Genomic DNA, 57671 nt, shown 5'->3' with positions numbered 1-57671 from the left:
TTAAGAATTGAGGATTTGGATGCTATAGTGCTTTCACACCTTCACAGCGATCACAGCTCAGATATGTATGTTCTAAGATACGAAATGCAAATTAAGCTTATGTTAAGGAGTATGGCTAAACCTCTTGAAGTTTATTTGCCTGAAACTCCGGAAAATTATTATAAGGAACTGGATTTTCATGGAGCTTTTAATCTTAATACTATATCAGAAGGAATACAATTAGATATTAAAGGACTTAAGTTTACTTTTTATAAAACCGTACATCCTGTGGAATGTTATGGTATGAGAATAGAGAAAGACGGAAAGATTTTTGCCTATAGTGCAGATACAACTTATACCGAAAATATAATTAAGCTAGCTGAGAATTCAGATTTATTTTTATGTGAAGCTAATGCTACTGAAAATATAAGATCTAAAAGCAAGCCGCCTCATTTATCTGTTAAAGAGGCCTGCGATATAGCAAGAAAAGCTAATGCTAAAAAGCTATTACTAACTCATTTCTACTATGATGAGCCAAAAGAAAATTATAAAAAAGATGCTGAAGGTGAATTTAATAATATTGAGCTTTCAGAAGAATTTAAGCAATATGAAATTTAACCAGCCAAATTTTGGCTGGTTTATTTTTTTGTATCTTGCAGAAACTACTATATAAAGCTTTTGTGAGAGAGGTGAACGTTGATGCCAGGCACTCAAGCTGCACATAATAATCAAGGTGAAAATAAGAATTCAGCTAGTAACGAAGAAATAATAAGCGACTTAAGACCTAATGAAGAGACTTTAACTTTTGATTTAAAGGAGAATGTCTCATTTTTAAAAAAGGTATTTTGTTATCCAATAAATCATGATTTTGTAATTCGACAAATCTATATAAAATCAATTAAAAGGCAAGCAGTTCTGATTTTTCTTCAGGGTATGGTGGATGTAAACACTATAGAGAATCAAATCATAAAGCCTTTACTAGAGGATAATATAGGGGTAAGTGAAGTTAGTGATATAGCTTCATCGCTTATATCAAAAATTATTACAGGAAAAAATGCTTATAAAACTGATAGCTTTAAACAAGTAACAAAAGAAATAGTCAATGGGAATTCTATATTGATTATTCAAGGATTGAAAGAAGCGATTATATTGGCTACGGTAGGTTATGAGCACAGGCCTATCCAAAAAACAACCTCCGAGAATACATTAAAAGGACCAAAGGAAGCTTTTATAGAATCAGAACTAACTAATCGTGCACTTATTCGAAAATATGTAAGGGATGAAAAACTCGTAACTGAAACCATTGATTTGGGTGGGAAAGGTAGCAATATAGTCATTTTTATGTATATAGCTGATTTGGCTAACGATGATTTGGTTAAAACTGTGAAAAGCCGAATGCAAAATATACAAGCTGATAAAATTCAGTCTCTATCTATTCTTGAACAATATATTGAAGATAGACCCTACTCACTTGTACCTACTGTATTATCTACAGAAAGGCCTGACAGAGTTGCGGCATTTTTATCAGAAGGGCATGTTGCAGTACTGATGGATGGCTCACCTGAAGCATTAATAGCTCCTGTGACCTTCTGGTCTCTTTTCCAAAATCCAGAGGATCAGTATCAGAGGTGGACATATGGAAATTTTATAAGAATTATAAGAATCTTATGTTGTTTCATAGCCCTTCTTGCACCGGGATTATTTATCGCAGTAACCAGTTATCATGTAGATATGATTCCCACAGACTTGGTTTTAGCTATTGCCGCAAGCAGAGAGAAGCTTCCTTTCCCAGCTTTTATAGAGGTTTTAATTATGGAAATATCCTTTGAACTTCTAAGAGAGGCTGGGGTAAGAATTCCAACACCTATTGGACCAACCATAGGTATAGTTGGAGCTCTAATACTTGGTCAGGCAGCTGTTGAGGCAAATATTGTAAGCCCTATTCTTGTTATAATAGTTGCAATAACTGGATTAGCCTCTTTTGCCATCCCGGAGATGAGCCTTAGCTTTATGATTAGGATCGGAAGATTTTTGTTCTTAATAGCTGGCGTATCCATGGGGTTTTATGCCATAGCAGCCTTATTTACAATTTGTATAGCATACCTTTCCTCTGTTCAATCCTTTGGGGTTTATTTTATGTCACCATTTGCGCCTAATTATAATTCATCAAAAGATTTAGTTGTAAGACCTCCGGTTTGGAAACAATGGCTCAGGCCGCTCAATATTAAGCCTAAACAGGAGGTTAGAGACAAAAAATCGTAAAGGAGATGAAATTTATGGATATAAGAGATGGTGATAAGCTTGGTATAAAAGAATATACAGCCGTGCTGATAATATGTATTGGAATAAAAGCTACGGATAGCACTCCAACACTTTTATATAAACAAGGCGATAATGCTGGATGGATGATTCCTATTATTTCATCGGTTATAGTGTTTTTATCTCTTTCTTGTCTATTAGCTGTTCTGGAAAGGTATAAAAATAAAAATTTAATTGAGATCATATATCACCTGACAGGTAAATATATCGGAGCAGTTTTAGGGATGTTATTTTTTATTTCAGTTACATTGGTTTCAGCTACTAACATAAGAAATTATGTTGATATTTTATCTACAATCTACTTTAGACGAACACCGATATTTGTGCTTGCAGCTACTATGACAGCAAGCTGTTATATTATCGCAAGACTAGGGGTTAGAGCAATAGGCAGGACTGCGTGGATGGCTTTACCGTGGATAATTGTAATTACAATAGCATTTGTTATTTTAGTATATAACCTTATAAAAGTTGATTATATTTATCCAATCGGAGGAGCGGGAGTAAAACAAATCTTAAAGGGCGGAGTACTATATAGTGGCATATTTTCAGAGGTGATAGTATTTTCAGTTATTTTTCCACAGGTGAAAAACTATAAGTGTTTTAAGAATTCAAGCTATATTGCATTGCTATATGCAGTAATTTCAATAAGCCTTTTAAGTGCTATATATATAATGGTTATGGATTATCCACCTGTTGTAATTAACTCAACTCCATTTCATACAGTTGCAAGGCTCATATATGGAGGAAGGTTTGTAAGTAATCTTGAGGCTTTTTTTCTTCTGTTTTGGATAATAGCTTCTGTTATAAGGTTCGGTATGTATCTTTATACTGATGCCGCCCTAATAAGCTATACACTTAAGCTAAGTGAAAAAAAACAAATGATAAGTGCAGTTTCGGCTATTATTTTAATGTTATCTATGATTCCAGAAAACTACATTGAAAATATTAACATAGCAAGAAAAACAATAATAAACTTAGACTGGATTCTTTTTTACATAGTTCCGTGTGCTTTATTATTCTTATCTCAGCGGAAAGGGGATTACAAGCTATGAAATTTAAAAGGTTGTGCTTAAACTTAGTAGTAATATTTATGTGTTCAATACTTACCGGATGCTGGGATAAGGTGGAACTAGAAGATGAAGGATATGTAGCTGCTATAGGTATAGATAAAGGAGCAGAAAGAAATGTAAGAGTAACCTTTCAAATAACTAACCCTAAAACAATTGGTTCAGGAAGATCTGGAGGAGGAGCAGGAGAAATAAAATCAGAGGTAATGACGCTTGAAGCGCCAAGTGTATTGAGTGCAAGAGATCTTATTACAATATCAGTAACCAGAAGAATTTCATTAGCACATGCAAAAGTTGTTATAGTAGGAGAAGAATTCGCTAGAGATGAATCATTTTTTAGATATATTGAAGCCTCTCTTAGAGATAAAGAAATGCGAAGAATCATGACTATAATTGTCTCTAGAGAACCAGCAGAAGAATTCATCAAAAAAAATAATCCTCTTTTAGAGGATAGGATGCAGAAGTTTTACGAATTTACATCAAGAAGATGGAAGGAGACTGGCTTTGTTCCTCCATTTGCAAATTTAAATAGATTTATGCAGAGAACTGAAACACATGGAAGTTTATTTTTGGCTATATATGCAACAACAAGAGAATTCCCAACCAAAAAAGGTGCTGATGAAGGAGCTTATATGCCCGGACAAATTGAGAAAAGCGGTGGAAGTCCGGCTGAGATGATAGGAGCTGCAGTTTTTAAAGAAGGTAAGATGATTGGCAAGTTGGACGGAAATGAGATGAGACTGGTGTCTATGTTGAGAGAAGAGCCAGAGACAAAAGCAATGCTGGTAACATTTCTCGATCCTATGGATAATAAATATAGAATTGATGCCCGTATAATAAGAGAAAATAGAACAAAGATAAAGATGAATTTAGAAGGCGAAGAACCTGTAATTGATGCTTATATTCCTCTTACTGTGGATATTTTGGGGATACCTAGTTTTGTTGACTATGCAGAAGATATGGAAAAACAGAAATATCTTAAGGATTATCTAGAAAAATACTTATCTAAAGTTTCTCTAAAACTTATTGATAAAACACAAAAGGAATTCATTGGTGATCCGTTTCAGTGGGATTTGGTAGCCAGAAAAAAATTTTTTACATATGGTGAATTTCGAAAGTATAATTGGATGAAACATTACCCGGAAGCAAAAGTAAATATAAAGTATGAAATAAATATAAGAAGCTTTGGAAAGCAGCTCTCACCTCCGTCTAATCCTATGCAAAAGGGCAGTGACGAGGGAATAAGTCCTTTGGAAAGGAAAGAATAGAAATGAAGTGGATAACACTGCTTATATATATCTATATTGCAATAGTTACATTTAAATATTCAAAAGAGGTTTGGAAGGAGAAAAATATATTTGCTAGTGTAGTTATAATAGTTATGTCTATAAGTTTAATAGTACTTCCTATTGTGATAATGTTTAAATAACAAAATTAAATATATAAATATTTATATATTTACATATTTTTTTATTAAGTATGAGACAATAAATTGACATTTTAGTATTATTGTAATAAAATAATAAAAAATAGTATTATAACAGCTTTGACAAGGAAAAGTACTTAAATATGGAACTTACAGAGAGCGGGTCTAGAAAATCAACTTCTTCATAATAAAAATTAATTCAGTAGAAGTTGAATTTCTATAGGTGGAAGCCTGCAGGGAAGTTTTAAGGAAAATCACCTTTGAGCTGAGAGCTGAAAAATAGTAAGCAAATCCGTAATCCTGCGTTAAAGGATAGAACGTGTCAGCGTTTGAACATTAGGTGGTATAGCGAATTTAACTTCGTCCTTTTGGGATGAAGTTTTTTTATTTTTATGGAAATAATTAAGATAATTGTATGAAAGGAGTCGAGTGTATGTACAAAAAAGTGGATTCTTCCAAGGGTTTTGTTAATATGGAAAAAGATATATTAAAGCTTTGGGAAGAAAAAGATGTTATTCAAAAGAATTTTGATATGAACCAAGATGGAGAGTACTTTACTTTTTATGATGGACCTCCAACAGCTAATGGAAAGCCTCATATAGGACACGTTATAACAAGAGTTATGAAGGATCTTATACCAAGGTATCGAGTTATGAAGGGCTATAAAGTTTTAAGAAAAGCAGGCTGGGATACTCATGGATTACCAGTTGAGCTTGAGGTCGAAAAATCTCTTGGAATCTCAGGAAAGCCTCAAATAGAAGATTATGGTGTTGAAGCGTTTGTTGAGAAGTGCAAGGGAAGCGTATTTACTTATGTAGAGCAGTGGAGAGAAATGACAGAAAGAGTTGGCTACTGGGTGGATATGAAGGAACCTTATGTAACTTACCAAGATAACTATATAGAGTCAGAGTGGTGGGCTTTAAAGCAAATGTGGGATAAAGGACTTATATACAAAGGCCACAAAATAGTTCCATACTGCCCACGCTGCGGAACTGCTTTATCATCCCATGAAGTTGCACAAGGCTATAAGGATGTAAAAGACAGCTCTATATATGTTAAGTTTAAAGTTAAGGGTGAAGATAAGTATATACTTGTTTGGACAACAACACCTTGGACTCTTCCTAGCAACGTAGCTTTAGCTGTAAATAAATCTTACGACTATGTAGAAGTAATTCATCATGAAGAACACTTAATACTTGCTGAAGCTTTACTTGGAAAGCTTGACTGCGAATATGAGGTAGTTAGAAAGTTTAAGGGTGAAGAACTTTTAGGATTAGAATATGAGCAGTTATTGCCATTTACAAAGGTTGATAAGAAAGCTTTTTATATAATACATGGAGACTTTGTAACATTAACTGATGGTACCGGAATAGTTCATATAGCACCAGCTTATGGTGAAGATGATAACTTAATGGGCAAGAAATATGATCTTCCATTAGTTAACTTGGTAGATGTAGAAGGTAAGTTTGTAGCAGAGGTTGAACCTTGGGCGGGGTTGTTTGTTAAAAAAGCTGATCCTAAAATAATAGAATATTTAAAGGAAAAGAATATACTTTATAAAACAGAAAGCTTTACACACTCCTATCCATTCTGCTGGAGATGTGATACTCACTTATTGTACTATCCAAGAGAGTCTTGGTTTGTAAAGATGTCTTCCTTAAGAGATAAACTTTTAGAAAACAACAATAAGATAAACTGGCTTCCAGACAATGTTAGAACTGGAAGAATGGGTAATTTCTTAGAAAATGTTATAGACTGGGGTATCTCAAGAGAAAGATACTGGGGAACTCCGCTTCCAATATGGGAATGTGAATGCGGCCATAGAGAAATGATAGGCAGCAAGGAAGAATTAAGAGCTAAAGGCAAAAATGTGCCAGAAAATATAGAGCTTCATAAGCCTTATATAGATAACGTACATTTAGAATGTCCACACTGTCATAAGGAAATGACAAGGGTATCAGATGTTATTGACTGCTGGTTTGATTCAGGATCAATGCCTTTTGCTCAGCATCACTATCCATTTGAAAACAAGGAGTTATTTGAAGCTAACTTCCCAGCACAGTTTATATCAGAAGCTGTTGACCAGACAAGAGGATGGTTCTATACACTTCTTGCTATATCAACTGCAATCTTTGATACAAATCCGTTTGAAAACTGCGTAGTTCTAGGACACGTGCTTGATAAAAATGGACTTAAGATGTCTAAGCACAAGGGCAATGTATTAAGCCCATGGGTAGCCCTGGACAACGAAGGTGCTGATGCTACAAGATGGTACTTCTATACTGCAAGTGCTCCATGGCTTCCATCAAGATTCTATGAAGAAGCAGTAATAGAAGCACAAAGAAAATTCCTAAGTACATTTTGGAATGTTTATTCCTTCTATGTGCTTTATGCAGAGATAGATCAGTTTAACCCAACAAAGTATGAAGACTTTGTAAGCGGCAATGTAATGGATAAATGGATAATGTCTAAGTTAAACAGCTTGGTTAAGAGTGTAGATGAAAACTTGACAAACTACAGAATAACTCAAGCAGCTTTATCAATAGAGTCTTTTGTTGATGAATTATCCAACTGGTATGTTAGAAGAAACAGGGCTAGATATTGGAACGAGGAGTTAACAGATGACAAGGTTGGAGCTTATGTAACACTTTATAGAGTTCTTAAGACACTAAGCTTAATAGCAGCTCCGTTTGTTCCATTTATAACTGAAGAAATATATCAAAACCTGGTAGTGGGATTAGATAAGAATACACCAGAAAGCGTTCATTTATGCCACTGGCCAAAGGTTTCTGAAGAGCTTATAGACAAAGACCTAGAAGAAGAAATGGATTTGGCTTATAAAGTAGTTAATCTTGGAAGAAGTGCAAGAAATGCTGCTAATATAAAGAACAGACAGCCTCTTTCCAAGATGCTTTTAAACACAAAGGTTCTTCCTGAATATTACAGCGACATAATTAAGGATGAGCTTAATATAAAGGATTTAGAGCTTGGTGCAGACCTTTCAAAATATGTTAATTTTGAAATAAAGCCTAATCTTCCAGTACTAGGAAAGGCTTATGGAAAGCTGATACCTGGTATAAGAAAAGAGCTTGCTTCAAGAGACCAGATGGAACTAGCTCAAACTATCCAAAATGGTGGAGTAGTTGTAATATATGTTCAAGGTATAGAAATAGAATTAAATAGTGAGAACTTGCTTGTAACCATGCAGGGACTTGAAGGATATGCATTCGCCGGAGAGGGGCAAATAGGTGTTGTACTGGATACTCATATAACTGAAGAGTTAAAGGAAGAAGGCCACGTTAGAGAAATCATAAGCAAAATCCAAAACATGAGAAAAGAAAGCGGTTTTGAAGTAGCTGACAAGATAATTCTTTATGTAGCTGGAAACAAAATGCTCGAAGATGTAGTTGAGAAGTTTGAAAATCATATAATGAAGGAAACACTTGCTATAGAAGTTGTATATAATGCTTCAAGAGAATATAGCGAGGCTAACATCAATGGTGAAAAGTTAAATTTATCTGTAGAAGTTGTAAGATAATAAAGAAGTACCGTCTAGTAAGGTAAGAGAGTTTTGCCTGCTGGACGGTATTTTTTTATATAAAGATTCAAATGATAATTGAGATGAGATAATATAAACATTTAATTAATATTTAATGAACTAAGTTGTTCTAAGAAAAATATTATAGTAACATAAAATTGAATTTATGAAAGGAAGTGAATATATGAAAGAAAAATCAAAGAGATCATATCATACAGTGAGCAGAGTTATTTTTATGTTTTTAGGTATTATTTTATACTCTGTTGGTCTTGAAATATTTTTAGTTCCTAATAAAATAATAGATGGTGGAGTTGTTGGAGTAGCAATAATGGTAAGTCATTTAACCAAGCTTCCACTTGGATTATTTACCCTCATTTTAAACATTCCCTTTTTTATTTTAGGATACAAACAAATCGGTAAAACCTTTACCCTTTCTACAATATTCTCTGTAATAGGCATATCTATAGGAGTTTCTTTGCTGCATCCAATACCAGGTTTAACACAGGATGTTCTTTTAGCAGCAGTTTTCGGAGGTATAATACTAGGCGCAGGGGTAGGGCTAATTATACGTAATGGCGGTTCTTTGGACGGCAGCGAAATTGTCGCAATAATACTTGATAAAAAGATAAGTTTTTCAATAGGCGAAATTGTAATGTTTTTTAACTTGTTTATTTTAAGCAGTGCGGGATTTATATTTGGGTGGGACAGAGCGATGTACTCACTTATAGCATATTTTATTGCCTTTAAGGTTATTGACATTGTAGTAGAAGGTGTAGATGAATCAAAAGCAATTATGATAGTATCAGAAAAATATAATGAAATATCAGAAGCATTAATAGCAAGACTTGGCCGAGGCGTGACTCTTCTTGATGGAAAGGGCGGCTATAAAGGACGTGAGACAAATGTTATTTATGTTGTTGTCTCACGACTTGAGGTGGCAAAGCTAAAGGATATTGTTCATAACTTTGATGATGATGCACTGGTAACAATAGGTACTGTGGAGGTTTCGGGAAAGAGATATAAGAAAAAGGCGATACATTAGAGAATCTGAAATTTGAAATTTTTTTAAAAATAAAAAACTGAAAATTATAGAAATAGCTATTTGTTTTTATTATTATGGTATAATACCATTGTTAAAAAACTGACCAAGGGGGATCGGCTAATGTTTAGTTCTGATATTGAAAATGTAGTACATTATGCAGAAAAAAAAGCAAAGGTATTAAAGGAAAGCAAGGCAAGTTATCTAATGGCTTCAGCTCTTGCAGGTATGTTTATTGGTATCGCATTTATTTTTATTTTTACAGTAGGAGGATATCTTCATGCGGGAAATTCTCCAGTTTATAAAATAGCTATGGGTGCCTCATTTGGTATCGGACTTAGTTTGGTTATGGTAGCAGGAGCAGAGCTCTTCACCGGAACTAATATGGTTATGGCTATAGGAGCTCTTGAAAAAAAGACAAGTTGGCTGGATGCAGTTAAGATTTGGGCAGCAAGCTGGATAGGAAATTTTGCAGGTTCTCTTGTAGTAGTTGGACTATACCTGGCAACTGGACTTGGAGCGGGAAGCATAAATAAATTTATTATTGAAGGTGCACAAGGAAAGATAGCTCCAACAGGACTTCAAATTTTTGCAAGAGGAATACTTTGTAATATATTAGTTTGTCTTGCAGTTTGGTGTTTTTATAAATTAAAAGATGATACAGCAAAATTAATAATGATTTTCTGGTGCTTATTTGCATTTATAACAACAAGCTTTGAGCACAGCGTTGCAAATATGACTCTTCTTCCTTTAGCAGCTATACTTTCTCATGGAGTAGAGGTTACTGCAGCTGGAGTAGCACATAACTTGATTTTTGCAACCTTAGGAAATATAGTTGGTGGAGCATTATTTGTAGCATTTCCATACTGGTTTTCATCAAGAAATAAAATAACAGTTGTAAAGCATGAAAATAATTCAAAGAGTTTATAATAGAAAGCTAAGCTGTACAATAATAAAAATTCAGCTTAGCTTATTATTTTTATTCCAATAGTTAACACTATTCTATATAATAGAAAATAGGAATTCTTCAAAACAGCTTAAACCTGCTGCTTTCTTAAATGTTTCTGCACATTTTAAGACAGTCTCAGGTAACACGGGGCTTTTCTAATGTAAATTCTATATTATCTGGAGGGCTATAATGATTTGCACTGGGTTGTTAACAGGAGAAAAAGTTAGACTTACAGCAATTGATGAAGAGGACATAGCTATTATAAGCAGCTGGTATTCTGACACAGATTTTTTAAGATATTTTGATAAGGTACCGGCTATTCCTAAATCAGTAAAGCAAATAGATGAATGGATTAAAAGTATACAGAGTTCAAATAACACTTGTCCTTTTGCCATAAGAGATATAAATAATGGTGAAATGGTTGGTTACATAGAACTTGGTAGTATTCAATGGTGGAATGGAACTGCAACCTTGGGAATAGGTATTGGTACAAATGCAGAAAGAGGCAAGGGTTATGGAAAAGAAGCTTTAAAACTTTTGCTGGATTTTGCATTTAAAGAGCTGAATCTGCATAGAGTTCAGTTAAACGTATTTAGCTACAACCAAAAAGCTATTAATTTATACGAAAAATTTGGATTTAAGCATGAGGGTACCTACAGAGAATTTATTCATAGGGATGGTAAAAGGTGGGATATGCACCTTTATGGAATATTAGAAAGTGAATGGATTGAGATTTCGAATAATTTAGAAAAAATTAGTAAACATTAAACTTGTAAAGAGTGGAATTATTAAGTTATAATAATAAAAATAGAATAAAAATTAGGAGTTGATATTATGGCGGCTTCAATAAAGGACGTTGCTAGAGAGGCAGGAGTATCAATAGCTACTGTTTCTAGAGTTTTAAATGATGTAGATGTTGTTAATGAAGAGACTAAAAAGAAGGTACAAGATGCTATAAAGAAGTTAGGTTACAGACCTAATATAGTGGCTAGAAGCTTAAAAACACAAAGAAGCAGAACTATAGGAATAATTATTCCAGATATATCAAATCAGTTTTATCCAGAAATAGTTAGAGGTGCAGAAGATGTTGCTAATATTTATAATTACAACATTATGCTTTGCAATACTGATTTGGATCCAGAAAAAGAAATGGAATACCTTAGAGTTCTAAAAGAAAAGATGGTTGATGGAGTTATTTATATGAGTAATTCCTTAGAGCCAGAAATTATTGAATTAGTAAAAAGTTTAGAGCTTCCTGTTACACTTGTAGAAACAACTGACAGAGAAAATACTTTCCCAAGCGTAACTATCGATAATGAAAAGGCAGCTTTTGATGCTACAGAATACTTAATTAAAAAAGGTAATAAAAAAATTGCATACATAGGAACTTATGAAGATGCTGTAAATGCAGCAGCATATAGATTTTCAGGCTATAAAGAAGCATTATCAAAAAACAATATGGGATTTGATAAAAGTTTATGTTTCTTTGGCGGACTTAAGGCTCATGATGGTCATGAAGGTATGAATGCCATATTAAAAAATGGAGATATTGATGCTGTTTTCTGTGCCAGTGATGAAATAGCTATGGGAGCTATAAACGCTTTAAGAGAGAGCGGAAAGAAGATCCCTGAAGAAGTGGATGTTATAGGCTTTGACGATATATACAGTGCTTCAATTTTCTATCCAAAACTTACTACAGTAGTTCAGCCGATGTATGACATGGGCTCTGTAGGTATGAGAATGCTTATAAAGGTAATTAATGGAGCAGAACTAGTACAGCACCATTTTGTACTTCCACATCAGATTGTAGAAAGAGACTCTTGTAAGAAATAAAAACACGGAATTTAACAGAAAACGCAGAAGACGCAGAAGACGCAGAAGAGTTTTGTATTATTAACCTTTCTGTGTATTCTGTGTTTTCTAGCGTTTCTTCCGTGTTGAATAAATTTTATTCATGGAGGTATTATATTATGAACAAAACATGGTGGAAAGAGGGAGTAGTATATCAAATCTACCCTAGAAGCTTTAAAGACTCCAATGGAGATGGTATTGGCGATATAAGAGGCGTAATTGAGAAGCTTGATTATCTTAAAGAGCTTGGAATAAATATTGTTTGGCTGAATCCAGTCTATAAATCACCAAATGATGATAATGGCTATGATATAAGCGACTATAGAGATATTATGAATGAGTTTGGCAATATGACTGACTTTGAAGAGCTTTTAAATGAAATGCACAAGAGAGATATTAAGCTTGTTATGGACTTGGTAGTTAACCATTCTTCAGATGAACATAAATGGTTTATAGAAAGCAGACAATCAAAGGACAATCCTTATAGAGATTACTACATATGGAGAAAAGGGAAGGATGGAAATGCTCCAAACAACTGGGGTTCTTTTTTCAGCGGTTCAGTTTGGCAATATGATGAAAAAACTGATGAATATTTTCTTCACCTTTTCTCAAAAAAGCAGCCTGATTTAAATTGGGAAAACGAAAAGGTTAGAGAAGAAGTTTACAACCTTATGAAATTCTGGTTTGACAAAGGAATAGATGGCTTTAGAATGGATGTTATAAATTTAATATCTAAAGTACCGGGGCTTCCTGATGGTGAAAAAGGAGAAGGGCAACTATACGGAAACGGCTTCCCGTTAACTGCGAATGGTCCAAGAGTGCATGAGTATTTGCAGGAGATGAACAAGGAAGTTTTAAGCAAATATGATATTATGACTGTTGGTGAAACTCCGGGGGTTACTCCTGAAACTGCAGCACTTTATGTTGGAGAAGACAGAAATGAATTAAACATGGTATTCCAGTTTGAGCACATGGATGTTGGAACAGGTACAACAAAGTGGGATATAAGACCTTGGAAGCTTACTGATTTTAAAGCTATTATGAGCAAGTGGCAGGAGGAACTTAACGGCAAGGGATGGAACAGTCTTTATCTTAATAATCACGATCAGCCTAGACCGGTTTCAAGGTTTGGCAATGACAAGGAGTATAGAGTTGAATCAGCAAAAATGCTTGGAACAATGCTTCATATGATGCAGGGTACACCTTATGTGTATCAAGGGGAAGAGCTTGGAATGACAAATGTCTCCTTTGGAATGGAAGACTACAAGGACTTGGAAATAATAAATGCCTATAATGAATTAGTAAAAGGCGGTTTTATGAACGAGCAAAGATTCATGGAAGGGGTTCACTTAAGAGGCAGAGATAATGCAAGAACTCCAATGCAGTGGAATGACTGTGCAAACGCTGGCTTTACTACAGGAACTCCATGGATAAGAGTAAATCCTAATTATGTAGACATCAATGTAGAAAAAGCACTTAAGGATAAAAACTCAGTGTTCTACTATTATCAAAAGCTTATAAAACTAAGAAAAGAAAATCCTATTATAGTATATGGTGATTATGAAGAAATACTTAGAGACAGCGAGAGTATTTTCTCATATGTAAGAACTCTAGGCAGCGAAAAGCTTTTAGTTATACTTAACTTCTATGAGCCGGAGGTAGAGTTTATCCTTCCAGAAAATATTAAGTACAGCAGCAAGGAGCTTTTAATAAGCAACTATGCTGTAGATGAGCAGGAAGAAATTAAAAATATTAAATTAAAACCTTATGAGGCTAGAGTTTATAGATTAAAATAATAACAAATCTCCTTAATTTATATGATTAAGGGGATTTTATTATATGGTTATTATTATGAAACTTAATTTATATATGACTGAAAGTACTAAATTTAGAGTAGCTTTTTAGCATGTACAAGTAAATAATTGAGTTAAAAATCCTATATATAAAAAAATATATAAACATTTAAATATAATAACAAAAGAATATAAGAATACGTAGTGCCGATGAGGTTTGTAGGTTTTTTACATTTGTTATGAGGATATCGTGTTCCTATTGATGAATTATCAGAATGAAAAAAGTACCGTGCTAAAATTAATAGCATGGTACTTTTTATGATAAAATGTTTTATTTAAGAAATTCCTAAGATGGGCTCTTTTGCAGATATTAATATGCTAGTTTGGTTAGAATAATTATTGCTTTGAAGGTGTTGGATTACTCATGAGAAGAAAATATATAATGAGATAAATGAGAAAGTAAAGAATAGTCAAAATCTTGTTAAAATATATCATTAAGTATTAGTTTAGTTTTCTATATTATTAAATTGACTGTAAGTATACACCATAATACATATTTTCTACATAAAGGGAGTGGTACTGGGGGGCATGAAATTACAAATAAATATAAGGGGGAATTTTAATGAAAAGACCTAGGAAAAAAACAAGCTATAAGTTAAAAACTTTTGCACTTATTTCAATTTTCTTATTTACTCAGGTTATTGGGACATATGTACCATTTATGAGTAAGCTGTTCCAAAATGTTAAGGCTTTAGAAAACGTATACGTCAGAGATTTTAATGACGGTATAGTGGGGTCTTGGACTAATTTTATAGGTACAGGTACTTTATCAGTGGAAAATGGACAGATTAAGATAATTAGAGATACAACTAAAGATAATAAGTATGTTATAGTAGACAGTAACTCTCCGGAATTACTGGATGCTGAAGCACAATGTGATTTTACATTAGTTAATGGTACAAGCAGGTTTGGTATCATTCTAAGAGGTTCTAGTGAAAGTTCGCACCTTTTTATTGGTTACAATGATTATGGCAAGTGGCTTATTGAAACCTCTACTGCATGGAAAGATGATATAGCTGGTCCGACATTGGTAGCTAATCAAAAGTATACTTTAAAAGTAAAAGCAGTAGGAAATAAGATAACCATTTGGGTGGATGGAGATAAAATTTTTGATGACGTGGCTAATTTGGAAAATATGCCAACAACTGCAGGTAAGGTTGGCTTTAGAACATGGTATGATAATAAGAATATTTTAGTTGATAACTTAAAATATGGTGCTCCGGGCTCTATTGTAGATACACCACCAGCAGCTAAAACTATTAAGAGCTTAGATCCAGTTAATATTTCAACTATAAAAGGTGTTAAACCAAGTCTTCCTTCAGAAGTAACTGCAGTTTACGATGATGGAACTAATGGACAGGAAAAAGTAACATGGGATGCAATAGATCCTTCAAAGTATAGTGCTGTAGGGAGCTTTGCCGTTGAAGGTGCTGTCCAAGGTACTACTTTAAAGGCAATAGCTAATATTACTGTTACCGCAGGTGAAGCAGTTTCTATAGAATCTGATAAATTAAAAGTTACTATAGATAATACCTTCCCAAGAGTTAATAAGTATGAATATAAAGCATCAGGGGCAGTGATGTATGGACAGGATGATGTTATAAAGAGTGTAAATATTAATGGTGTTTTATATGAGCCAACAGTAACCTTTTCAAAGCCAGCTGCTAATAAGGCAGTTTATTCTATGAATTTTGCTTCTATAAATGTAACTATGGATGCAGAAGTTACTGTTAATAATAATGTACTTGCTCTTGACATAAAAAATGTTAAGGAAAATGGTACTACAAAAGTAAATACAATAGAGATTCCTAACCAAAATCTTATTTCAGTAAGAAGCAATCAGGCAGGTGCTGCTTTGAGTGGAGCACGGATGTATACTGCAGTGTCTGGCACAGGGGATACATTTATAAATCTTAATACTAATACAGCTGTGGATACAGCAGCTACAGGATACATGTATGCTTTCCTAAATACTAATCAGTTGAGTGCAGGTGTATGGAGTAACTCTGTGTATGATAACCCATCTGGAATAACTGCTAGGGAAAATGGAAGAATAATTAAGAAGACTGTAAGTAAGGATGGATATAATAGCACAGGTCTTTGGAGTGGACAATGGACATATAGGGCAAAGGAGATGACAACTACAGAACCAAATCCAAGTGTTAAAATTGTAATTACTGATGATGAGAATAAGGATGGTATTGTAGATTGGCAGGATGGTGCCATAGCTTTCAGAAGCATAATGAATAATCCATTAGGTGCTGAGGATGTTCCTAACCTGGTGGTTCAACGTATTTCTATGAACTTTGGAAGCCAAGCAACTAATCCATTTTTAAAGGCTTTGGATGAAACAAAGAAGGTGTATTTAGCTACTGATGGTTTAGGACAGAATGTTCTATTAAAAGGATATGCTTCAGAGGGCCACGATTCAGCTCATCCTGATTACGGCATAATTGGACAGCGCCAAGGTGGAGCTGTGGATTTAAAAACTCTTGTCGATGAGGGAACTAAGTACAATGCATCCTTTGGAGTGCATATAAATGCTACTGAATCTTACCCAGAAGCAAAAGCTTTCAATGAAGAGCTGGTTAACAAAAATGCTCCGGGCTGGGATTGGTTAGATCCTTCATACTATATAGATACTCGTCATGATGCTGCATCAGGAAATAGACTTTCTCGTCTAGAGGAATTAAAAAAACAGGTTCCTAATCTAGAGTATATTTATCTAGATGTATGGTATGGTGATGGATGGAATAGTCGTCAAGTTGCAAAAGATATAAATTCGATGGGATGGAGATTGGAAACAGAATTTCCAAATGCAATAGAATATGATTCTACGTGGAGCCATTGGGCAGTAGACTATAATTATGGTTCCAAGGATACTAAAGGTGTTAACAGTGATATTGTTCAATTTATTAGAAATCATCAGAAGGATACCTGGGTTGCCCGCGATCCACTTTTAGGCGGAGCAGAGATGTGTGATTATGAAGGCTGGCAGGGAAGAAATAACTTTGATGATATGATAAAAATGACCTTTAATACCGATTTGCCTACTAAATATCTTCAACATTTCCCAATAACAAAGTGGACAAATAATACAATTAATTTTGAGAATAATGTATCCGTTTCAAATGCCACAGGAACAAGGATTATAACAAAAGATAATAGAGAGGTTTTAAAAGGCAACTCTTATCTGCTGCCATGGGATCCTAAAGAAGAAACTAAGCTTTACCATTGGAATTCAGAAGGTGGAGAAACTACTTGGACATTACCTCTTAGCTGGAATGGATTAAAAGATGTTAAATTATATAGGTTGTCTGATCAAGGAAAATCCCTTGTTGAAACTCTTAATGTTTCTGACAATAAGGTAACTATAAAGGCAGAAGCTAATGTGGCTTATGTAATTTATAAAGGCGAAGCAGCTCCACAAGAGGATATGAAATGGGGCGAAGGTACGCCTATAAAGGATCCAGGCTTTAACAGCAATTCTCTAAGTAATTGGAATGTAAAGGGTGAGGGGGCAGCTGTAGTAAGAAACGACAGAGGACAATATGAACTAAAGGTTGGTAAAGGAAACGGTGTAACCTTAACTCAACAGCTTACAGGACTTTCAGAAGGAACTTATTCTGCTTCCGTTTATGTACAGGTAGATGGAAAACGCAGAGCATCAATTGCTTTAAAGAATTCAGAGGGTGTGGAAAGCACTAACTATACCGACGATTCTATAGCTGGAAATTATATTGCAGCAGACTCCAAGAGTGGAACTAATATGCAGAGGATGAGAGTTCTCTTTGATGTACATGCAGGAAAGACTACTGCAGACCTATCACTAAAGGTTGAAGGTGGTTTAGACACTGTAACCTTTGATGATTTGCGTATAGTTAAAACCGTAAGAGCACCAAAACCAGAAGGTGCATATTTCTATGAGGATTTTGAAAATGTAGACCAAGGAATTTATCCTTTCGTTAAAGGACCAGCAGGTGGAATAAATGACCCTCGTACTCACTTATCCGAGCTGCATGCTCCATATACACAAAAGGGTTGGAATGGAAAGGTGATTGATGACGTTATAGAAGGTAATTGGTCACTGAAGGCACATACGGAAGCTTCAGGGCTTTTATACCAGACAATTCCTCAAACCTTAAGGTTTGAACCAGGAAAATCCTATAGAGTCTCCTTTAAGTATGAAGCTGCAAAGAGTGGTGATTATAGTTTTATATTAGGCAATGGTCAAGAAGTTTTATCCGAGAAGCCTTTTATTGCAGCTACAGAACCGCAAGTATTTACTAAAGAATTTAAGGCTGGTGCAAACGGAGAGTCATGGATAGGTGTTAAGTGTGTAAATGGAAGTGCAGATATGGTAATTGATGACCTTAAGGTTGAAGAAATTCCAGATGCGGCTGATGAGCCAACTGAAATTGTTCCAGTAGATTTATCAACAGTTCCAAATTCTATGATAAAAGCAACTGCAACAAGTGAAGAAACAGAAGGTGAAGATAATAGTGCTGCTATGGCCATAGATGGGGATGAAGGAACTATATGGCATACAAAATGGGATTTATCAGATAAGCTTCCACAATCCATAACTTTAAATTTTGGAGCTGATTATGAAATAAATAAAGTAACCGTGCTTCCTAGACAAAGTGGTGCAAATGGGCTTATCAAGCAATATTCACTTTCAGTATCAACAAACGGAACAGACTTTACAGAAATAGCTAAAGGAACTTGGGATACAAATAATACCGCTACAAGAGCTTTAATTAAAACAATAACTTTTGATAAGGTAAAAGCAAAATATGTAAAGCTTACAGCATTAGACGGAGTAAACGGATGGGCTAGTGCAGCTGAAATAGCTGTATATAGAGACCCTGCTGCAATAGTTTCTGCAGATAAAGCAGATGGAATTAAGACTATCGTTGGTGAAGCACCTAAGCTTTCTAAAACCGTAAAGGCAACTCTTAGTGATGGTAATGTTGTCTCTCTTCCGGTAAGATGGGATGCTGTACCAGCTGAAAAATACTCAAAAACAGGAACATTTACAGTTGAAGGTAACGTAAATGGATCAGGCACTAAAACTACTGCTGAAGTTACTGTTATAGAACCAGTTTCAATAGAAGAAACAAATGTTAAGACTCTTGAGGGTGCAGAGCCAAAACTTCCAGACAAGGTAAACGTAGTTTATAATGATGGAAGCAAAGCAGAGGCTAATGTTACTTGGGGAACTTGGGGATATATAGATCCAAGCATTTATGCTGAGGCAGGAAAACATGAAGTTACAGGAACAGTGGAAGGTATTAAACTTCAAGCTAAGGCAGTAGTATATGTAACTGAAAATAATGCACCTGTTATTACAATAAAAAATATTAAAGATAAGGATATAATTTCAGGAAAGATAAAGCCTGAGATAAGTGTAGCTGATGATCATAAGATAGCATCCACTGTAATAACTCTTAACGGACAGCCTTATAGCAATGAAGAGATTACTAAAGCAGGAAACTATGAACTAAAAGTTGTTGCTGAAGATGAATTTGGAAATAAAACTGAAGTAACAATAACCTTTACTGTAGTGGATAAGAGTGCATTAGCATCAGCTGTAAAAGATGCACAAGCTAAATTAGATGCAGCTGTAGTGGGAACAGCAGAAGGCCAATATACTAAGGATGCTAAAGACGAATTATCTAAGGCAATAAAAGCAGCAGAAGAAATAATTGATAATAAGAATGCTTCCCAAGATGAAATTGATTCAGGTACAGCAGCATTAAATAAGGCTATTAGCGTATTTATCAGTAAACAGCTTAAAGTAGAAACTAAGAATGAAGTAAATGATGCTTCAGCTTTAGTTAATCTAATAAATACAGTAGCTGATAAGTCTAAAATAGTAGTTGATATTACAAAAAATACAGCAGCTAGTAAGGATGTACTAAATGCAATAAAAGGACAAGATAAACTTATAACCTTCCAAAAGGATGGTATCAGCTGGACTATAAATGGTAAGGACTTAAAAGAAAATATAGATAAAGATATAGATCTTTCATTAAAAGTTGTTTCTAATGAACTTAAAGGCAAAGAATCAAAATTAATTAACGATTTAGTAGGTAAAGAAACATCTATAGCTCCTTTCTCCTTTACTTATGATGGCAAGCTTCCTGGCAAGTTTACAATTAAGGTATTTGCAGGTAAAGACTTCGCAGGAAAAGAAGTTAATGTATGCAGATACTATGAGGATAAAAATACCTATGAAGTTGTTGACACCTGTAAAGTAGACGCAGATGGGTATATATCCTATAATGCAGACCACTGTAGTGATTACTTTGTAGTTGAAAAGAGCGTATTGGATGGCAGCTTAAAAAATAATGACAATACAAACAATAATCAAAATGATACCGCCAATAAAGATAATACAACTGAGAATAAAAATGCTACTAACAATACAAATACTGCTTCAAATGAAGGCAAGTTACCTAAAACTGGATCTTCAGTAGATATGACTAGTTTAATAGTATTTAGTGTGGTAATAATGTTGAGTGGTGGTTTGCTTTGTATTAGGAAAAGAAAAACTAACTAAGTAATAATTTGAGCTGCACTAATGAAAGAAGGGGCTGCTGCACAACTAACTAAAGAGTTAGCTGCGCAGCAGCCCCTTGTTTTTGCTATAAAAATACAATCCTGTGTTGAGTTTAACAAAAAGTAAAAAAAATCAAAATATTGTTAAAATGAATCATTAAGTATTATCCTAATTTATTATACCATTAAAGAGGCTGTAACTACTCTCAGTATAATACTTATTTTCAATATATCAGGATGTTAAAGGAGAGGTATTTCTATGATTAACAATAAAATTAAAGGATTTTTTTATGGTGCTGATTATAACCCAGATCAATGGAATGAAGAAATTTGGGAAGAAGATATAAGACAGATGAAGGTTCATGGAGTAAATGTTGTAACACTGCCTGTATTTTCATGGGCTAAATTACAGCCAAGTGAAAATGAATTTGATTTTTCCTGGTTAGATAAAATATTAAATCTTCTATATGAAAATGGAATTTTTATAAACATGGCTACACCAACTGCTGCTCAGCCAGCTTGGATGAGTAAAAAATATCCTGATATTACAAGAACGGATATTTATGGTCGCAAACGTAAACATGGAGGAAGGGTAAATTTCTGCCCGAACAGTTTAAACTATAGAAAATTCTCAAGAGCTATAGCTAAAGAAATGGCTGAGCACTATAAAGATAACCCGGCAATTGTTTTATGGCATGTTAACAATGAATATGGTGCCTATTGTTACTGTGAAAACTGCAGAAAAGCATTTATACAGTGGTTAAAAGATAAATACACAACTTTAGAAAATTTAAATAGATGCTGGTACACAAGCTTTTGGGGACATACAGTATATGATTGGGATGAAATTGAGGTACCCTATGCTTTAACAGAGATATTGCCAGGGGCTTTAGCAGGAAGAGATGGAACTTATTTTCAGCCTATAGCTATTGATTATAAAAGATTCATGTCTAATAGTTTATTAGAATGCTTTAATGGAGAGGTAGAGGAAATAAGAAAGTATCATAAAGAGACACCAATTACAACTAATATATGGAGCATAAGCCATGAGCTAGACTTATTTAGATGGGGTGAGCAATGTGATATTGTTTCTTGGGATAGTTATCCATCAAATAAGGAGCATCCAAGTGAAATTGCTTTTAGACATGATGTTATAAGAGGATTAAAAAAAGGAAAGCCTTTTTTATTAATGGAACAAACACCCAGTCAGCAAAATTGGCAAGCTTATAATGCTCAAAAAAGACCAGGGGTAATGAGGCTATTAAGCTATCAATGTATAGCACACGGTGCAGATGGGATAATGTTTTTTCAATGGAGACAATCTTTAGGAGCCTGCGAGAAATATCACGCGGCTATGGTACCTCATGCTGGGCATGAAAATACACGAATTGGAAGAGAACTAACCCAATTAGGCAGAGAATTAAAATGCCTTCAGGATAAAATTATCGATTCTAGAACTGAAGCAAAAGCAGCAATAATTATGAATTGGTCCAATTGGTGGGGTGTTGAATATTCAAGCGGTCCTAGTGTAGATTTAACATACCTTGATAGAATAATGAAATATTATAAAGCCTTTTATGACTTAAAGATACCTTTGGACATAGTAGAACCTACCTCAGATTTATCAAGATATGAAATAGTAATAGCTCCACTATTATATATGGTTAGTGATGATGCTATAGAAAATATAAAAAACTTTGTAAGCAGGGGCGGCACATTTATAACGACATTCTTTAGCGGCATTGTTAATGAAAACGATATTGTAAGACTTGGAGGATATCCAGGTGCTTTTAAGGAATTACTTGGCATATGGGTTGAAGAGGTAGATGCCTTATATCCTAATATGAAGAACGGGATAAAGACAGAAGAGCAGTTGGAGGAGAATCAAAAGATATATGAATGTCAATTAATATGTGAAGTAGTCCATAATGAGAATGCTATTGTACTCGGAACCTTCACTGAAGACTATTATCAAGGCTGTGCTGCTATAACAGAGAATTCCTATGGAAATGGAAAAGCTGTATACGTTGCATCAGAACCAGAGGATAATTTAATAAAAGTATTAGTTGAAAAATATTGCAAAGAAAAAAATATTGAACCTATTTTTAAAACCAATGCAGATATAGAGATAACCAGAAGAGTTAAGGAAAATAATGAATATATATTTATATTAAATCACAGCAATAGTTATCAAAAGGTATCACTGGGAGACAAGCTATATACTGATTTGCTTAAGGGTGAAGTATTAGCAAATGAAGTAGAAATTGGACCAAAAGGTGTGGTGATTTTGACACATTTAAAAGGGGGGTTAAAATGAAAAACAGGAAAAGAATTGTATCCGCAATTTTAGCTTTTACAACATTGTTATCTACGAGTAATTCTGTATTGGCATTGGATAAAAGTAACAGTGTTAAGGTGCAAAGTAGTTCAGTTGAAAATCAAAATGACTTGCGTTTGTGGTATACGAAGCCATCATCCCAAGGTGGAAATACCGATGCAAACGAAATTTGGCAGCAATACACACTACCAATTGGAAACGGTGACATGGGAGGTAATGTGTATGGGGAAATTGCAAGTGAACACATTACCTTCAACGAAAAAACTCTTTGGACTGGTGGTCCAAGCAGTAGCAGACCCAATTATAATGGTGGTAACAAAGAGACTGGTACAGACAAAGATGGTAAACAAAATACACCTATGAGCACAATTTTAAAGCAAGTGCAAGACTTGTTTGGCAAACACACAAGTGCAGCGGATTCACAAGCTAGCAACTTATGCGACCAGCTAGTCGGTATAAGTGATGGTTATGGTTCATATCAAGCCTTTGGCGATTTATATTTCGATTTCTCAGGAATAAATGCTAATAATGTAACAGAATATACAAGAGATTTGAATTTAAAAACCGCAATTTCATCGGTTAACTTTAGACAAGGAACTACACAATATAATCGTGAATACTTTGTAAGTAATCCTGATAAGGTTTTGGCAGCAAAGCTTTCAGCAGCAGAAGGAAAACTAAATCTCAATGTTCGCTTTCCATCTAAACAAGGGGCAACACCAGTTGCATCAAATGATACCATTGTGGTAAAAGGAACTGTTACTGATAACCAAATGCGATATTATTCTCAGTTAAAAGTTATAAATACTAATGGTACTATTACTGCAAATGGAGACAAGCTTACAATTTCTGATGCTGATTCAGTGGTTATTTATCTTTCAGCGGCTACAGATTACAAAAATGATTATCCTAAATATAGAACTGGGGAAACTGCTCAGCAGCTTGAAGCAAGAGTATCAAAAATTGTTTCTGATGCAGCTGTAAAAGGCTATGATAATGTAAAAGCTGATCATATTTCAGATTATAGCAAGATATTCTCTAGAGTAAATTTAAATTTAGGACAAGTTGCTTCTGCAAGACCTACAAACGAATTATTAGCTGCATATAATAATGGCATAGCTTCTGAAGCTGAAAGAAGAAATCTTGAAGTTATGCTTTTCCAATATGGAAGATATTTAACAATAGCTTCTTCAAGAGAAGATTCTCAGCTTCCTTCAAATTTACAAGGCGTATGGAATAATCGCAATGACCCGGCTTGGTCCTCTGATTATCATATGAATGTTAATCTTCAAATGAATTACTGGCCTACATACTCTACCAATATGGCAGAATGTGCGATTCCTTTGGTTAATTATGTTAATTCATTGAGGGAGCCAGGTAGAGAAACTGCAAGAATATATGCAGGGGTAACTAGTGTAAAGGACCCTGTTACAGGTGAATATAAAGAACAAAATGGGTTTATGGCTCATACTCAAAACACTCCATTTGGATGGACTTGCCCTGGCTGGCAATTTGACTGGGGATGGTCACCTGCAGCAGTTCCATGGATTTTACAAAATTGCTGGAGTATGTATGAATACACAGGGGATAAAGCATATTTAGCAAAAAATATTTATCCTATGATGAAGGAAGAAGTAAATCTATATGAACACATGTTGATTTGGGATCCAGTTCAACAAAGAATGGTTTCTTCTCCAACATATTCTCCTGAACATGGGCCAAGAACTGTGGGCAATACTTACGAACAGGCTTTAATTTGGCAACTTTATGAAGATACCATTAAAGCTGCTGAAGCTTTAGGTACAGAATCTCAAGAAGTAATTGCAAAATGGAAGGATACTCAATCAAAACTGAAACCGATTCAAATAGGTTCAAATGGTCAAATCAAAGAGTGGTTTGATGAAACTACATTAGGAAGTATGGGTGGCGAAGGTTTTGGCCATAGACATATGTCCCATCTTTTAGGATTATTTCCTGGTGATTTAATTTCTGTTGATACACCAGATTACCTAAATGCTGCACTAGTTTCTTTAAATAACCGTACAGATCAATCTACTGGATGGGGTATGGGACAAAGAATTAATACTTGGGCTAGAACTGGTGATGGAAATAGAGCATATAAATTAATCACAGATTTATTTAAAAACGGAATATATCAAAATCTATGGGATACTCATCCACCATTCCAAATTGACGGTAACTTTGGTATGACATCTGGTGTAGCTGAAATGTTACTACAAAGTAATAAGGGATACATTAACTTCTTACCAGCTTTACCTGATGCATGGGCTACTGGTTCAGTTTCTGGTTTAGTTGCTCAAGGAAACTTTGAAGTTGGAATGAAATGGGCTAATGGAAAGGCTAGTGAGCTTACTGTAAAATCAAACAATGGCGGAGAATGTACTTCTAAATATGCAAATATAAGATTTGCAAAAGTAGTAGATTCTAATGGAAACAATGTAACTTATAGAGTAATCGATAGGGATAAAATTACTTTCAGTACTGTGAAAGGTGAGACGTATACGATTACTAATATTCCAGCACAAGAACAGCTTTTAGCTGCTCCAACAGGTTTAACAGCAGAAAGAATAGAGGCAAATTCTGTTGATCTTAAGTGGAATGCTATGAGTAGTGATGCTGTTACATATAATGTTTATCGCCAAGTTGATAATGGTGATGTAATTGCCATTGCAAAGGGGGTTACAGCAACAAATTATAAGGATACAACAGCTAAAAATATTTTAGGAAACCTTCACTATCAAGTTTCTGCGGTATCCGGTGATAATAAATCACTGCTATCTGCATTAGTAGGTGTAACGGATCTTAGCAATATGGCAGGGTATATAGATGATAGAGACCCACGTATCCAATATGTTGGTTCATGGGGTGACTGGGACGAGGAAGTAAACTATGCAGGTACTGTTAAATACCTTGAAACTCCAACAGGAACTGAAACTGCATCATTAACATTTGTGGGCACAGGTATCGAAGTTGTCAGTGTTACTAATAGTGATAGAGGTATGTATGAAGTGTTTATTGACGGTGAAAGTCAAGGAACCGTTGATACTTACAGTGCATCTACAGCAAGACAAAAGGTTATATATTCTAAAATAAATATTACTTTTGGTAAACACACTATTAAACTAAGGGCAACAAATACAAAGCAAAGCAGTTCAAGAAAAACTAAGGTTGAGTTAGATGCTTTTAAAGTATTAAATAATACTATTCAAAAGCCTACAGCAATTACTGTAAGCTCTGCATCTGGAATAACAACATTAAGCAAGGCTAATAGCACACTACAAATGAATGCAGCAGTAATGCCAAATAATACAGTTAATAAAGCTGTAAAATGGTCTGTTAGTAATTCAGAAATTGCGACTATTGATGACAATGGTATGTTAACAGCAAAATCATCGAATGGTACAGTTCGTGTAACTGCTACTTCTACTGAAGATTCATCTGTAGCAGGTTTTGCTGATGTAACAGTGGCAATAGCAGGAAGTATGACAGAAACTATTGTTGAAGATGCTATAACCTCAGGGGGATCATTTATTAAAAATCCTGCTATTACATGGAATGGAAGTTGGGATACTTGGGCTGGTGAACCTGAAAAACATCACGGTGGAACAAAAACTGAATCAGGTACGGTGGGAGATTCTATTTCATATACTTTTGAAGGTACAGGTATTGAAGTTTATGTACAGAAACATTTAAATTTTGCAAGTTTTGATATTTCAATTGATAATGTAGATAAAGGAAACTTTTCGTTTGAAGGCAGCAGCAATGGCGATAACCAACAGTTACTTGCAGCTTTTAAAAATTTAACAAATGGTACTCACACAATTGTGTTAACTATCCGTGATCGAAGTGGAAAGACGTGGGTTAACCTAGACTATTTTAAAGTATTAAAACCATCTAACTTAATAGTTGATAAAGCTGCTTTACAAACCGAAATTGAAGCAATGAGTGTAAAGGTTGAAGATAACTTTACAGCAGAGACTTGGGCACCGTTTAAAGCTGCTTATGCTGCTGCTGTAGCTGCTATGAATAACAACAGTACAACAATAGATGATATTACAAATGCATTGAATAATCTTAGAGATAAGGCAGGTAAATTGGTTGAAAAAGAGCCTTCAGCACCAAGCATTCCTGAAAGTGCAAGTGTTGAAGTTGTTGCAGTAGAAAGTAAAACCTTAATGTTAACTTGGACACCGATTGAAAATGTTGTTCGTTATGAGGTTTATAAAGTAGTTAATGCAGCTGGTTCAAGTTCAAAAATTAAACTTGGTGAAACAACAAATCCTTATTTAAGATTAACTGCATTAGATCCTAATTCAAGTTATACTTTTGAAGTAAAAGCAATAAATGCTGCAGGTAAATCCTCTGCGTTTCCAATAGTTAATGTGAAAACATTAGTATTACCTGATTCAGAGAGACCAAGCGATATTTCATCGATTAAAGTAACTTCTGTTACAGAAGCATCTGCGAAAATCCAATGGAGTGCAGCAACAGATAACGTAGCGGTAACAGCATATAAGATTTATATGAATGGAAAACTTATAGCAACAACAGCTAATTTAGAATATCAATTAACTGGATTAACTCCTTTAGAAAAGTATTCCATTAGAGTTGTAGCTGAGGATGATGCTTTAAATACATCACTGACTCCAGCATGTTTGGAATTTATCGCAGAAGCAGTAATTACAAGCATAAATCCAGTAAAGATAACAACAGAAGCAGGAACAGCACCAGTACTGCCAGAAAAGGTAACAGCAGTGTATAGCGATAAATCAACCAAAGATGTTAGTGTAGTTTGGGATGCTATTGATGCTTCAAAATATGCACAGGCAGGAAACTTTACTGTAGAGGGAAAGGTTGAAGGAACAGATACAAAGGCAGCAGCAAATGTAACTGTTACAGCAAAGCCTAATATAGTAGACAAGAGTGCATTAGCATCAGCTATAAAGGATGCACAAGCTAAATTAGATGCAGCAGTAGTAGGAACAGCAGAAGGCCAATATACTAAGGATGCTAAAGACGAATTATCTAAGGCAATAAAAGCAGCAGAAGAAATAATTGATAATAAGAATGCTGCCCAAGATGTAATTGATTCAGGTACAGCAGCATTAAATAAGGCTATTAATGTATTTATAAGTAGACAGCTTAAAGTGGAGACTAAGAATGAAGTAAATGATGCTTCAGCTTTAGTTAAAGTAATAAATACAGTAGCTGATAAGTCTAAAATAGCAGTTGATATTACAAAAAATACTATAGCTAGTAAGGATGTACTAAATGCAATAAAAGGACAAGACAAACTTATAACCTTCCAAAAGGATGGCATCAGCTGGTCTATAAATGGTAAGGACTTAAAAGAAAGTATAGATAAAGATATAGACCTTTCATTAAAAGTTGTTTCTGATGAACTTAAAGACAAAGAATCAAAATTAATTAAGGATTTAGCTGGTAAAGAAACATCTATAGCTTCTTTTTCCTTTACTTATGATGGCAAGCTTCCTGGCAAGTTTACAATTAAGGTATTTGCAGGAAAAGACTTTGCAGGAAAAGAAGTTAATGTATGCAGATACTATGAGGATAAAAATACCTATGAAGTTGTTGACACCTCTAAAACAGACACAGATGGGTATATATCCTATAATGCAGATCACTGCAGCGATTACTTTGTAGTTGAAAAGAGCGCATTGGATGGCAGTTCTAAAAATAATGACAATACAAACAATAAGCAAAATCATACCTCTAATAAAGATAATACTACTGATACTACTAACAATACAAACACTACTTCAAATGTAGATAAATTAGCAAAAACTGGTTCGCCAGTAGATATGACTAGTTTAATAGTATTTGGTGTGGTAATAATGTTGAGTGGTGGTTTGATTTGCATTAGGAAAAGAAAAACTAACTAAGTAGTGATTTGAGCTGTATTAATGAAAGAAGTACCATGCTAAAATTGCTAGCATGGTACTTTTTATAATAAAATGTTTTATTTTAGAAATTCATAAAACAGGCTCTTGCATGGTAATTTTGGCACATTAATAGATACTAAACTATAAAAAGAAAATTTAGGCTGTAACAATTAAAAAAAGAGGGGAGGCGAGAAGCTCAAGGAGAACTTTTAAAGGATAAGGAGCTTTAATATTAAATGTTAAAAAATCCAAAGGGGGGAATTAAATGGGGAATGAAAAATTTCCTAAAATAACTGCATTAATTATGGTGCTAATGCTAATTCTAAGCAGCTTTATGATTCCGATGAATGTACAAGCAGTAGAAACTTATAGTTCTGAAGCCACAAATAGAGTAAAGATGAATTTTAACACAGGTTGGCTGTTTTACAGGGGAGATATTAAAGGGGCAGAGGCCTCTGATTTTGACGATTCTTACTTAGAAGCAGTTAATTTGCCTCATACTGCTCGATTAGAACCAAAGGATTGGCAAGGGACTACTCCATGTTATCAAGGAATTGTTTGGTACCGAAGGCATTTTACATTAGATAAATCCTATAGTGGAAGAAAAATATTTATAGAATTTCAATGTGCCATGGGTAATGCTGAAGTTTGGCTTAATGGTACTAAACTTACAACACATTATGGAGGATACACTCCATTTACTGTTGATCTAACAGATCATATTAATTTTACAGGAGAAAACATTATCTCTGTAAGACTTGATAACAGTTATGACCCTAATACACCTCCTGGTAAGCCTCAACAAGGATTAGATTTTGCTTACTATGGAGGTATTTATAGAAACGTATCTCTTATTGTAACTGATAAGCTTCATGTTACTGATCCAGTATATGCTAATAAAGTTGCAGACGGAGGAGTATTTGTAACTTATCCAGAGGTAAGCAAGTCAGAGGCTACAGTACAAGTAAAAACAAATGTGAAAAATGAATATTACACAGCAAATAATTGCAGCATAGAAACTACAATAGTTGATACTCAAGGTAATGTTGTAGCAAAAGATACAAGTGCATCTCAAGCTATAAATGCTGGTGGGGATAATACTTTTGTGCAAACCTTAAAGGTTCAAAATCCAAATTTATGGTCCCCTAATAATCCATATTTATACACCGTTCATACAACGGTAAAAAATGGGGATACATATGTTGACGATTATAAGACAAGAATAGGAATTAGAACAATTAAATTTACTGCAGATAAAGGGTTTTTTATAAACGGTGAAAAGGTACTACTTTCAGGGGTTAATCGTCACCAAGATTATTTATATATAGGTAATGCGGCACCTGACTCACTACAATATGCTGATGCTAAGCAGATTAAAGATGCAGGCTTTAACTGTGTTCGTACTGGTCACTACCCTCAGTCTCCAGCATTTCTTGATGCTTGTGATGAACTAGGAATTGCAGTTGTAGAACCTACTCCGGGATGGCAATATTTTGGAGGAAATACTTGGCAAGACAGAGTTGTTCAAAATACACAAGATGAAATACGTCGTGACAGAAATCGTCCTTCAGTAGTGCTATGGGAATCAAGCATTAATGAGACTGTGGTTCCAAAAGATTTCGCACAAAGAATGTATGATACAGCCCATAAAGAATACCCAGGTGATCAATGCTACGTATCCGCTGACTATTCAGCTTATGGAAAAGAAATCTACGATGTAAATTATAAAGAAGTAGATACTGCTGATAAGCCTCTCTTTACAAGAGAATGGGGAGATGAATGGTCTGAAGGTGCAAGTGATACAACAGGTTATCGTTCTGCAAGAAGATATGGTGAAGTTGATATGATAAATGGTTGTACTTCACGTCAGACGGCTTTGGGGGGAACTGGATATTTTGATTGGTGTGGTACCAATGCAAATCCTAGAATATCAGGATATGCCCTTTGGAGTTTTAATGATTATAATAGAGGGACAGAGACTGCTATATGTCACTCAGGGATTGTTGATATAGATCGTTATCCAAAGTTTAACTATTATTTCTTGCAAAGTCAGAGAGATCCTAATATAAAACTTAGTAATGCTGACAGCGGACCTATGGTGTTTATAGCAAATAACTGGACTGCTTCATCACCAAAAGATGTAAGTGTAATGAGCAATTGTCAGCAGGTAAAACTATATCTAAATGATAGGCTTATTGCTACAAATAGTCCAGACACAAATGTTGGGGTTATTGCTCATCCAATTTTTACCTTTAAAAACGTTCCATGGGAACCAGGCACATTACGAGCAGAGGGATTAATAGATGGGAATGTTGTTGCAACTAATAAGGTTAATACTCCAGGAGCTGCAGATCATTTATCAATTGAATTTGCTTCAAGTGGAAAAGAGTTTGTTGCTGATGGTTCTGATATTTCTATGGCATATGTAACAGTGAGGGATAAAGATGGAAATATAGTTTCTACAGCACAGGATTCAATTTCATTAAATTTATCTGGTCCAGGGATGTTAGTTGGAAATGGAGATTCAAGAGTCAAGGCAAATCCTGTGAGCGCAGAAGCAGGAATCGCACCAGTTTTAATAAAGTCAACACTTACTGCTGGAAAGATAACACTTACTGCGACAGTAGCAGGCTTAGCTTCAGGCAGTGCTGAAATTACAACTATTCCTTATAATGGGGTTCTCGTTCCAGGTGGTAGTGATGAAAGAAATAACCCTCTTAAAGGTGAAAATATTTCCTTCGGAAAAACCGTCACTGTAAGTAGTGAACAAAGTGACAAAGGGGCTTCATTTTTAAATGATTTAACGGAAAGTACCTCCTGGCGTCCAGCAAAAACAACAACTCCTCAATGGGCGAAAGTAGATTTAGGTGCAAATTATAATCTGACGGGAGCAGAATTAGTTTTAGATACAATTGACACTTCATTAAAATATAAAATAGAAGTTTCTGAAGATAATAACAACTGGGTAACAGTTGTAGATAAAACTCAAAATGAAAGTACTGCACAAAGACAAGATAATGCTTTTGCTAGTAATGCAAGATATGTACGTTTAACAATTCCTGAGTTTGTGCAGCCTATAGGTATTTCAGAATTTAAAATTTTCAGCGTATTAAAGTCTGATAGTGGGGATCAACAGGTGGAAAAGCCAATAGATCTTGCTTTAAATAAAAATGCAACTGCAAGCAGCTCTCAAGCTGATTGTAAACCGAATTTAGCAGTTGATGCAGATACTGCAACAGTGTGGAGGGCTAATAAAGCTGTACCACAATGGTGGCAGGTGGATTTAGGTAAGCAGTATGATTTGTCTGGTTGTAAAATACTATGGGGAAAGGATAGCGTACACTATACCTATAGAATTGAGGTTTCAAAGGATGGCAGCACATGGAATCAGGTGGTTAAAAATCAAGCAACTGGGCAGAACTTTCTTCCTGATGACTTTAAAGCACAAGGAATTCAATACCTTCGTATAGATATTGATGAACTTGCAGGTGGTGTTAATGAATTACCTGCAATGAGAAAAGTAGAAGTCTATTGGGATAAAACTAATGTAGCAAAAGGAAAAAAAGCAAGTTCTGATTCAGAGCAAAGTCAGAATCCTGCATCCTCTGGAAATGATGGCAACAGTTCTACAAGATGGTGTGCCGATGATGGCTCTGAAGGACATTGGTGGAAGGTGGATTTAGGAGATTTTTATGATATATCAGGAACAGAAGCTATTTGGGAAGTAGATGGCAAGGCATATAAGTATAAAATAGAAGTTTCTCCTGATGATGAAAATTGGACATTAAAAGTAGATAAAACTAATAACACTAGTACAGAACAGGTTCAGCAGGATACTTTAACTGCAAATAGTGTCCGATATGTTCGTATTACTATAACAGGTCTGGATAATACATGGGCAAGCTTTTATGAGTTTAAGGTGTTTGGAAGCAAGAGGGAGAAGTCTATTCCAAATCCAAATTCAATAAAAATACCACAGTCACAGATGTCAATAACCGCAACTAGTGAAGAAACCAGTGGTGAGGATGCACCTGCAAGCAATGCGTTAGATGGTGATATCAACACATTCTGGCATTCAAGTTGGTCAACATATGTTCCGTTACCTCAATCTTTAACTATAAATCTTCACGGTACGTATATGATCAACCAGCTTAGATATTTGCCAAGACAAACTAGTGAAAATGGTAGAATAACTTTATATAAAACCTATGTAAGTATGGATGGTACTAACTTTACTCAGGTGGATATGGGAGTTTGGGAGAATGATACTAAGGAAAAAGTTAGCTCATTTACCCCTGTAAATGCTTCCTATGTAAAACTTGAAGCTATAGAAGGCGCCAACGGCTATGCAACAGCAGCAGAAATTAATGTATATAAAGAACCAGAAGCAGTAATTACAAGTATAAATTCAGTAAATGTTACAACAGTGGCAGGAACAGCACCAGCACTGCCAGCAAAGGTTACAGCAGTATATAGCGATAAATTAACCAAGGATGTTGATGTAACTTGGAATGCTATTGATGCTTCAAAATATGCAAAGGAAGGAAGCTTTACTGTAGAGGGCAAGGTGGAAGGAACAGATATAAAGGCAGCAGCAAATGTAACTGTAGCAGCAAAGCCTATACCGGTAGAAATTGAAAGTATTAATCCAGTAAATGTTACAACAGAAGCGAGAACAGCACCAGTGCTGCCGGCAAAGGTTACAGCAATATATAGCGATAAATCAACCAAAGATGTTGAAGTAACTTGGGATGCTATCGATACTTCAAAATATGCAAAGGAAGGAAGCTTTACTGTAGAAGGCAAGGTAGAAGGAACAGAAATAAAGGCAGCAGCAAATGTAACTGTTACAGCAAAGCCTATACAAGTAAAAATTGAAAGTATTAATCCAGTAAATATTACAACAGAAGCAGGGACAGCACCAGTTCTTCCAGCAAAGGTAACAGCAGTATATAGTGATAAATCAACTAAAGAAGTTAGTGTAGTTTGGGATGCTATCGATGCTTCAAAATATGCAAAGGAAGGAAACTTTACTGTAGAGGGCAAGGTAGAAGGAACAGATATAAAGGCAGCAGCAAATGTAACTGTTACAGCAAAGCCTATACAAGTAAAAATTGAAAGTATAAATCTTGTAAATGTAACAACAGAAGCAGGAACAGCACCAGTATTACCAGAAAAGGTTACAGCAGTGTATAGTGATAATACCACTAAGGAAGTTACTGTAACATGGGATGCTATTGATGCTTCAAAATATGCTCAGGAAGGAAGCTTTACAGTAAATGGTACAGTAGAAGGAACAGATATAAAGGCAGTAGCAAATGTAACTGTTACAGCAAAACCTACTATAGTAGATAAGAGTGCATTAATATTGGCTATAAAGGATACGCAAGCTAAATTAGATGCAGCAGTAATAGGAACAGCAGAAGGCCAATATACTAAGGATGCTAAAGACGAATTATCTAAGGCAATAAAAGCAGCAGAAGAAATAATTGATAATAAGAATGCTGCCCAAGATGTAATTGATTCAGGTACAGCAGCATTAAATAAGGCTATTAATGTATTTATAAGTAGACAGCTTAAAGTGGAGACTAAGAATGAAGTAAATGATGCTTCAGCTTTAGTTAAAGTAATAAATACAGTAGCTGATAAGTCTAAAATAGCAGTTGATATTACAAAAAATACTATAGCTAGTAAGGATGTACTAAATTCAATAAAGGGACAAGATAAACTTATAACCTTCCAAAAAGATGGTATTAGTTGGACTATAAATGGAAAAGACTTAAAGAACAGTACAGATAAAGATATAGATCTTGCATTAAAAGTTGTTTCTAATGAACTTAAAGATAAAGAATCAAAATTGATTAAGGATTTAGTTGGTAAAGAAACATCTATAGCTCCTTTCTCCTTTAGTTATGATGGTCCACTGCCTGGCAAGTTTACAATTAAGGTATTTGTAGGTAAAGACTTTGCAGGAAAAGAAGTTAATGTATGCAGATACTATGAGGATAAAAATACCTATGAAGTTGTTGACACCTGTAAAGTAGACGCAGATGGGTATATATCCTATAATGCAGACCACTGTAGTGATTACTTTGTAGTTGAAAAGAGCTTATTGGAAGGTAATTCTAAAAATAATGACAATACAAACAACCAAGAAAAAGATACCTCCAATAAAGATAATACAACTGAGAACAAAGATGCTACTTCAAATGCAGGTAAATTAGCTAAAACTGGTTCACCAGTAGACATGACTAGTTTAATAGTATTTGGTGTGGTAATAATGTTAAGTGGTTGTTTGATTTGCATTAGGAAAAGAAAAACTAACTAAGTAATAACTTGAACTGTATTAATGAAAGAAGGGGCTGCTGCACAACTAACTGAAGAGTTAGCTGAGTAGCAGCCCCTGGTTTTTGATAGAAAAGTAAAATGTGTCACCTAAAGAGGCCGAAAGTGTTGTATAAATTTAATTATGCATAAACCAAATAAACAACTAATTAGAAAATAGCCTTCAGGCATCATTTTTATCCGTGGTTGTGCTGCACGCAGCATGGGTGGTTGCTATGAAAATGAAGATATAAGGTAATATAAATCAAAAAAATGTTATTATATATCATTTGTTTTATAATACAAATGATATATAATTTAAATCATTCAAGGTTCGTCAATTCATAATCCTGTTCAAAAAATTCGCTTGAAGGCTTGTATCCCTTTTTCAAGGGGCCTATAGGGGGCGGTTCATTACTTTTCAACAAAATGAAGAAAAGTAATGAACCGCCCCTAGTTGTGGTAGTATCAATATAGAACTATTTTTAGCAAAAATTTTATAATGTATATTTAATAAAAATTGTTATAATTAAACTATGGTGGTAATTATATCTATATGATATTTTATCAATATATTTATTACATATACCATTTTGTATTATTATTGAGATGAGGTAGTATAATATGATAAAAAGTAAAAGCATGTCAAGGAAATTTGTAAACAGTTTCATTATTTTTATAGTAGTACCCTTTATTACTATAAGCATTATTGTTAACAAGCTTTATGAAGGAGTTTTAGTTTCCCACTATAATGAGAAGGTAGAACAAATCATGGAGCAGCTATCAATGGATATTGAGATAGAGCTAAGAAGAATATCTCTAGATACGGCAAAGGTTGCAAATGAAAAGGAATTGCTGCCTCTTGTAAATGGATGGTATGAGGAAAAGGATTCCGTTACAAAGGTAGAAGCTACTGAAAAGATAGATGCTAAGCTCGATTACTTATATGCCTATCAAGGAGAAATAAATTCAATAGTATTTTTCTCAAAGAATGGACAAGTATTCAAGTATAAGGAACCTCTTTATAAAGACGATGGTGAGGTAAAGAATAGTTCTTGGTATAAAGAATGTATAAAAAATAAAGAGAAGGTTTTTAGTATAAATAATTTTAATAGTTCTGGTGATGTGAATGCTAGTAGAATCGATTTTCTAGTAGGAATCAGTCCAGAATATAGCTGGTATAACACTGCAACTGAATTTATATATTTTGAAATTAAAACAGAAGTGCTAAATTCTATTTATTCTAGATTTACAAATGATTATGTTGGAAAAATGATTATAGTGGATTCAAAGGGCAAAATTGTAATTTCTCCAGATAAGGACTTGCTAGGAAAAAACATATCACAAGTGGAATACCTTAAGGATATTAATGATAAAAATTTAAATAGTTATAAGTATAAATATAAAAAGGACACTAAGTATATATCAAAATACACTTCAGAAAAATCTGACTGGACTGTTATAAATATAATTGATTATAAGGTACTAACTAAGGATACATCTAATATTATGAAAATATTCTTATTTATATTTATAGGTTTTAATTTGTTCTTTATTTTATATTGCAAAACCTTCTTTAAGGATATTTTAAAGCCAATAAAAGAGCTTGTAAAAAAGATGAAAGATATTAAAGATGGAAGACTTGATGAAATCGCAAATATAAATACAAACTTAGAAGAAATTAATGAACTTGGAAGCAATTATAATAAGATGCTTAATGATATTAAGATGCTTATGATAGAGAGGGATTTAAAGGAAAGAGAGCGTTCTAAGGAAGAAATCAAGGTTTTACAAGCTCAAATTAATCCTCATTTTATTTATAATACCTTAAATGTAATTAAATTAATGGCTATGATCTCAAAAGCAGAAAGCATCAGGAAAGTAACAGATTCATTTATGAAACTTCTGTCTGCAACCTTTAGAGATGAATCAACCTTCATTACTGTAAGAGAAGAATTGGACTACCTTGATAATTATGCGGAAATAATGAAGGTAAGGTTTGGAAACGATTTTAATCTTATGATTAAGGTTCAGGAGGAAGTAAAAGAACTTTACATTATTAAGTTAATTTTACAGCCAATAGTAGAAAACGCAATTATTCATGGAGTTAATGAGATAGAAGGAGAAAAAAATATTATAATATCAGGTTATATTTCAGAAGGATACCTTATTTTTGAGGTTGAAGATAATGGCAGGGGGATGACGGAGGAAGAGATTAAAAATATATTTGCAGCTAAAGAAAAAAAGGAGACAAGCATTAAGCACATAGGAATAGAAAACATTAGAAGCAGGATAAGCTTAAACTGTGGTGAAGAATATGGCGTAAAAATTGAAAGTGAAAAGGATAAATATACAAGAGTAAAGCTTATACTTCCTGTGTTAATGGAAAAGGAGGACTAAGTATGTATAGAATGCTATTAGTTGAGGATGAGCCTATTGTAAGACTTGCATTAAAGTCTTTAGTAGATTGGAATATTTATGGTTTTGATGAGGTTTTAGAGGCCGCAAATGGAAGCAAAGCTCTTGAAATAATTAAAGCTAGGAGCGATATTGATATTGTAATAACAGATATTAATATGCCTGTTATGAATGGCATTGAACTTATTGAGGAGAGCAGAAAGCTGGTCAGTGATATTGAATTTTTAGTTTTAAGTGCCTATGAAGATTATTCACTTGTAAGAAGGGCATTTAAGCTGGGAATACATGATTATATTTTAAAAACTGAAATGGAACCAGATAAAATTCTTAGAATGGTTCTTACGGCGGTAGAGGGTAAAAAAGAAAATGGCAAAAATAAGAGTATTGATAGAAATGAATTAGTTAGAAGATTAATATATGGAGGATTTACTAAGAAGGATTTAGAGAGTGGTGTATTAAGAATAAAAGGAGAAAACTTTATTTGCTGCTCCTTGCTTATTGATAGTTTTAAAACAGTTGAGAAAAGGTATGAAGATAGCGATATTAAAGAGCTTAAGACTTCAGTAAAAAATTCTGTTACTCAAATTTTTGAAACTGTAAATATGGGAGAAATTTATTCAATATCACCTGAAGAATATGCCATCATATTAACTTTTGACAATTCATCTATTGACAGTGTAAAGGAAAAATTATTAGAGATGATAAATAAAGTGAGACATGCCCTCTTAAATTTTTTAAACATAGAAGTAACTATTGGTATTAGCAAAGTTGGCAGAAATATTAAGGACATTAAATCTTTAATTGACGAAGCACAAAAAAATGCTAGATTTAGATTTATTTACGGTAAGGGAAAAAACATTTATCCTGAAAACGTAGAAGATTTAAATAAGATAAAGAAAAACAAAAAGAATAATGTTACTCAACAGATTGTTATGGAAATGAGTAAGGAAAATGGATTATTAGAAGCACTGGATAGGCTTGATGAAGAGAAGTGTTTAGAAGAGATGAAAAGAATTTTTAAATTAAATGAACTATCTTTAATAGGCGGAATTGAAAATATTTATATTTATTACTTAGAAATAGTATTAATGATAATTCAATATATAGTTAAGGATGAAGATAATAATATTGAAGATATTTTGGGCGAAGATTTAAATATCTATAGCGAGATAAGAAAATTTGATACTATATCAGAAATAGAAGACTGGATATTAATGATTCTGACAAGAGTTATTACATCTTTGAGAAAAATAAATCAAAGGGAGAATGAAGCAATTAAAAAGGCAAAGGATTTTATTCATAAGAATTATGGCGATAAAGTAACATTAGATATGATAAGCAAATCAATAGGATTTAGCAAAGCTTATTTTAGTAAGATATTTACTGTAGAAACAGGAGATAATTTTACTACATACTTAACTAGTGTAAGGATAGAAAAGGCTAAGGAACTTTTAAACAAAACTGATATGAAGATATATGAAATATGTGATAAAGTAGGTTATCCCAATATTGAACATTTTAGCAGAACATTTAAAAAGCATGTAGGAGTCAGTCCCAATCAATACAAAAATAATATCATAAGGAGGTAAAAGTCCTAAATGGACTTTTACGGGCAACCTGCGAGCGAAAGTGAGCGCGTTTAGGTTGCCCCATGGTCGAAGACAAAGTCCTAAATGGACTTTTACGGGGAACCTGCGAGCGAAAGCGAGCGCGTTTAGGTTGACCCGTGGTCGAAGACAAAGTCCTAAATGGACTTTAGCGGGTAATCTGCGAGCTGAGCGAGTGTTCAGGATTACCCAGTGTTTCGAGTGAAAGGAGGTTGAAGTCCTAAATGGACTTCAACGGGTAATCTGCGAGCTGAGCGAGTGTTCAAGATTACCCAGTGTTTCGAGTGAAAGGAGAAAATTCAGTAATGAAAGGATTACTTAACCTTGATGGTCCAGTATATAAATTTTGTATATTAGTCTATGAAACATTTATGCTAAATCTGTTATGGTTTTTAGGAAGCTTGCCAATAGTGACAATTGGAGTTTCTACCTCTGCATTATATTATGTTTATGGAAAAAAGATAAGAGGAAACAGCTATAATATATATAGTGATTTTATAAAGGGCTATAAGGAAGTTTTTAAGCAATCTCTGCCTATTGGATCGGTTATAACCATGATTTTATCCTTAAGTATTTATAATATATTTCAGCTGCATAAACTTGGCAGCGAATATATATGGCTAGAAAGCTTCCAATGGTTTATTGTACTTCAAATTCTACTAATAGGTGTCTTTATATTCCCTTTAACTGCAAGGTTTAATATGACATTATTAGATTTAATTAAAACTTCTGTAATATTGGCTTATAAGCATCTGTTTATTAGTGTGGCAGTTGTAGCAATTCTTATAGCATTAATACTATTTACAGCATTTAAGCCTTCCTTTGCCTTATTTTTAGTAGGTTTCTATACTCTGATTTCCACTTATCTAATTGAAAAAACTCTTAAAAAATTTATTAATTAGAAGAAGCTTAAGCTTATCTCTATTAAGAGAATAATATAAATCAAAAAAACATTAATTTATATCATTCAATAAAATAGTGGAAAAAATTAAAATATAAATATGAAGTCAAGGGGGGAAAAAAATGATTAAAAAAAATTTACTAAAAAAAGTAGGTCTAACTTTAGTGGGAATAACACTACTAAGCGCTTTTGCAGGGTGTTCAAAGTCACAGCCAACAGCAACAGCTGACAATAACAAAAAGGTAACTCTTAAATTGGCTCTTTGGGGAGAAGAAGACTATAAATATTTATCTGAAACTAATAAGCTAGCAGATGCTTATAAGAAAGATCATCCAAATGTAACAATTGAAATCGAACACATAGCACCAAAGGAATATGGCAATACAATGAAAATAAGAAATTCAGCCAATCAGCTGCCAGATGTATTTCCAATTCAACAAGCTCAATTAACTCTTTACGGTGATACAATGGTACCTTTAAATGATTTAAAAGCAACTCAAAATAACCTCTATGCCAATGAAACAAAGATTAAAGGCAATGTAATTGGAATACCGCAATCTGCATTTAATGAATTTGTTTATTACAATAAGAACATCTTCAAGGAGTATAACTTGCAAGTACCTAAAACTTGGGATGAATTTTTGAAGGTTTGCCAAACAATAAAAGATGGAAAGAAATATACACCACTATTAATAGGCGGCAAGGATGGATGGCCAGATTATCCATTTAATGAATATATGCCAATGCTTGAAGCGGGAGATGGACAATATTACAATAAGATGGCTACCCAAGATGCACCTTTTACAAAAGGACAACCATTTTACAATGCATATGAAAAAATCCAAAAGCTATATGATGTAAAGGTATCTGGAGATGATCCACTTGGCTATGGTTGGGATCAAGAAAGAGCTATGTTTGTAGCAGGAAAAGGTGCTATGATGGCAGCTGGATCCTGGTACAAAGGTGATTATAATCAAAATGGCGGAAAAGACGAGAATTTAGGAGTTTTCTTATTACCAACTAGAAATACAACTAGCGATCCATTCTATACTACTGCAATGACAGAGTTCTTCTGGGGAATTCCTAAGACTTGTAAAAATCAAAAGGAAGCAAAAGAATTCCTTGAATGGTTCTTTGGCAGTGATTACTATGCGAAATTAGTAGGTGCTTTACAACAAAAACCTACTGTTAAGGGTGTAAATTATGACGATAAGTTCTTTGCTCAAGCCTTTGAAGGTGTTGATGCTAAGCCAGTTACAGTTTTCTATGATGACAATTATAACAAGGTAATGAATGCTATGAAGTTTGACGTTAAGGGATTAGGTCAACAACAGATGGCAGGAAAAACTAGTTTAGATTCGATTATGAATGATTTAAATGCACAATGGAAAAAAGCAAGAGGTAACTAATAAGTAAAATAGTTAATTGAAGAAGAATAAGGTGCCTGAAAGCTACTTTATTCTTCTTTTAATTAATAGGCTAGGAGGCAGAATATGTTTAAAAATAATAAGTTAAAAATGCAGCAAAACTTAGTATTAGGAAGCTTTTTATTTATACCAACTATTTTAATATTATTATTTATGATATATCCACTTATAAAGTTAATAGGTTTAAGTTTTACAAATTGGGATGGATTGAGCCCAACATATAATTATGTAGGACTTAAAAATTTTAATAAGATAATCTTTGATTCCCCAGAGGTATGGGCAGCTTTAAAAAACAATGGAATATATTTTTTTGGACATTTGCTCTTTATTCCAATCGAATTATTTTTGGCGTTTTTATTAGACAACAGAGTTAGATACTGCAAGATGTTTAAGACAATTACATTCTTACCGTATATTATAAATGGAGTAGCAGTAGCATGTATGTTTACATTTCTATACAGCTCTCAAGATGGGGTACTAAATAGTATGCTTCAATTTTTCCACTTAAATAAAATTGGATGGCTTAGTGATCCAAGCATTGTAAATTATTCTCTTACTGGAGTTTCTTTATGGAGATTTTCAGGCATTCATATAATACTTTTTTTAGCAGCTTTTCAATCTCTTCCACCGGATATGATTGAAGCATCTTTTATTGATGGTGCTAATAGCTTTCAGCAATTTTACCGTATTGTACTGCCTAATATTAAGTCCGTAGTAGAAATAGTACTGTTCTTGAACGTAAGAGGGGCTCTGCAGGTATTTGATATCCCATATGTTATGACCAGCGGAGGTCCGAATCATGCTAGCGAAACCTTTACAGTACAGACAATAAATACAGCTTTTCAATATAATAACTTTGGATTGGCCTGCGCTATGGCTGCAGTGTTAATGGTAATAATTATAATATTCTCTATTATTCAAAAGAAATTATTTAATTTAAAGAGGTGATAAAATGGAAGCAAAGATTGAAACAAAGAAAAAAACTATCTTTAGCAGTACTAAGAAAAAAGTAAGCGGAGGGGAACTGCTAAAGTTATTTGTATTTATTTTTATAGCTGCAATAGTTATTTTACCAATGCTTATAACATTATTTGCATCTTTTAAAACCTTGCCTCAGATTGGATATGAATCAGCTATTAAACCACCAACCACTCTTTACCTTGAGAATTATAAGGATGTTTTTAAAAGCGGCCATGTGCTTGTAGGTTTTAAAAATTCCATGATACTAGTGGTAGCAGCTGTTGTTATAAATTCTTTGCTTAGTACAATGGTAGCATATTGCTTAACCCGATTTAATTTTAAGCTTAAAAAGGCATACTATGCTATTTTTTTAGTAGGAATGATAATTCCTGGTATTGTTACAGAAATATCAAGATTTGGTCTTATAACTAAGCTTCATGTTTATGATACTCTTTTGGCACCAATACTTATATATGCTGGTGCGGACTTAATGCAGATATATATATATAATCAATTTTTAGAGCAGATACCTGTTGCTGTAGACGAAAGTGCTATGATTGATGGAGCCTCCTACTTCACTATATATTGGAGGATAATTTTCCCAATGGTTATCCCTGCTACAGCAACCTTAGGCATACTTAAAGCTGTTGATGTATTAAATGATATGTATATTCCATTTTTATATATGCCAGGGGCCAACCATAAAACCTTAAGCACTTTGCTTTTCAATTTCATACAGGATCCAAGAACATCATCAGTACCAAAGCTCAGTGCAGCGGCGGTCATTGTTATGATTCCAACACTTGTAATATACTTTTTATTTCAAAAATACATTTTTAGCGGCATAGCAGCGGGTGCCGTAAAAGAATAATAATTCACAGGGGGGAAAAGCCCTAAATGGGCTTTTACGGGTGACCTAACGAGCGGCAGCGAGTTGTTTTTGGTCACTCAGGGATTTTCGATTGGAAGGAGAAAATATTTATGGAAACTTTAAATAAAGGCAGATTTACTTTACCAGCAGAAACAGGCATAGATAATGAGGTGAAAAGACTTATAGAAAAATGGGGTGCAGATGCTATCAGAAATAGTGATGGAACTGTACTTTCAAAGGAATTAATGGATATGGCAGTTAAGGTTTATACAACCTATTTAACTGTAAGAAATGATCAGCAATGGGCTTATTCCCATAAGGATCAATTACAGATGCAGTACTTAATGTCTAAACATAATACTGCAACAGCTGAAGTTTTAGAAATAAATCTCTTGGAAGGATATTTTAGCAAGCAATTTGAAATAGATAAAAATCATGATGTTAAAAGATATTGGGAAGTAATAGATAGATCTACTGGGGAGGTGCTGGAAGAGAACAACTGGTACTTTGACTGTGATAGGGAAATAGTAGCAATTACTAGCGCTAAAAAGTGGCATAGGTATACAGTAAGCTTTTTAGCATATCAGGTATGGGATACAACTCAAATGTACAATCATTTAACAAATAATTGGACTACACCACCAGAGATGCCTTATGATGCAATTCACGAAGAGACTAGAGAACGTATCTTTAACTATTTAGAAAATTGGCTTAAAGAAAATCCAAGTGTAGATGTTGTGAGGTTCACCACATTTTTCTATCATTTCACTATAGCTTATGATGACAAAGCTAAGGAAAAATTTGTTGATTGGTTTGGATATAGTGCAAGTGTGAGCCCTGAGGCAATAGATGAATTTGAAAAGGTAAAAGGCTACAAGCTGAGAGCAGAAGCTTTTGTTGACGAAGGATACTATAATTCCCCCTTTAGAGTGCCTTCTAAGGAATTTTTAGATTGGGTTGATTTTGTTCAAGGCTTTGTAGCTGAAAATGCTAAAAAATGTGTGGATTTATGCCACAGCTATGGAAAAGAAGCTATGATGTTCTTAGGAGACAACTGGATTGGAACAGAACCATACGGAGATTATTTTGGAAGTATTGGAGTAGATTCTGTAGTAGGTTCTGTAGGAAGCGGGGCAACATTAAGACTGATTTCAGATATTCCTCATGTTAAATATACAGAGGGAAGATTCCTTCCATACTTCTTCCCAGATACCTTTTATGAAGGTGGAAATCCTACAAAAGAAGCGGTAGAAAATTGGGTGCAAGCTAGAAGGGCTATACTAAGAAAACCAGTGGATAGAATGGGATATGGCGGATATTTAAGTCTTGCTCTTAAATTCCCTGACTTTGTAGATAAAGTAGAAGAGATTACTAATGAGTTCAGAGAAATTCATAATAGAATGAAGGGAACAAAAGCTTATACTGGAAAATTTAAGGTGGCTGTTCTTAATTCTTGGGGAAAGCTAAGAAGCTGGCAGTGCAACATGGTGGCACATGCATTATGGTATAAAAAAATATACTCTTATGTAGGAGTAATAGAATGCTTGAGTGGAATGCCTGTGGATGTAGTATTCATGAGCTTTGAGGATATAAAGAAAAATGGCATACCAGATGATATAAGTGTGATTATCAATGCTGGTGATGCTGGAACAGCGTGGTCAGGACGCAATTATTGGATAGAGGATGAAGTTACAGGTAAAATTAGAGAATGGGTATATAATGGCGGCGGATTCATTGGAGTAGGAGAGCCAACAGCATATCAGCACCAAGGAAGGTTTTTCCAGATGTCAGATATATTAGGCGTAGATAGGGAAATGGGCTACACACTAAGCTACACAAGACATGACAATGTTTATGATGGAAAGCACTTTATTCTAGAAGATCAACAGTCAGAAATAAACTTTGGTGAAGGAATGAAGTATGTTTATGCGGCTCAAGAAAACACTAAGATTCTTTCAATGGACAAAGGTGATATAAATCTTGCTGTAAATGAATTTGGCAATGGTAGAGCAGTGTATATTTCAGGACTTCCATATACACCAGAAAATGTGAGAATACTTCTTAGAGCAATTTATTGGGCGGCATCAAGAGAAGAAGAGATGTTTAACTGGTATACATCAAATTGCAATACAGAGTGCGCTGCATATTTGGAGGCAGGAAATGTGGCAGTGATAAATAACTCAGATAAAGAACAAGAAACAGAACTTTACACTGATAAAAATAATATTGAAAAGCTAACTCTTAATCCATATGAAATAAAATGGATTTCCACGGAAATTTTTTAAGATAATTATTAAGAACTCGAGATAGATGCTCGAGTTTTTATGCTATTAATAAAGCCTAAATGTTAACACGGGGCAACTTAAACTCAGGCAGTGCCCATAGCTAAGTTGCCCATGAAAAATCATTTAGACTTTTCATCTATATAGAAAGTAATAATCTAATTACATTGAGCTGTCCCATAAGTCTTTGAAGATTAGACATTATTGGACAGCTCAATGTAAAGATTATTAATACTTTCTATATATCTTCGCTCAAACAATACAAGATTCTTAATGGCTTTATAAATCTTTTAGTTAAAGTCTTATTGCTGCTCGCTCAAATATTTCCACGAATTCAAATAACACGCTGGGCTTAGTCGCTTTGCTACAGTACTTTTTTAATTACCGAATATTTTTTCAGAACTGCCGTCTAGACTCACCCTATAAAGCATCGGTCCGCTTTGACTGGAGACGGTGCAAAATAAATACTCATCAGTTATATAAATATATTGTATATAATCTATTGTACTTACTGAAGATAGCCGGCTTGTAGTATTATTTGTAAGCCTTTTAAGATTGCTTCCATCGGTTTTTAGTCTATATATATTTTGAATGTCATTATTTATGTTTTGCTCCCCGCTTTGAAAGCTGACATATATATAGCCATTGGATATGTTAAAAGTTGATACAGGCATGTTTAAAATCTTTGCTTTTGAACTTCCATCAATTTTTGCTTTATATAAATTATAGTTGTCAGAAACATTTGTATAGTAAATCCAATCTCCATCTATTATAGATTGCATAACATTATCAGTAGTTATTTTAGAACGATCTGAGCCATCAAACTTAACTTTGTAAATAGAGCAGTACTCCGGTTGTGTACCAGTAGCTTTAGTATCTATATTGGAGTAATAAATATAGTTATCCTTAACAAAAAGTATGCTTCTAATATTACCTTCAATAATAGGTCTTTGCCCGCTGCCATCAGTTTTTATTTTATATAGGCCAACAGGTGAGAAGTAATAAATCCAATCTTCTACAACTATAAATTGATAAGCGCTGTCCATAGTAACTTTTGTTTTTTCTGTTCCATCATTTTTTATCTTATAGATGCTGCTTTGGTTATCCGGGTCTATGTAATATATCCACTCTCCAACTACATTAATTGAGATAATTCCACTATTTTCTGAAATGAGCTTTAACCCTGTCTCACCATCCTTCATAGCCCTATATAAGTTTTTACATATACGACTATTATTACTTTCAGGGTAACTAAAATAAATCCACTTTCCTTGGGAGGCAAACAGAGCAAAATTAGCAAGGTTTCCGGAAGTATTTCCAATATCGTTTATCTTTGTATCCACCATAGTTATATCCTGTTTATTGTTTTTATTTTCTTCCGGTTTTGCAGCAGAAGAATTTTGATCAGAAGAAGGCTTAGTGGAAGTTGCTTCATTATTTTTTGCAGTTTCTTTTTTTTCAATCTTTGCATTAGCTTCAGCACTTGTTTTCTTATCCGATTTTAATGAAGTCCTAACAGCAATGAAAGAAAGTACAGCAATAACTGCTAGTCCATATACTAAATATTTTTTATATTTCACGTGAATCTCCCCCAAATTCTTATAACCTTAAATTACCATATACTTATTATACAACGAAAGAATTATAAATACTATTCTGAAAACTATGAATATAAATTAAAGTATAGTATATTATTTAACTGAAATTTAACCTGTTATTACTAGCCTATAAATTTAGTTTATAGTATAATGGTGTTGATTTATGGAACAGATGAAAAAGAAGTTGAATTAGAGGTTTATGGCTTTTAAAGATTATCTGCAAATCAAATGACAGGCTATATTGCAGATTGTTTTAAACGAAGGGAGAAAGAGAATGATTGAGTTTATAGTCAATTGGGCGGTAGCAGTGCTTGGAAAGTTTGGATATTTTGGAGTTGCAGGCTTAATGGCATTAGAAAGTGCATGTATTCCAATTCCAAGTGAGGCAATTCTTCCTTTTGGAGGATATTTGGCTTCGACGGCAAACACAGGAAATCGCCTTAATTTATTTTGGGTAATTATTTGGGGTACACTGGGAGGTACATTAGGCTCAGTATTATGTTATTATCTAGGAGCTTTAGGCGGAAGGCCTTTGGTTGATAAATATGCTGATAAGCTTAGACTTAAAAAGTCACATATAGAAATGAGCGACAAGTATTTTCAAAAGTATGGAGAGAAGATTGCATTTTACTCAAGACTTCTTCCTATAATAAGAACTTTTATATCACTTCCTGCTGGATTAAGCAAAATGGATATTAGAAAGTTTGCTGCTTATACTTTCTTTGGCTCTTTATTATGGAGTGTAGTACTAGGATACGCAGGATACTATATGGGAGAAAATTGGGAACAGATAAGAGGCTGGCTTCACATACTTGATTATGTAGTAATAGCTGCGGTTGCAGGCTTGATAATTTACTTTGTATTCTTTAAAAAGAAAAAGAAAGCAAAACTTTAAGCAGAATAAGTTTATATGACAAATGGCAGCTTACGATATGTAAGCTGCCATTTGTTTAAGCAGTTTCTGTATTTTCTTTTGGAAGGGTATTTGGTGTTTCAACCTTGCTTTCTTCAAGTTTAACAGCTACAGGTATATTAGTCTTATTTTCATCAGGATTTGGAGCTACCGGTTTAGAAGCAGGAGCAGCCGCAGCCGCTGCCGGCTTAGGTGATGCCGGCTTTGCAGCAGGTACAGGAACTTCAACCTTATGATGTACAAATTCCTTATCCTCTGCAGCATGTCTTCTATCGTTATTCATGCTTATAGACTTCTTAGGGCAGGCGCTTACACATTCTCCGCAGATTATACATCTATAAGCATCTAATTCCCAAAAGCCTTCTTTTCTATCTACTGTGATAGCATCTGCAGGACAGCGTCGTGCACAAATGCTGCAAAGTATACAGGTGTCAGGGTTTAATACTATTCTTCCTCTTGAACGTTCAAAGGCTGGTCTTTCAGCACTTAATGGGAAGAGTCTTGTTTTCTTCTTGTTAAAAAGGTTTCTTGTTATTAACTGAAGCATATTTGCCATAATCTCACCTCCGTTACCTCTCTGTACAACTGATACATGGATCGATTGTAAGTACTAGTACTGGTACGTCCTGAAGTTTGCTTCCTGGAAGCATTTTTAATAGAGAAGGTATGTTTGCAAAGGTAGGAGTCCTGATTTTTAATCTCTCCAGGTTCTTAGTACCATTTGCTTTAATATAGTATATTGCTTCTCCTCTAGGCTGTTCCAGTCTTGAAATTGTTTCTCCCTTAGGGAAACCTTTTACAGGAACTGCTATATCTCCAGAAGGCATTTTAGCAATTGCCTGTCTTATAAGGTCAAAGGCTTGATATATTTCTTTAACTCTTACTATGCATCTTGCATAAGAATCCCCAGCATTTTCAACAACAGGCTCAAAGTCTAAATTCTTGTAAGCACTGTAGCCGGTAGCTCTTAAATCATATTTAATTCCGCTTCCTCTAGCCATAGGACCTACAACAGCATACTGCTCAGCATCCTGCTTTGTAAGTATTCCAACTCCAACAAGCCTTTGCTTAACTGTATAGCTGTCGAAGAATACTTTTTCAACATCCTTCATTTCTTTTTCAAGGTCATCAACAGTTGAAAGAATAATCTTCATCTGCTCCTCTGTAATGTCTTTAGTTGTTCCACCAACCTTGTTAGCAGAAATTATAACTCTGTTTCCAGTGGTCATTTCCATTAAATCTAGTATTTTTTCTCTGTATTTCCAAGTCTCCATGAAAAGACTCTCAAAGCCAAAGGCATCTGCAAGAAGTCCAAGCCATAAAAAGTGACTTTGAAGTCTGCCTATTTCAGCCCAAATTACTCTTAAATATTCTGCTCTTTCTGGTATTTGTATATTCATTATATTTTCAATACCTCTGACATAAGCCATAGAGTGCATGAAACTGCAGATACCACAAACTCTTTCAACTATATATACAGATTGGTTAAAATCCTTAAGCTCTGCCATTTTTTCAAGGCCCCTGTGTACATAGCCAATGGAAGGAAGGGCTTCAACAACTTTTTCATCTTCCATAACAAGCTTTAACTGTATTGGTTCAGGTAAAACAGGGTGCTGTGGTCCAAAAGGAATAACTGTTCTTGCCATAACTTTACGCCTCCTTATTGTCTTTCTTTGCAAGCATTGGAGTTTCAGGCGCCTTATCAGAAAGCATAAGGTGTCCTTTATAATCAATTAAAAGTCCTTCAAAATTAAAGCCATATAAATCTTTATATTCATTTTCAATTAAAAGTGCAGAAGGATATATTGAAGATACGCTTTTTATAACATCTTCCGGTTTTATTAAAATTCTAATATGACTCATCTCATAGTTTAAATCAAAGTGGTATGTGAGTTCATAATCTTCGCCTTCTTTTTCACAGGTAACAGCCACAAATCTATGTCCATAAAGTTTTTTGTTGTTTACAGCTTCTCGGATATTATCCTTATCTACTGTGATTAAGTTATCTAACATATAAAGTCCCCCTTTTTAGCCGATTTTTTTCTTCATTTCTGCTCTTTTTTCATCAAGCATTGCTGCAGCTTTAGCTATACCTTCTAATATAGTTTCAGGCTTTGGGCAGCATCCTGGTACGTAAACATCAACTGGTATAATCTTGTCTGCGCCGCCTATAACGTTGTAGCAGTCGTGGAATATGCCTCCTGTGCAGGAGCAAGCACCTACAGCTACTACTGCCTTAGGTTCAGGCATCTGATTATATACATTTAAAACTACATCTACGCTCTTATAATTTACTGAACCTGTAATTACCATAATATCAGCCTGCTTTGGAGTACCAATGTTTATTACCCCAAGTCTTTCAGCATCATAAAGGGGAGTTAAACATGCCAATACTTCTATATCGCAGCCGTTACAGCTATTGCAATTCATATGAACAATCCATGGAGATTTTGACATAACTGAACTCATAAATTTGCCTCGCTTTCTGATTAATTTGAGTTAAACGATTCTTACATTATTGAAATAAATAAACAATATATTTGCTACACTTAAGCCGACAACAATGGTCCATGTAACCTTTACCATCCATTCCCAGGAAAGTCTTGCTGTTATGTTGTCTATTATGATAACAAATATAAAGGTAAAGATTGATAATAATGTTCCAAGTACAAAGCTCTGCTTCCAGAATATAAACATTAATCCTGATAAGAATACATATTCATACCAGTGTGCGAATTCAATCATTCCCATTGTAGGGCCTGAAAAGTCAGTAAACATTCCTTTTACAAGCTCTTGATGGGAGTGGTGAGCAGTAGAAAAGTCAAAAGGCGACTTCTTAAATTTTATGCTCATTATAAACAGCATGGATATAAATACTAAAGGTAAATACAAAATAAGTGGTTTGTCAGCAGCATTTAATCTTGATATATTGAAGGAGCCTGTAAGCATATACATTCCCACTATATAAAATACAAGAATAGGTTCGTAAGCAAGCATTGAAATTGTTTCTCTTGCACTACCGATTTTGCTGAACGGGGAGCCTGTACTCATAGCTCCAACAATTAATGCTACGTTGGCAATCGTATAAACAAATATAATCATAAGTAAGTCCATTTCTAAAAAGAGCATTAAAAGACTTACTATTATAAATATTACATAGAATAATATATATATATTTTGATATTTATTTACTACTACATTTTCCTTGCTCATAAGCTTTCTGAAGTCATACCAAGGCTGAAGAAGTTTTGGACCTACTCTTCCCTGGAGCTTTGCAGTAAGCTTTCTGTCTATTCCTGCAAAGATACAGCCTATTACCGGAGCAGCAAATAAAACTAAAAGACTTCTTATAATAATTTCTATTGTGCTCATTATGCAAGTCCTCCTAAGATAACAATTAAGATTAATGATACGGAAATTAGACTTCCAAGTCTTGTTATAAGTTTTTCATCAAAAATTCTGGTTAAGTAGTAATTGCTGACAACTGCTTTTTCATAGCTGCCATCAGGACCTCTAAATAAGTTTTCGTCCTCTGTGTTGTTTTCACCGCACATATAAATATTCTTTCTTGTTGGTTTGCCTATAAGAGTTCCTTTTACTACTAGTGCAATTAATATAACAAAAGCAATTACTATAAATACTATATTATTATTGAAGCTTCCAAGCTGAGTACTTATATTTGCAAGTGATATATTTAGTGCTTCAGGAGCTTTTGGTAAAAGACTCTTAATTTCAGGTGATACTAATTTATTATAAACAGGTGATACAAATATACTTGATAGTAAAACTAAAATACTTAATACCCATAATGGAAGATATACGTTAAAGTCTCTGGTTTCTTTGTTTGGAAACTTAACAGCAGGGTAGGAAAGAATTGTTCCCATCCACTTAATGTAATATAGTGTTGTAAGTGCACTACCAAGAACTAAAAGTATTACGATAAATGGATTTTGTGCTGCAGCTTCGATTGATATAAGCTTTGTTATAAGTACTCCAAAAGGAGGAAGAATCATTGACACAAGACCGAAAGCTGTAATTAAAGTAAGTACTGGTGCTTTTGCTATAAGCCCAGACATGTCTTCAACATCTCTGCTGCCTATTGTATGTTCAATTTGTCCTGTGCAAAGGAATAATAAAGCTTTTGATACAGCATGGAAAATAATTAAAATTATTGCTGCTGAAATTCCAAGGCTTGTTCCCATGCCGGCACTACAGATAATAAGTCCTAAATTAGCTATAGTTGAATAAGCAAGAATTCTTTTTGCATTTCTTTGAGTAACTGCTATTGCTGAACATAATAAGAAGGTTATACCTCCATATAATGCAATTGCTGTTCCAAGTTTTGTTCCTGCATAAGCTGGTGATAATTTAATTATTAAGTATACTCCAGCCTTAACCATAGTACTTGAGTGAAGTAATGCTGAAACAGGTGTTGGAGCTACCATTGCACCTAGAAGCCAACTTTGGAAAGGCATCTGTGCTGATTTTGCAAAGCCTGCAATACATAAAAGAAATACCGGAACCAAGAGAACATAACTCTTTGAACCATAATTAGCTATATCTGATAGAGTTGTGATTCCATATTTGCTTTGAAATAATATATTTCCTGCTGAAAAACAAATACCGCCTATAAGATTTAGAAACAATGCTCTAAAACCGCTTTGATAAGCTTCTGCATCTCCGTTATAGGATATTAGTATGAATGAAGCCAAGGTTGTAATTTCCCAGAAGAAGTATATCCAGGCTAGTCCATCACTCATAACAAGCCCATTCATAGCTGCAATAAATATACTTATTACACAGTAGAATAATTTCTGTTTGCTTTTCATTTGTCTGTGATGTTCATATTCAGTAATGTATCCGTTTGCAAAGACTACTATAAGAGTACCTATAATATTTACTAAAAGGAGCATTACTATTGAAAAGCTGTCCACATTTAAGACAGTTTCATGGTGTTTTTCCATAAAAAAAGCAGTATAAATAAATAATATCGACTGCAAAAATGTTAGTGAAAACACACCTTTTCTTTTATGTTTCATCGAAACAGAAAATAAAAATACAATGATCAAAATTTCTAAAACAGTTATTAGTGCCTCCATCATAGTGAAAGCTGAACCTTCAATTATTAATTGAACCGGTCCGTGAATTGCAAGTGTAATAGATGCTATTGCTCCAAAAGCAAAGAGTAAATAGGATAGTGCTTTAAAGTATGTTTTGCCATTATTTAGTAGAAACAACAAGGCAAAGACAATTGGAACAACAAGAAGAGAAATGATTAAAGTGTTCATAATAAGACCTCCTTACTGTCAAATCTTTCTAAACAGTTCTAAATTTTTACTATAACAGTTACTTTCATTATAGTACCAATTTTCAAAAAAAACAACAAATTGTGATAAATGAAATTGGTCTGTCCATTTACATGTAATTGAATAAGTTTTATCTAAAACTGAAGGAAGTCCTTCAATTGTTTTTGTCACACATTATGCTAAAGCTCATATTATGAACTAGGACAAGGGTCCTATAATCAGACATATAAGAAAGGAGGAAGCAAAGGATGGATTTTTTGAATGAATTAGCAAACAATATTGGACAAACAGTCACTATTTTTACAACAAGCGGTGGAGAATCAGGTAGAGGTTTTACAGGGGTATTAACAATAGTTAATGCCAGCTTTGTAAGACTAGTTACACAAATTGGACCAGCACCAGGCTGTGCACTTGGAAACTGCTGTGAAAGACCTCATCATGGAACTAATGTTGAAGGGACACAACAAGGTGGGCAAGATAGATTTAGCTGCCGTGCAAATCAATTTGGTTCAATAGTAGATATTCCAGTAGACAGAATAGCAGCTTTTGTACACAATGCTGTAGGAAGCAGCGGATACTAGAATAAATATAAAAGCAAGTTTATGGGGTATGCCTTTAAAGGCAGCCCCTTTTTATATAAATTCAATTAGTAAATCGCTATTTAATCGAGTAAAATATCGATGCTTTTACGATTTTTACGAGAATTAAATAGCTGATTTACTTTGATATTTATATAAAGAATATTTTTAAAATTTAAGTAGCACTTATTATATAAGCTTCATAGTATATAGCAGGACAAGAAGTCCTAACATATCTTCATAATAAGAAAGGAGGAAACAGAGGATGGCAAACGGAAACTTCGCAAATAATCTTGCTAATTTTGTTGGTCAAACTGTTACTATTTTTACAACAAGTGGAGGGCAATCAGGCAGGGGATTTACTGGCGTATTAGCAACTGTTAATTGCAGTTTTGTTAGATTAATTACACAAATAGGCCCAGCACCAGGCTGCGCATTAGGAAATTGTTGCGACCATATGGGACCTGTTGCAGGCGTAGGTGATGACGTATGTACAGATGGTATAGGAGACTATGGAAATAACGTAAATAATCAAGGGATACAAGGATATAATCCAACAGGTGTACAGGGAGCTAATCTAGGCGGACAACAGCATAGGATTAACTGTAATGCAAATCATGGACTTGGAGCAGTTGTTGATATTCCTGTTGATAGAATAGCATCATTTGTTCATAATGCAGTTGATAGCGGCTGGTAAAAGTAAGTAAATAAGTAATTTAGGCACCATCTTAGAAGATGGTGTCTTTGATAACTATATAGTATCAATTCTTGATCCTTCTCATATTATAATATAGCTAAATATATATGAAAGGTGAGGTTGAATGGCAAGAAGAAATGTGAACATATTCAACATAAGGACAAAGAGAAAGAAAAAGATATATGTTAAAGCAGGCTGTAACTATGAAATAAAAGAAAACATAAAAGCAAGCAAGGTTTTATTAAATGATAATAATTTTATTCAAAGCTTAATAAAATACATAGGTCAAACTATAACTATATATACAGTAAGTGGAGGCGAATCAGGCTCTGGCTTTACAGGAGTTTTATTGGATGTAAAAAATGATTATATAAAAATACTATCTAAGATAGCTTCTCCACCTGGGTTTATTTCTGATACTGATGAAAACGAGATTAATCAAAATAATGAAGCACTTTCATTGGGAACTATTACTAATATTCCAATCAATAAAATTGCTGCATTTGTTCATAATACAATTTAAAAAATAACTTTAAAATTTGTAACCCTTTCTTCAAAGTAACATATTATATACTAGGACAAACAGTCCACATAATCTTTAATATGAGAAAGGAGGAAACACAGGATGGCAAACGGATTTAGCATAGTATCAGATTTAGCAAGACACATCGGACAAACGGTTACAATTTTCACAACTAGCGGAGGAGAATCAGGTCGTGGTTTTACAGGAGTACTTGCAACTGTTAACTGCAACTTTGTTAGATTAATAACTCAGATAGGACCAGCACCTGGATGCGCACTTGGAAGCTGCTGCGACAGAGAAAGGAGACCATTTGGAGTAGAAGGGGAACAATTAGGAGGAGAGGGAAGAATAAACTGCAGTGGTAATCGTGGCTTAGGATCAATAGTAGACATTCCAGTAGACAGAATAGCAGCATTTGTTCATAACGCAGTAGGAAGCGGATGGTAATAGACACAAGATAATACACAATACTAAAAATATGGCCCTCATCCAAATGGATGAGGGCTTTCTTATAAGGTATCCCAAGAAATTAGCTCACTAAAAGATCAAAAACATTTCTCTCAGTTATCTGAGCTAATGCCTAGCTATTAAAAGTATCTATATATGTTGTGGTATACTTCCATCTTGAATTTCACCATCAAATCCAAGATAATAACGTCTAATTGAATTTAAATTATTATCCAATTCGTATACTAAAGGAATTCCTGTAGGAATATTTAGACTTGCTATACCATCACTTGGTATATTATCTAAATACTTTACCAATGCTCTAATTGTATTGCCATGAGCTGAAATTATTATTTTTTTATTATCTTTAATTAAAGGAACTATTGAGTTATGCCAATATTTAAGAACTCTTTTCTCGGTATCTTCCAGGTTCTCGGTTAATGGGAGCTCGTTCTCACTAAGCTCGCTATACTTTGGATTTCCAAAATCCCATCTGGTATCGCTTTTTTCTAAAGCAGGTGGACGTACATCAACAGATCTTCTCCATATATGGACTTGTTCATCCCCATATTTAGCTGCGGTTTCTGCTTTGTTTAAACCTTGCAAAGCCCCATAGTGTCTTTCGTTAAGCCTCCATGTCTTATAAACTGGTATCCACATAAGATCCATTTCATGAAGTATTATCCATAATGTTCTTATAGCTCTTTTTAGAACTGAAGTAAATGCTGCATCAAAGTTGTAGCCATTCTTCTTTAGAATTATTCCAGCCTGCCTTGCTTCTTCCAAACCATTATCAGTTAAATCAATATCTGTCCAGCCTGTAAATCTATTTTCCAAGTTCCATATACTTTGACCATGTCGTATTAAAACTAGCTTAATCATGAGTTAGGACACCACCTTTATTAGTAAATTTGAATGATAACGGGAATGTTAACAACTTAAATGCTTATGGCTACTGGGTTTATATTATATTGTTATCATTGTTAACATTAATTTATTTATAAATATGAATTAAATAATATATGTATATATAGGTTATATATAATATACCTAATATGCCTATATAGTATGTGTATGAATATTAGAACTAACTAGAGTAGAGCTATAATGAGGTGATTAAATGTTATTCAAAAGAATATGTTCGACTATAATTATTTCATTTAATATAGTAAGCTCGCTGGGTGCATTCTCTATTGAACCATATGTAAAATGTATTACATCACATGATTTATAAGAACATAAATTAGTAGCATCATTGCCAAGTGAAAATATAAGTTTATTTGCACAATCTAATAAATAAAAAGATATGTATAATAAATTCATACTTGTTGCAAATAAAAAAACTATTGTTCTAGACTGGCAGAATGTTACTAATTTAACTTTTTAACCTAAATTGTTATTAACTGATGTTAATAAAGATGATAATAAAGAATTAATTGCTATTTTAACAACTGGTACAGGGAGTGACCATCACATAGAAAATATTCATATACTAGAATTACCAAACCTAAAAGAGATGAGCATTCTTAATCCTATTAATATTATTAATGAAAATGTTACTACCAAAATCATTTCTAAAGATGATAAGGTTTTAATTGCTATCAGCATAAATAACAGTATTACCGAAATAGTGAAAGATAAAAGCTTTACGCCGCTATGGTTTAATAATGTGGCGTTTGGTTCAGAAATACATTGGAGAATTTACAATGATATTATTTATGCAGATGTTGATGCTCAAGTATCTCCTTCAGGATATGTAGGAACAATAGAGATAGAGTATGAATTTAAAGGAGATATGCTAGCTTTAAAGAAAATAAGGTTTATTTAAATTATGCATATAAATTTTTATACTGCAAGCTTATACCTGTAAAATTATTGGAATTTTATCTTAGTTGATTTATAATTACAATTATGAAAGGCAGGTAGTTAAGATGTCTATTTTAGAAGTAAACAAGCTTACGAAGATATATGG

Annotated in this window: 37 protein-coding genes (2 of these 37 running past the window's edge); 29 read left to right on the top strand and 8 right to left on the bottom strand. The window is 34.0% G+C overall.

The features are described from left to right. From JK636_RS09545 to gnpA, 22 genes are all read left to right on the top strand, one after another. Positions 1 to 597: the 3' portion of an MBL fold metallo-hydrolase gene (locus JK636_RS09545; protein ID WP_202748592.1), read on the top strand. 138 nt of this gene lie to the left of the window's left edge; 597 of the gene's 735 nt are visible here — the last part of the coding sequence; its start codon lies beyond the left edge, outside the window; the stop codon is at positions 595 to 597. A gap of 81 nt (positions 598 to 678) precedes the next feature. Then, positions 679 to 2241: a spore germination protein gene (locus JK636_RS09540; RefSeq protein WP_202748591.1), complete on the top strand. Its 1563-nt coding sequence runs from the start codon at positions 679 to 681 to the stop codon at positions 2239 to 2241. Positions 2242 to 2255: 14 nt separating this feature from the next. After that, a complete protein-coding gene (locus tag JK636_RS09535; RefSeq protein WP_202748590.1) occupies positions 2256 to 3350 on the top strand; it encodes a GerAB/ArcD/ProY family transporter in 1095 nt (364 codons plus the stop codon). Beyond that, the gene (locus JK636_RS09530) at positions 3347 to 4633 is read left to right on the top strand and encodes a Ger(x)C family spore germination protein (RefSeq protein ID WP_202748589.1); all 1287 of its coding nucleotides are present in this window, start codon (positions 3347 to 3349) and stop codon (positions 4631 to 4633) included. Before JK636_RS09535 ends, JK636_RS09530 begins: the two co-directional genes overlap by 4 nt. Positions 4634 to 4635: 2 nt before the next feature. After that, positions 4636 to 4794 (top strand): hypothetical protein, encoded by a 159-nt coding sequence (locus JK636_RS09525; RefSeq protein ID WP_202748588.1) that lies wholly within the window; start codon positions 4636 to 4638, stop codon positions 4792 to 4794. A gap of 430 nt (positions 4795 to 5224) precedes the next feature. Further along, positions 5225 to 8329, top strand: coding sequence for an isoleucine--tRNA ligase (gene ileS / locus JK636_RS09520; RefSeq protein ID WP_202748587.1), 3105 nt, complete (start codon positions 5225 to 5227; stop codon positions 8327 to 8329). 184 nt (positions 8330 to 8513) lie between these two features. Continuing rightward, entirely contained in the window at positions 8514 to 9371 is an 858-nt protein-coding gene (locus JK636_RS09515; protein WP_202748586.1) for a YitT family protein, read from the top strand. 120 nt (positions 9372 to 9491) lie between these two features. After that, positions 9492 to 10298, top strand: coding sequence for a formate/nitrite transporter family protein (locus JK636_RS09510; protein ID WP_202748585.1), 807 nt, complete (start codon positions 9492 to 9494; stop codon positions 10296 to 10298). 208 nt (positions 10299 to 10506) lie between these two features. Then, positions 10507 to 11085, top strand: coding sequence for a GNAT family N-acetyltransferase (locus JK636_RS09505; RefSeq protein ID WP_202748584.1), 579 nt, complete (start codon positions 10507 to 10509; stop codon positions 11083 to 11085). A gap of 66 nt (positions 11086 to 11151) precedes the next feature. Continuing rightward, a complete protein-coding gene (locus JK636_RS09500) occupies positions 11152 to 12150 on the top strand; it encodes a LacI family DNA-binding transcriptional regulator (protein ID WP_202748583.1) in 999 nt (332 codons plus the stop codon). 137 nt (positions 12151 to 12287) lie between these two features. Continuing rightward, entirely contained in the window at positions 12288 to 13964 is a 1677-nt protein-coding gene (locus JK636_RS09495) for a glycoside hydrolase family 13 protein (RefSeq protein ID WP_202748582.1), read from the top strand. Positions 13965 to 14583: 619 nt separating this feature from the next. After that, entirely contained in the window at positions 14584 to 20586 is a 6003-nt protein-coding gene (locus JK636_RS09490; protein ID WP_202748581.1) for an endo-alpha-N-acetylgalactosaminidase family protein, read from the top strand. 258 nt (positions 20587 to 20844) lie between these two features. Continuing rightward, positions 20845 to 22902, top strand: a complete 2058-nt coding sequence (locus JK636_RS09485; RefSeq protein ID WP_202748580.1) for a beta-galactosidase — start codon at positions 20845 to 20847, stop codon at positions 22900 to 22902. Beyond that, positions 22899 to 28847: a glycosyl hydrolase family 95 catalytic domain-containing protein gene (locus JK636_RS09480; RefSeq protein ID WP_202748579.1), complete on the top strand. Its 5949-nt coding sequence runs from the start codon at positions 22899 to 22901 to the stop codon at positions 28845 to 28847. The genes JK636_RS09485 and JK636_RS09480 overlap by 4 nt, the downstream gene beginning before the upstream one ends. Before the next feature lie 265 nt (positions 28848 to 29112). Next, positions 29113 to 35175: a discoidin domain-containing protein gene (locus JK636_RS09475; RefSeq protein WP_202748578.1), complete on the top strand. Its 6063-nt coding sequence runs from the start codon at positions 29113 to 29115 to the stop codon at positions 35173 to 35175. Positions 35176 to 35795: 620 nt separating this feature from the next. Beyond that, a complete protein-coding gene (locus tag JK636_RS09470) occupies positions 35796 to 37571 on the top strand; it encodes a sensor histidine kinase (protein WP_202748577.1) in 1776 nt (591 codons plus the stop codon). A gap of 2 nt (positions 37572 to 37573) precedes the next feature. Next, positions 37574 to 39178, top strand: coding sequence for a response regulator transcription factor (locus JK636_RS09465; protein ID WP_202748576.1), 1605 nt, complete (start codon positions 37574 to 37576; stop codon positions 39176 to 39178). Between the two features lie 323 nt (positions 39179 to 39501). Then, positions 39502 to 40098, top strand: coding sequence for a YesL family protein (locus tag JK636_RS09460; protein WP_202748575.1), 597 nt, complete (start codon positions 39502 to 39504; stop codon positions 40096 to 40098). Between the two features lie 121 nt (positions 40099 to 40219). Further along, positions 40220 to 41506 (top strand): ABC transporter substrate-binding protein, encoded by a 1287-nt coding sequence (locus tag JK636_RS09455; RefSeq protein ID WP_202748574.1) that lies wholly within the window; start codon positions 40220 to 40222, stop codon positions 41504 to 41506. Positions 41507 to 41590: 84 nt separating this feature from the next. Beyond that, the gene (locus JK636_RS09450; protein WP_202748573.1) at positions 41591 to 42472 is read left to right on the top strand and encodes a carbohydrate ABC transporter permease; all 882 of its coding nucleotides are present in this window, start codon (positions 41591 to 41593) and stop codon (positions 42470 to 42472) included. Positions 42473 to 42476: 4 nt separating this feature from the next. Further along, positions 42477 to 43355 carry a carbohydrate ABC transporter permease gene (locus JK636_RS09445; RefSeq protein ID WP_202748572.1) on the top strand — a complete coding sequence of 293 codons (879 nt, stop codon included), beginning with the start codon at positions 42477 to 42479 and terminating at the stop codon, positions 43353 to 43355. 110 nt (positions 43356 to 43465) lie between these two features. After that, on the top strand, positions 43466 to 45640 hold the full coding sequence (gene gnpA / locus JK636_RS09440; protein ID WP_202748571.1) for a 1,3-beta-galactosyl-N-acetylhexosamine phosphorylase: 2175 nt from the start codon (positions 43466 to 43468) through the stop codon (positions 45638 to 45640). A 374-nt stretch (positions 45641 to 46014) separates the two neighbouring features. Here gnpA and JK636_RS09435 read toward each other — a convergent pair whose 3' ends face one another. After that, a complete protein-coding gene (locus JK636_RS09435; RefSeq protein WP_202748570.1) occupies positions 46015 to 47217 on the bottom strand; it encodes a DUF5050 domain-containing protein in 1203 nt (400 codons plus the stop codon). Positions 47218 to 47509: 292 nt separating this feature from the next. Here JK636_RS09435 and JK636_RS09430 point away from each other — a divergent pair, with 292 nt between their 5' ends. Continuing rightward, positions 47510 to 48130, top strand: coding sequence for a DedA family protein (locus tag JK636_RS09430; RefSeq protein ID WP_202748569.1), 621 nt, complete (start codon positions 47510 to 47512; stop codon positions 48128 to 48130). A 55-nt stretch (positions 48131 to 48185) separates the two neighbouring features. Here JK636_RS09430 and JK636_RS09425 read toward each other — a convergent pair whose 3' ends face one another. Genes JK636_RS09425 through JK636_RS09400 form a run of 6 tightly spaced genes read right to left on the bottom strand, consistent with a single transcriptional unit; the run spans position 48186 to position 53436 of the window. Then, positions 48186 to 48704, bottom strand: coding sequence for a 4Fe-4S dicluster domain-containing protein (locus JK636_RS09425; RefSeq protein ID WP_202748568.1), 519 nt, complete (start codon positions 48702 to 48704; stop codon positions 48186 to 48188). A 13-nt stretch (positions 48705 to 48717) separates the two neighbouring features. Continuing rightward, entirely contained in the window at positions 48718 to 49794 is a 1077-nt protein-coding gene (locus JK636_RS09420) for a hydrogenase large subunit (protein WP_202748567.1), read from the bottom strand. A 4-nt stretch (positions 49795 to 49798) separates the two neighbouring features. Continuing rightward, positions 49799 to 50161 carry an NADH-quinone oxidoreductase subunit C gene (locus JK636_RS09415; protein WP_202748566.1) on the bottom strand — a complete coding sequence of 121 codons (363 nt, stop codon included), beginning with the start codon at positions 50159 to 50161 and terminating at the stop codon, positions 49799 to 49801. Between the two features lie 15 nt (positions 50162 to 50176). Beyond that, on the bottom strand, positions 50177 to 50617 hold the full coding sequence (locus JK636_RS09410; RefSeq protein ID WP_202748565.1) for an NADH-quinone oxidoreductase subunit B family protein: 441 nt from the start codon (positions 50615 to 50617) through the stop codon (positions 50177 to 50179). 30 nt (positions 50618 to 50647) lie between these two features. Continuing rightward, positions 50648 to 51520, bottom strand: coding sequence for a respiratory chain complex I subunit 1 family protein (locus JK636_RS09405; RefSeq protein WP_202748564.1), 873 nt, complete (start codon positions 51518 to 51520; stop codon positions 50648 to 50650). Further along, entirely contained in the window at positions 51520 to 53436 is a 1917-nt protein-coding gene (locus JK636_RS09400) for an NADH-quinone oxidoreductase subunit 5 family protein (RefSeq protein WP_202748563.1), read from the bottom strand. The genes JK636_RS09405 and JK636_RS09400 overlap by 1 nt, the downstream gene beginning before the upstream one ends. A 266-nt stretch (positions 53437 to 53702) precedes the next feature. Here JK636_RS09400 and JK636_RS09395 point away from each other — a divergent pair, with 266 nt between their 5' ends. From JK636_RS09395 to JK636_RS09380, 4 genes are all read left to right on the top strand, one after another. Continuing rightward, positions 53703 to 54035: a hypothetical protein gene (locus JK636_RS09395; protein WP_202748562.1), complete on the top strand. Its 333-nt coding sequence runs from the start codon at positions 53703 to 53705 to the stop codon at positions 54033 to 54035. 262 nt (positions 54036 to 54297) lie between these two features. Further along, a complete protein-coding gene (locus JK636_RS09390; RefSeq protein ID WP_202748561.1) occupies positions 54298 to 54729 on the top strand; it encodes a hypothetical protein in 432 nt (143 codons plus the stop codon). A 124-nt stretch (positions 54730 to 54853) separates the two neighbouring features. Then, a complete protein-coding gene (locus JK636_RS09385; protein ID WP_202748560.1) occupies positions 54854 to 55252 on the top strand; it encodes a hypothetical protein in 399 nt (132 codons plus the stop codon). A 102-nt stretch (positions 55253 to 55354) separates the two neighbouring features. Further along, entirely contained in the window at positions 55355 to 55699 is a 345-nt protein-coding gene (locus tag JK636_RS09380; protein WP_202748559.1) for a hypothetical protein, read from the top strand. Between the two features lie 150 nt (positions 55700 to 55849). On the opposite strand, the gene gpmA is transcribed toward JK636_RS09380, so the two are convergent. Further along, on the bottom strand, positions 55850 to 56581 hold the full coding sequence (gpmA, locus tag JK636_RS09375) for a 2,3-diphosphoglycerate-dependent phosphoglycerate mutase (RefSeq protein ID WP_202748558.1): 732 nt from the start codon (positions 56579 to 56581) through the stop codon (positions 55850 to 55852). Positions 56582 to 57092: 511 nt separating this feature from the next. On the opposite strand from gpmA, the gene JK636_RS09370 reads away from it, so the two are divergent. Next, entirely contained in the window at positions 57093 to 57527 is a 435-nt protein-coding gene (locus tag JK636_RS09370; RefSeq protein WP_202748557.1) for a hypothetical protein, read from the top strand. Between the two features lie 103 nt (positions 57528 to 57630). Beyond that, a protein-coding gene (locus tag JK636_RS09365; RefSeq protein ID WP_202748556.1) for an ABC transporter ATP-binding protein crosses the window boundary here: on the top strand, positions 57631 to 57671 show its start. The gene runs 724 nt beyond the window's last position; only the first 41 of its 765 coding nucleotides appear in the window; it begins with the start codon at positions 57631 to 57633; the stop codon falls past the right edge of the window.

It is taken from the genome of Clostridium rhizosphaerae, assembly GCF_016765585.1.
Lineage (GTDB): Bacteria > Bacillota > Clostridia > Clostridiales > Clostridiaceae > Clostridium_AT > Clostridium_AT rhizosphaerae.
Note: the sequence above shows the minus strand (reverse complement) of the source record. Positions and strands in the feature narration are given on the sequence as shown.

Bases quoted from the DNA above. Each gene is read 5' to 3' on its own strand.
- gnpA (WP_202748571.1), top strand. From the start codon at position 43,466: ATGGAAACTTTAAATAAAGGCAGATTTACTTTACCAGCAGAAACAGGC.
- JK636_RS09475 (WP_202748578.1), top strand. From the start codon at position 29,113: ATGGGGAATGAAAAATTTCCTAAAATAACTGCATTAATTATGGTGCTA.
- JK636_RS09390 (WP_202748561.1), top strand. From the start codon at position 54,298: ATGGCAAACGGAAACTTCGCAAATAATCTTGCTAATTTTGTTGGTCAA.
- JK636_RS09505 (WP_202748584.1), top strand. From the start codon at position 10,507: ATGATTTGCACTGGGTTGTTAACAGGAGAAAAAGTTAGACTTACAGCA.
- JK636_RS09380 (WP_202748559.1), top strand. From the start codon at position 55,355: ATGGCAAACGGATTTAGCATAGTATCAGATTTAGCAAGACACATCGGA.
- JK636_RS09450 (WP_202748573.1), top strand. From the start codon at position 41,591: ATGTTTAAAAATAATAAGTTAAAAATGCAGCAAAACTTAGTATTAGGA.
- JK636_RS09515 (WP_202748586.1), top strand. From the start codon at position 8,514: ATGAAAGAAAAATCAAAGAGATCATATCATACAGTGAGCAGAGTTATT.
- JK636_RS09400 (WP_202748563.1), bottom strand. From the start codon at position 53,436: ATGAACACTTTAATCATTTCTCTTCTTGTTGTTCCAATTGTCTTTGCC.
- JK636_RS09465 (WP_202748576.1), top strand. From the start codon at position 37,574: ATGTATAGAATGCTATTAGTTGAGGATGAGCCTATTGTAAGACTTGCA.
- JK636_RS09540 (WP_202748591.1), top strand. From the start codon at position 679: ATGCCAGGCACTCAAGCTGCACATAATAATCAAGGTGAAAATAAGAAT.
- JK636_RS09495 (WP_202748582.1), top strand. From the start codon at position 12,288: ATGAACAAAACATGGTGGAAAGAGGGAGTAGTATATCAAATCTACCCT.
- JK636_RS09430 (WP_202748569.1), top strand. From the start codon at position 47,510: ATGATTGAGTTTATAGTCAATTGGGCGGTAGCAGTGCTTGGAAAGTTT.
- JK636_RS09395 (WP_202748562.1), top strand. From the start codon at position 53,703: ATGGATTTTTTGAATGAATTAGCAAACAATATTGGACAAACAGTCACT.
- JK636_RS09445 (WP_202748572.1), top strand. From the start codon at position 42,477: ATGGAAGCAAAGATTGAAACAAAGAAAAAAACTATCTTTAGCAGTACT.
- JK636_RS09455 (WP_202748574.1), top strand. From the start codon at position 40,220: ATGATTAAAAAAAATTTACTAAAAAAAGTAGGTCTAACTTTAGTGGGA.
- JK636_RS09420 (WP_202748567.1), bottom strand. From the start codon at position 49,794: ATGGCAAGAACAGTTATTCCTTTTGGACCACAGCACCCTGTTTTACCT.
- JK636_RS09385 (WP_202748560.1), top strand. From the start codon at position 54,854: ATGGCAAGAAGAAATGTGAACATATTCAACATAAGGACAAAGAGAAAG.
- JK636_RS09415 (WP_202748566.1), bottom strand. From the start codon at position 50,161: ATGTTAGATAACTTAATCACAGTAGATAAGGATAATATCCGAGAAGCT.
- ileS (WP_202748587.1), top strand. From the start codon at position 5,225: ATGTACAAAAAAGTGGATTCTTCCAAGGGTTTTGTTAATATGGAAAAA.
- JK636_RS09470 (WP_202748577.1), top strand. From the start codon at position 35,796: ATGATAAAAAGTAAAAGCATGTCAAGGAAATTTGTAAACAGTTTCATT.
- JK636_RS09425 (WP_202748568.1), bottom strand. From the start codon at position 48,704: ATGGCAAATATGCTTCAGTTAATAACAAGAAACCTTTTTAACAAGAAG.
- JK636_RS09460 (WP_202748575.1), top strand. From the start codon at position 39,502: ATGAAAGGATTACTTAACCTTGATGGTCCAGTATATAAATTTTGTATA.
- JK636_RS09490 (WP_202748581.1), top strand. From the start codon at position 14,584: ATGAAAAGACCTAGGAAAAAAACAAGCTATAAGTTAAAAACTTTTGCA.
- JK636_RS09535 (WP_202748590.1), top strand. From the start codon at position 2,256: ATGGATATAAGAGATGGTGATAAGCTTGGTATAAAAGAATATACAGCC.
- JK636_RS09480 (WP_202748579.1), top strand. From the start codon at position 22,899: ATGAAAAACAGGAAAAGAATTGTATCCGCAATTTTAGCTTTTACAACA.
- JK636_RS09410 (WP_202748565.1), bottom strand. From the start codon at position 50,617: ATGAGTTCAGTTATGTCAAAATCTCCATGGATTGTTCATATGAATTGC.
- JK636_RS09485 (WP_202748580.1), top strand. From the start codon at position 20,845: ATGATTAACAATAAAATTAAAGGATTTTTTTATGGTGCTGATTATAAC.
- JK636_RS09500 (WP_202748583.1), top strand. From the start codon at position 11,152: ATGGCGGCTTCAATAAAGGACGTTGCTAGAGAGGCAGGAGTATCAATA.
- gpmA (WP_202748558.1), bottom strand. From the start codon at position 56,581: ATGATTAAGCTAGTTTTAATACGACATGGTCAAAGTATATGGAACTTG.
- JK636_RS09405 (WP_202748564.1), bottom strand. From the start codon at position 51,520: ATGAGCACAATAGAAATTATTATAAGAAGTCTTTTAGTTTTATTTGCT.
- JK636_RS09525 (WP_202748588.1), top strand. From the start codon at position 4,636: ATGAAGTGGATAACACTGCTTATATATATCTATATTGCAATAGTTACA.
- JK636_RS09530 (WP_202748589.1), top strand. From the start codon at position 3,347: ATGAAATTTAAAAGGTTGTGCTTAAACTTAGTAGTAATATTTATGTGT.
- JK636_RS09510 (WP_202748585.1), top strand. From the start codon at position 9,492: ATGTTTAGTTCTGATATTGAAAATGTAGTACATTATGCAGAAAAAAAA.